This is a genomic window from Kluyvera genomosp. 1 (assembly GCF_001266615.1).
Taxonomy (GTDB): domain Bacteria; phylum Pseudomonadota; class Gammaproteobacteria; order Enterobacterales; family Enterobacteriaceae; genus Kluyvera; species Kluyvera cryocrescens_A.
This window is the reverse complement of record NZ_LGHZ01000031.1, coordinates 1-57,223: the sequence shown is the minus strand read 5'-3', so window position 1 is coordinate 57,223 and position 57,223 is coordinate 1. Positions and strand designations below refer to the sequence as shown.

Sequence of the window (57,223 nt, the reverse complement as noted above, 5' to 3'; positions counted from 1 at the left end):
TATTCATGCGCACCAATCAGTGGGTAAATGCAGTTGGCGCCGACGCCGACATCCAGAATACTGGCGCCCTTCACCACTTCGCCACGCTCATCGCTGAGCAGATCGGCAAGATGGTGGATATAGTCAGCGCGCCCCGGCACCGGTGGGCAGAGAAAACCTTCCGGGATATCCCACTCTTTCACCGCGTAAAAATGAGCCAGCAGGGCTTTATTCAGCGTTTTTACCGCCAGCGGATCGGCGAAATTAATGGTTTGCTCCCCAACCGGGTTGAGGGTAATAAAATCGCTCAGTGCCGGGCAGGCTTCGCACAGCGCAGCCAGATCGTAGCGATTATGATGACGGTTGCGCGGATGCAACCCCGGTTTTTGGGTAGTCATGACTTTCTCCTGTCGTAATGCCGCGTAAGATACCCGTTGACGGCGGTGCGGTAAATAAGGGAGTCTGGTTTCCTGCGATTAAATGACAGGTGCGCTATGTATTTCTATCAGCCTTCTCAGGGACACGGTCTGCCGCATGACCCGCTTAACGCCATTGTCGGGCCACGGCCTATCGGTTGGATTTCCTCTGTTGATACCAAGGGGCGTCCTAACCTGGCACCCTACAGTTTTTTTAACTGCTTCAACTATCGCCCACCGATCATCGGTTTTGCCAGCAGCGGCTGGAAAGACAGCGTACAAAATATCGTCGATACCAAAGAGTTTGTCTGGAACCTCACCACGCGTGATTTAGCGGTGGCAATGAATGAAAGCTCGGCCAGCCTACCGCACGGCGAAAATGAATTTATTCGTGCCGGGCTCACCGCCGCACCAGCTCAACTGGTGAAGGCGCCGCGCGTGGCGGAGAGCCCGGTGCACTTCGAGTGCCGGCTGTCGCAATGCATTCAGCTGACCGGTGCTGACGGCGTCGCCGTCGATACCTGGCTCGTTCTCGGCGAAGTCGTCGGTATTCATATTGCCGAATCACTGCTGGAAGAGGGTATTTATCAGACGGCACGCGCACAGCCGGTACTGCGAGCCGGTGGGCCTTCAGCCTACTACACCATCGAAGAAAGTCACCGCTTCGATTTGATTCGCCCGGACGCCCGCCAGAACTGATCCTTTCAGCCGCTACGGTGGCTGATATTTTCCCCTCCCTTCCTGCCAGCGACCTACACTTAATGTATTCCCTGTTGCTTTCAGGAGGGGATGCCATGAACACACGCCATCTGCTTTATCTCGCCACGATCCTCGCGACGTTCCCTTTCTCGGCCCACGCCAGCCCAATACCAACCGGTGCACCCACTGGGCAATTCCGCCCCGTCGGCACCGTCTCCGCCAGCGGGGCCGCAAATCTGGATGATTTACAACAACAGCTGGCTAAAAAAGCCCATCAGGCAGGTGCTAAGGCCTATGTGGTGGATGCAGCCAGCGGCAAGAACAAAATGTTTGGCTCAGCGACGCTCTATGAATAACCCTTCCTCTGGTCGGCATAAACACCCCGTCCAGCCGACCTCCTGGCGCATTTTAACCGTGATATAGAGGTCAAATACGCCAGGAAACCCCCTGAATTATGTAAGCTTTATGTATACAAAATGAAGAAACTGTAAATCAATGTATTTATTTTTAGCCCAATGAGTGATAAAAAGTTACGCGTTTTGATAATGCTTCTCACAATCATTATCAAATTCATTTAATAAAAATAAGCAACCTGCAGTGGCAAAGGGGACATGACGTTCCCGGTTGTCATTTTTTACATCGTAATTAAAAAATTATAAGACGCTCATTGATATGGAAAAAAATCGCACTACCCCGTTCAGTAGCTTTAGTTCTCTCACCATTTTCACCGGATTATGTCTTGGCTTAACGCCTGCCGCTCAGGCCGACGAAGCAAAAGAGAAGAGCCCTGGCGATACGTTGGTCGTTGAAGCCCAGGCCCCTTCCCTGTACGCACCGACAAAATCCGCCGATCCGAAATTCAGCCGTCCGATTGCGGATACCACCCGTACCGTAACCGTCATTTCCGAGCAGGTGATTAAAGATCAGGGTGCGACCAATCTGACCGATGCGTTGAAAAACGTGCCGGGCGTGGGCGCATTCTTCGCCGGGGAAAACGGTAGCTCATCCACTGGTGATACTATCTACATGCGTGGCGCGGATACCTCTAACAGTATCTATGTCGATGGTATTCGTGATATCGGCAGCGTGACCCGCGATACGTTTAATACTGAACAGGTAGAAGTGATTAAAGGGCCGTCCGGTTCGGACTATGGCCGCAGCGCGCCAACGGGCTCGATCAATATGATCAGCAAACAGCCGCGTCTGGACTCTGGTATAGATGCCTCAGCAAGTATCGGCAGCGCATGGTATCGCCGCGGTACGCTGGATCTTAATGAAGCAATTGGTGAAACCACCGCCGTACGTTTAAACCTGATGGGTGAGAAAACCCATGACGCCGGGCGTGATAATGTCAAAAATGAGCGCTACGGCATTGCGCCATCTATCGCTTTTGGCCTGGGTACGCAAAACCGCCTGTACCTCAACTACCTGCATGTGAAGCAGAACAATACGCCAGATGGCGGCGTACCAACCGTGGGCCTACCGGGCTACTCCGCGCCTAACGCCAAAACCTCGGCGCTGAACTCTTCCGGGAAAGTTGATACCCATAACTTCTATGGCACCAACTCGGATTACGACGACTCGACCACCGATACGGCGACGATGCGTTTCGAGCATGACTTCAACGACACCACCACCATTCGCAACACCACTCGCTGGTCGCAGATCAAGCAAGATTATATGATGACGGCGATGATGGGTGGCGCCAGCAACATCGGCATGCCCGATCCAAACAACGTTAACACCTGGACCTGGACGCGCAACATCAACACGAAAGATGTCAGCAACAAGATCCTGACTAACCAGACCAACCTGACGTCGAAGTTCTATACCGGTTCCGTCGGCCACGACATCAGTACCGGCGTGGAATTGACTCACGAACAACAAACCAACTACGGCGTTTATCCGTTCACCGCACCGCCGGTCAATCTCTACAACCCGAACAGCAATATTTCGCTGGGCGGCCTACAGCGTAGCGGTGCAAACTCCAACGGACAGACCGATACCTTTGGGATCTACGCGTTCGATACGCTGCAAATTACCCAGGATTTCGAGCTGAACGGCGGCATCCGTCTTGATAGCTATCACACCGAGTATGACAGCGCCTCGCTGTGCGGCGGTACCGGGCGCGGTGCTATCGCCTGCCCGGCTGGCGTCGCGAAAAACTCGCCGGTCAATACCGTCGATGCTACCAAGTCCGGCAATTTGGTTAACTGGAAAGCCGGTGCGCTCTATCACCTGACGCAAAACGGTAACGTGTACGTCAACTACGGCATCTCGCAGCAGCCTCCTGGCGGTAGCAACTTCGCCCTGGCCGCGGGCGGTACCGGCAACAGCGCTAACCGTACCGACTTCAAACCACAGAAAGCCAAAACCAGTGAAGTGGGCACCAAGTGGGAAGTGCTGGATAAACGCCTGCTGCTCTCTGCTGCTATCTTCCGTACCGATATTGAGAACGATGTAGAAGCGAACGACGATGGTACATACTCCCAGTACGGCACTAAACGCGTAGAAGGCTACGAGCTGTCCGTTGCTGGTAACATTACGCCCGCCTGGCAAGTGATTGGTGGCTTTACCCAGCAACGCGCTTCCGTGCGTGAAGGTGCGGAAATTGCGCAGGACGGCACCACTTCTCTGCCATACACCCCTGAGCACGCCTTTACTCTGTGGAGCCAGTACCAGGCCACCGATGCTATCTCCGTCGGCGCAGGCGCGCGTTACATTGGCAGCATGCACCGCGGTGCAGATGGCGCGGTCGGCACCCCATCTTCCACCGAAAGCTACTGGGTAGCCGACGCTAAGCTGGGCTACCGCGTCAACAGCACACTTGACCTCCAGCTGAACGTTTACAACCTGTTTGATACCAATTATGTTGCCTCTATCAACAAAAGTGGCTATCGCTACCACCCAGGCGAGCCAAGAACCTTCGTGTTAACGACTAACGTACACTTCTAAGCTATACCGTGGGGCGCAAGCCCCACTTTCTTTTTCAGGAGATACCCCATGATGTACCGTATTCCCGGCGTACTGAGTGAGCAGGAAGTTCATTATCTTGTTGATGAGCTGAATCAGGCGGAGTGGGTAGACGGCCGGGCAACCGTCGGCGCACAGGGAGCACAGGTGAAAAACAACCAGCAGGTCGATACCCGCAGCGAGCGCTATGCACGGCTACAGGCGAAAGTGCTGGATGCGGTCAATCGTCATTCGCTGTTCTTCGCTGCCGCGCTGCCCAAAACCATCTCCAGCCCACTGTTCAATCGCTATCAGCAGCAGGAAACCTATGGTTTTCACGTTGACGGCGCAGTACGTCAGCACCCGCACAGCGGCTGGATGCGCACCGACCTTTCCGCCACGCTCTTTCTCTGCGATCCCGAGAGCTACGACGGCGGCGAACTGACCATTAACGACACCTACGGTCAACATTCAGTGAAGCTACCCGCAGGCGATTTAGTCCTCTACCCGTCAAGCAGCTTGCACTGCGTTACGCCGGTAACCCGCGGTGTGCGCGTGGCATCGTTTATGTGGATCCAGTCGATGATTCGCGATGATAAGCGCCGCGCCATGCTGTTTGAGCTCGACGGTAATATCCAGTCGCTGAAAAGCCAGTACGGCGAATCCGCGGAAGCACTCTCCCTGCTCAATCTGTACCACAACCTGTTGCGGGAATGGTCTGAGATCTAAAACGTCTAATATCACTCAAAATAGATGAAGAAGATGGGCCACTAAATCGAAGCGCGGCGCGGGCTCATGCCCAGTCGCCGTGGATGAAAAAAACAACGGGACAAAAATTTACTAACAGAACACCACTAAGTATATAATGCGGAATCTACGCGGTAAAAACAGTTTCAATAACGAATCTATACCGTAATATACAGAGCAATCGATTATCTTTACGAGCACGCTTTTTGGCAAATAAAGTGGCAAATTGTGCCTTCGATAGCGCAAAAACCGTCCAGGCCTTCGCAAACACATTCACGTCGTGAATATTTTATTAATAATCAATAAATTAATAATCATTCAATTTTTTTGATTATCGACATCAATTCTCTTCGATTTATTCCGCCAAAGAAAAACGTGATACTTATCACATCGACAGAACATCGTCCCCTGAACGGAATAACCTGCGAGAGATTAATCATGAAAAACATTAAATATGCTGTTGCTGCTATCGCCCTGTCTGCCCTGTCATTTGGTGCTTTCGCTGCACAACCTGTGACACAAGCTCAGGCTCAGAAAATGAATGAAATGGGTACTGTGTCCGTAGATGGCGCAAGCACTCTGGACGGTATGGAAGCTCAGCTGGCACAGAAAGCTGCCGCAGCGGGTGCTTCCGGCTACGCCATCACTTCTGCTAACACCAACAACAAAGTTAGCGGTACCGCAGTTATCTACAAATAATTGCCAACTGTGTTATACCCCGTGAGTCGACCGCTCGCGGGTGCTCCAACCCTCATTGAACTTGTTGATACCCTTTTTTGCCCGGCTGCCACGCCGGGCTTTTTTTTGCCTGAAATCTACGAATGAGATGCGAGATCACTTCTGGAGCCACGGATAACTCCAGTAAGGCAAAGAGGATTAATAGGCCTGCGCGACGCGCGCTAAGCCCTCTTCAAGTGAGCTGACTTCACCCGCCGCCAGCAGGCAGCAGGCCAGTTGTATTTTCAATGAATGCGGCACAGGTTCCACGCCGGCCACGCAGCGTTCAATCCAGCGAGCAGTGGTTTCGGCGTCTTTGGCTGACGGCAGCATGACCGCCTCTTCCGGCTGCTCACTTTGTCGCTCATTGACCACCCGCGCCCCCTGCGGATCAATGAGGGTAATCTGCGGGCAACGTTGGGGATTGGCGTAAACCTCCCCTTCCGTACCGTGCATCAGCAGGCTTCGCCCGCCGATATCGCTAAAGAATTTGGCGACTTTCGTGACATATTCCGGATGCGAAACGCTCGACAGGCGCAGCGCCGCGTCTTCAGCAAACGGCGTTATCAGCTTCGCCAGCGAATGCGCGCTATTGCGCACGCCCAGCTGCCAGCGCATAGCTAGCTGTTTTTCTATCGGTGGACAGATGGCGCCGACAGGAATATAGACAGGTTGATGGCCATCAAGCTTCGCCTGCGCCTGCCCGGCATGGAGAGTGGGCTCGATACCCATCAGAGTAAAAATGGTCTCCGTCAGTACGCGCGTTGGGTCTTCGCTGACGCCGTGTACCACCACCGGGAATCCGAGTTTATGCAACAGCATCGCCAACAGCGGAGTCAGGTTCGCTTGTTTGCGCGCGCCGTTGTAGCTGGGAATCACAATCGGCATCGGTTTGCCCACCGGCGGCGTCAGACGGATGGTCTTCTGCTGCATGGCTTCGTAAAAGCCGAGCATCTCCGCTTCGCCTTCGCCCTTAATGCGCATCGAGAGCAAAATGGCGCCCATTTCCAGATCCGGTACGTCACCCTCAAGCATGCGGGTGTATAAGCTGCGTGCGGTCTCTTTATCCAGATCGCGCGCGTGATTCTTGCCTCGACCGATCTCTTTAATGATTTTGCGGTAATCCATTTGCGACTCCTGTTGAATGCTCATACGACGCTCGGCCAGGCTAGCGTTTTTTACGCCGCGGCGCTTTAGCCTTTTGCTTCACAACCGACACTTCCGGCACATCCGGCCGTTCAATGGGAAAGACCGGTAACGCATTCAGTAAACGCTGACCGTAGTTTTTGGTCAACAACCGCTTATCGTAGATGATCACTTCACCCCAGCAGCCGTGGCTACGAATTAAGCGCCCCACCTGCTGTATCAGGTTAAACGATGCGCTAGGCAAGCTTTGCACCTCGAATGGATAGCGGTTCAGGCTTTTCAGCCATTCCCCTTCGGTAATCACGACCGGGCTGTCGATAGGCGGGAACGCAATTTTATGAATATGCACCTGACTGAGCAGATCGCCTTTAAGATCGAGCCCTTCAGCAAATGATTGTAGCCCCACCAGCACGCTGTACTCGCCGTTCTCTACCCGTTTACGGTGCAGTTCCACCAGCCGATAACGCGGCTGATCCCCCTGAACCAGCAGCATCAGACGCAGATCGGTGACATGCTCAAGAAAACGATTCATCGCACGTCCGCTGGCAAACAGCACCAACATGCCATGGTGTTTCTTGCTCTCAACCTGCTGGCGGAAATAGGCAGCCATCTCGGCAATATGCTGCTCTTCATGGTCAATCAGCGGCTCATACTTCATCTGTGGGATGATAATTTTACCCTGTTCGACGTGATTAAATGGGGAATCCAGCGCCACAAAACGGTCACCCGCTTTTTCTTTTAAGCCGCTCATCTCCTGCAGACGCGAGAAACTATTGAGCGAACGCAGCGTCGCGGAAGTCACCACGATATGCGGTACGCTGCGCCACAGCAGGCGTTCAAGCTGGTCGCTGACGCGGATCCCCACGCAGTGGAACCACACATGCATCTGCCCGTCGCGCATATCACGGGTGGCCCATTTGGTCACCGGCGCGCCAGAAGCCTGCGACAGCGATGCCAGACGCCACAGCTTGCTTTGTGATTCGAACATCCCCAGCGCGCGGTTCATCTGCAAAATCACCCGATGCAAACGGACGATATCGTGGCTGCCGGTTTTCTCACTCAGATCGTTTAAAAACAGCTCCGCTAATCCGCGCAGCATTTCGGTCAGTTTTGCCAGCCGCTGGCAGATTTCCATCACCTCATCCGGCAGTTCCCCCATTGGGAAACGGTGCTCTGCCTCCTGAGTTGCCGGCAGATACAGGTTAAGAATGTTGTTCAGTGAGGCAATCAATTCGTACAGTTCTTCGCAGTGTGCGGTGAGGCGTTCCGGCAGCGCCAACGGCGGCGTGGTTTTCGGGCGGAACTGCTCCATGCAGGTCGCCACCAGTTTGCCGAACAGATCGAGCTGCAGGCGATACCACGGCGCGGTGATTTCAGCGCTCATCTCCAGCGCATCGCGCGCGACGTCCGGCAGATGGTGTCCCTCATCAAGCACCAGCAGCAGATTTTTCGGCTCCGGCAGCACCGCTTCGCTCTCCATCGCCGCCATGACCAAAGCATGGTTAGCCACTACCACTTCCGCTTCCTGGATCTCACGGCGGGCGACAAAGAACGGGCATTCACGGTAGTAGTGGCAGTTGCGATTAAGACAGCTGGCCTTATCGGTACTCAGGCGCCGCCACAGGTCATCATCAATCGCCACATCGGTGTGATCGCGCAGACCGTCCCATTTATAGCTATCCAGATCGCCCTTCAGCTTTGCGCAGCGCTTCTGCTCTTCCTGATTGTTCGGTGTCAGCTCATCTTCCAGAAAGGCGAGCAGATCCTGCTGTGTGGGATCGGTGCTGGCCAGCGCAGACAAATTGCGTGTGCAGACGTAGCGGCCGCGCCCAAAGGCGGCGGTAAAGCGTAAATCGGGGATAATTTTGCGCAGCAGGGGCAGGTCTTTACTGTAGATCTGATCCTGCAAGGCGACGTTGGCGGTACTCACCACCAGCGTTTTTTGCTCTTCCCGGGCAATGGCGATACCGGGAATCAGATAAGACAGCGTTTTCCCCACGCCGGTGGGTGCTTCGATCGCCAGGTGTCTCCCTTCTTCTCCGGCCAGCGTTTTCGCGACGTCAGCGATCATCTGCCGCTGCGGTGCACGGGGGATAAAGTCGGGGATCTGTTCCTGGAGCGCCTTGTACCAGGCGGCGATTTGCGCTTTCAGCGCAGCGGTCAAAGCCATGAGAAAACCTGAGATACTGTATAAACAGCCACTATTGTGACATCTTCTGGGCGATGCCGCAAAAAAGAAAGCCCGGCTTAAAGCCGGGCTCGCAATTTACTGTGCCGCCGCCGGTTTACGTGGGCGACGCGATGGACGAGGCTTATCGCCAGCCGGTTTCCCTTCCGCACTGCGCGGTTTCGCTTTCGGGGCTCCGCCGTCGGTACGACGCGGCTGTTGCTGGCCACGGCCGCCGCCCTGGTTTTGGCTCTGGCCCTGGCGACCACGACCACCGCCGTTACCACCGCCACGCTGCTGGCGACCGTTTTGAATCGGCTCAGCCTTGATAGACGGATCCGGCTCGTAGCCCGGCAGCGCAATACGCGGAATCTCTTTTTTCAGCAGACGCTCAATGTCGCGCAGCAGTTTGATTTCATCAACGCAAACCAGCGACAGCGCTTCGCCAGTTGCCGCCGCACGGCCGGTACGGCCAATGCGGTGAACGTAGTCTTCCGGCACGTTTGGCAGTTCGAAGTTCACCACGTGCGGCAGCTCTTCGATGTCCAGACCACGCGCAGCGATATCGGTCGCCACCAGCACGCGAATATCGCCAGATTTGAAGTCCGCCAGCGCGCGCGTACGTGCGCCCTGCGATTTGTTACCGTGAATGGCCGCGCTACGGATACCGTCTTTATTCAGCTGTTCTGCCAAATGGTTAGCACCGTGTTTGGTACGGGTGAAAACCAGCACCTGCTGCCAGTTGCCTTCGCCAATCATCTGCGACAGAAGTTCACGTTTGCGCTTTTTGTCTACCATATGGACGTGCTGCGTCACTTGCTCAGAAGCAGTATTGCGACGCGCAACTTCGATTTCCAGCGGGTTGGTCAGCAGCTTTTCAGCCAGCGCCTTAATGTCGTCAGAGAAGGTAGCGGAGAACAGCAAGTTCTGGCGCTTCGCCGGCAGCTTAGTCAGCACGCGACGGATATCGTGGATGAAGCCCATATCCAGCATGCGGTCCGCTTCATCAAGTACCAGAATCTCAACCTGATCGAGTTTCACCGCATTTTGATGTTCCAGATCCAGCAAACGGCCCGGCGTTGCCACCAACACATCGACGCCGCTGCGCAGTTTCATCATCTGTGGGTTAATACTGACACCACCGAAAACCACCAGCGAACGGATGTTCAGGTAGCGGCTGTATTCACGAACGTTTTCACCAATCTGTGCCGCCAGCTCGCGGGTTGGGGTCAGGATCAGTGCGCGTACCGGGCGACGGCCTTTAACATGCGGATCGCGGGAAACCAGCGTCTGCAGCAGCGGCAGGGTAAAGCCTGCGGTTTTACCGGTGCCGGTTTGGGCGCTCGCCATCAGATCACGGCCCTGCAGTACAGCAGGAATCGCCTGCTGCTGAATGGGGGTGGGTTCCTGGTAGCCTTGCTCAGCAACGGCACGCAGAATTTCGGGGTTTAATCCGAGAGAATCAAAAGACATACATACTCCACACCCACCCCGACCGCATGCGGTGTAGTTTTCGAGGGGATAAAAAACGAGGGAATGACAAAAACCACAATGTCATGAAGGGGCGGAGTGTAGCAGTTTTTGTGATACACCGCATAAATTATCCCCTTAACGCTGGAAAACAAGATTATTCACCAGACTGGACAAGATTAAAAACCCGGCATAAAGTTAATCAATCGATTGATTAACTTTAGATGGCAATGATGAACGTGACGCCAATCACCAGCAAAGGCGAGCAGGCAAGAAGCCAGCTTATCGCCGCCGCCCTCGCCCAGTTCGGCGAATACGGTCTACACGCCACGACCCGGGATATTGCCGCTCAGGCCGGGCAGAATATTGCCGCCATTACCTACTATTTTGGCTCAAAAGAAGATTTATACCAGGCCTGCGCGCAGTGGATTGCCGATTTCATCGGCGAAAACTTCCGCTCCCACGTTCAGGCTGCTGAACAACTTTTTGCCGAGCCGCAGCCCGATCGCGAAGCCATGCGAACCCTTATCCTACAGGCCTGCCGCAACATGATCTTGCTGCTAACTCAGGACGATACGCTGAGCCTCAGCAAGTTCATCTCCCGCGAACAGCTGTCGCCGACCGCTGCCTATCAGCGCATTCACGAGCGGGTCATCGCCCCGCTGCACACGCACCTTACCCGGCTGATTGCCGCCTATACCGGCTGCGACGCCAACAGCACGCAGATGATTCTGCACACCCACGCCCTGCTTGGCGAAGTGCTGGCGTTTCGGCTTGGGCGAGAAACCATCCTGATGCGTACCGGCTGGTCACAGTTTGATGCCGACAAGACCGAACAGATCGTCCAGGTCGTGACCTGTCATGTCGACCTTATCTTGCAAGGATTAACTCAAAGGAGCCTGAAGTGATGAAAAAACCGGTCGCCATAATTCTGGCCGTTGCTGTCCTCGTCGCCCTGATTGGCGGCGGGACGTGGTGGTATCAAAGCCTGCAAAACAATGGACTGACGCTGTACGGCAACGTAGATATTCGTACCGTCAATATGAGCTTCCGCGTCGGCGGTCGTCTGCAATCCCTGAGCGTTGACGAAGGGGATGCCATTAAGCAGGGTCAGACGCTCGGGGAACTGGACAAGGCGCCGTATGAAAACGCCCTCATGCAGGCCAAAGCCAACGTCGCGACCGCACAGGCGCAGTACGATCTGATGATGGCCGGCTACCGGGCAGAAGAGATCGCTCAGGCCGCCGCGGCAGTCAAACAAGCACAGGCAGCCTATGACTACGCACAAAGTTTCTTGCAGCGTCAGCAGGGTCTGTGGAACAGCCGGCTGCTGTCTGCCAACGACCTGGCCAACGCCCGCTCCTCTCGCGACCAGGCGCTGGCATCGTTGAAATCAGCGCAGGATAAATTAAGCCAGTACCGTGCGGGTAACCGTCCACAGGAAATCGCGCAGGCCAAAGCCAATCTTGAACAGGCACAGGCGCAGCTGGCGCAATCCACCCTTGACTTACAGGACACCGTATTGACCGCGCCTTCTGACGGGACGTTATTAACCCGTGCAGTAGAGCCTGGCAGCATGCTGACTGCCGGCAGCACCGTGCTGACGCTATCATTAACGCATCCCGTGTGGGTTCGCGCTTACGTCGATGAGAAGAACCTCAATCAGGCGCAACCGGGGCGTGAAATTCTGCTCTACACCGACGGCCGCCCGGATAAGCCTTACCACGGAAAAATTGGCTTTGTCTCTCCAACCGCTGAATTCACGCCGAAAACGGTCGAAACCCCGGATCTGCGTACCGATCTGGTTTATCGTCTGCGCATTATCGTCACCGACGCCGACGATAGCCTGCGCCAAGGGATGCCGGTGACGCTGAAATTTAGCGACGAGCCTCGCCATGAGTGAGCATCAGATCCAGCTCCAGGGGCTGGTCAAACAGTTCGCTGACATGAAAAAACCGGCGGTCGCCCGGCTGGACTGCACCATTCAATCGGGCTACGTCACCGGGCTCGTTGGACCGGATGGCGCGGGAAAAACCACGCTGATGCGGATGCTGGCTGGGTTACTGAAACCCGACAAGGGCAGCGCAACGGTGCTGGGGCTCGATCCCATTCGTGATGACAGCGCCCTGCACGCGGTGCTCGGCTATATGCCGCAAAAGTTCGGCCTGTATGAAGACCTGACGGTCATGGAGAACCTCAATCTCTACGCCGATCTGCGCAGCGTCACCGGTGAAATTCGCGAGAAAACCTTCGATCGCCTGTTGGAATTTACCTCGCTGGGGCCATTTACCTCGCGGCTGGCGGGCAAGCTTTCCGGCGGTATGAAACAAAAACTGGGCCTGGCCTGTACTCTAGTCGGCGAGCCGAAAGTACTGCTGTTGGATGAGCCCGGCGTCGGCGTGGACCCCATCTCCCGCCGCGAACTCTGGCAGATGGTGCACGAACTGGCGGGCGACGGCATGCTGATCCTCTGGAGCACCTCCTACCTCGATGAAGCCGAGCAGTGCCAGGACGTGCTGCTGATGAATGAAGGCGAGCTGCTGTATCAGGGCGAGCCGACCGCCCTCACCCGAACAATGGCCGGACGCAGCTTCCTGATGCACAGCCCGGCAGAAAACAACCGTAAGCTGCTGCAGCGAGCGCTGAAGCAGGAGATGGTCAGCGACGGCATGATTCAAGGCCGCTCGGTGCGCACCATCCTGAAAAAATCGGCCACCGCTGACGACCTAAGAAATGCGCCGGGAATGCCGGAACTGGAAATTGAAGAAACCACGCCGCGTTTTGAGGATGCGTTTATCGATCTCTTGGGCGGCGCGGGCACATCGGAATCGCCGCTGGGCGCTATTCTGCATACCGTCGAAGGCTCAGCGGATGAGACGGTGATTGAAGCGAAAGAGCTGACCAAAAAGTTCGGTGATTTCGCCGCTACCGACCACGTTAATTTTGCCGTGAAGCGCGGCGAAATTTTTGGCCTGTTGGGGCCAAACGGCGCGGGTAAATCGACCACCTTTAAAATGATGTGTGGTTTGTTAGTCCCCACTTCCGGCAACGCGCTGGTGCTGAATATGGATTTGAAAACCGGGTCCGGTAAAGCGCGCCAGCATTTAGGCTATATGGCGCAAAAATTCTCTCTCTACGGAAACCTGACCGTGGAGCAGAATCTGCGTTTTTTCTCCGGCGTTTACGGCCTACGCGGGAAGGCGCAAAACGACAAAATTCGCAGCATGAGCGAGGCCTTCGGCCTCGATGAAATCGCTCGACACACCACCGATGCGCTGCCGCTGGGCTTTAAGCAGCGTCTGGCGCTGGCCTGTTCGCTGATGCATGAGCCGGATATTCTGTTTCTCGATGAACCCACCTCCGGTGTTGACCCCATCACCCGCCGTGAATTTTGGCTGCACATCAACAGTATGGTGGAGAAAGGCGTGACCGTGATGGTGACCACTCACTTTATGGATGAAGCAGAGTACTGCGACCGCATCGGGCTGGTCTATCGCGGTAAGCTGATTGCCAGCGGTACACCGGACAATTTAAAGGCGCAGGCCGCCGATGAGCAGCAGCCAGACCCGACCATGGAACAGGCCTTTATCACTCTGATCAATGATTGGGATAAGGAGCATGCCAATGAGCGTTAAGAGTCTGTCATGGCGGCGCGTGCGTGCGCTGTGCGTGAAAGAGACGCGGCAGATCATCCGCGACCCCAGCAGTTGGCTGATTGCGGTGGTGATTCCGCTACTGCTGCTGTTTATCTTTGGCTACGGCATTAACCTCGACTCCAGCAAACTCAGAGTCGGCGTGCTGCTGGAACAGCAGAGCAAAGAGGCGTTAGATTTTACCCATACGCTCACCGGCTCGCCCTACATTGATGCCACCATCAGCGACAATCGCGGCCAACTGGTTGAGATGATGCAGGCCGGGCGCATTCGCGGCCTGATTGTCGTCCCGGTGGATTTCGATAAGAAAATGGCGCGCGTCGGTGATGATGCACCGATTCAGGTGATCACCGATGGCAGTGAACCAAACACCGCCAACTTCGTGCAGGGCTACGTCGAGGGTATCTGGCAAATCTGGCAACAACAGCGCGCAGAGGATAACGGCCAAAGCTTCGAGCCGCTTATCGACGTGCAGACCCGCTACTGGTTTAACCCGGCGGCCATCAGCCAGCACTTTATTATCCCCGGAGCGATAACCATCATCATGACGGTCATCGGCGCCATCCTGACCTCGCTGGTCATCGCCCGAGAATGGGAGCGCGGGACCATGGAGGCCCTGCTTTCCACCGAAGTCACCCGCGTAGAGCTGCTGCTGTGTAAGCTGATCCCTTACTATTTCCTCGGCATGCTGGCGATGCTGCTGTGTATGCTGGTGTCAGTTTTTATTCTCGGCGTGCCCTATCGCGGTTCGCTCATTATTCTGTTTTTCATCACCAGCCTGTTTTTACTCAGCACGCTGGGAATGGGGCTGCTGATTTCGACCATCACCCGCAATCAGTTTAACGCCGCGCAGGTGGCGCTGAACGCCGCATTCCTGCCATCAATTATGCTGTCCGGGTTTATTTTCCAGATAGACAGTATGCCCGCAGCGATTCGCATCGTGACCTACATTATTCCGGCGCGCTATTTCGTCAGCACCCTACAAAGCCTGTTCCTGGCGGGCAATATTCCGGTGGTACTGATTGTGAACACGCTCTTTTTAATCGCTTCGGCGGTGATGTTTATTGGCCTGACGTGGATAAAAACCAAACGTCGATTGGATTAACGCTGATGTTTGTTGGGTGAGTGAAACACCACCCGAATGAGGACGGTACCATGTTTTATCGTTTATGGACCCTGATCCGCAAAGAGCTGCAATCGCTGCTGCGCGAGCCGCAGACCCGCGCCATTTTGATTGCACCGGTGCTGATTCAGGTCTTATTGTTCCCGTTTGCCGCTACGCTTGAGGTGACCAACGCCACTATTGCCGTCTATAACGAAGACAACGGTAAGCATTCGGTTGAATTGACCCAGCGTTTTGCGCGCGCCAAAGCCTTTACCCACGTTCTGCTGCTGAAAAGCCCGCAGGAGATCCAGCCCACCATCGACACGCAGAAAGCGTTGCTGCTGGTACGCTTCCCGGCTGATTTCTCGCGTAATCTCGATATCTACCAGACCGCGCCGATGCAGCTTTTACTCGACGGACGTAACTCCAACAGCGCGCAGATTGCCGCCAACTACCTGCAGCAAATAGTCAAAAACTATCAGCAAGAATTGCTGGAGGGGAAAGCGAAACCGAATAACAGCGAGCTGGTGGTGCGTAACTGGTATAACCCGAATCTCGACTATAAATGGTTTGTGGTGCCGTCGCTTATCGCCATGATAACCACCATCGGCGTGATGATTGTTACCTCGCTGTCAGTGGCACGCGAACGCGAACAGGGCACGCTCGATCAACTGCTGGTTTCGCCGCTTGCCACCTGGCAAATCTTCGTCGGCAAAGCGGTTCCGGCGCTGATTGTCGCCACAGCGCAGGCCAGCATCGTGCTGGGCGTTGGCATCTGGGCGTATCAAATCCCCTTTGCCGGTTCGCTGGCGCTGTTTTACTTCACGATGGTGATTTACGGGCTGTCGCTGGTAGGATTTGGCCTGTTGATTTCATCGCTGTGTTCCACGCAGCAGCAGGCATTTATCGGCGTGTTTGTCTTTATGATGCCAGCCATTTTGTTGTCAGGGTATGTCTCTCCGGTGGAGAACATGCCTGTGTGGCTGCAGCATCTGACGTGGATAAACCCTATCCGCCATTTCACGGATATCACCAAGCAGATCTATTTGAAGGATGCGAGTCTGTCGATTATCTGGGGGAGTTTGTGGCCGCTACTGTTTATAGCGGCCACGACGGGATCAGTGGCGTACGCGATGTTTCGCCGCAAGATCGCCTGAGGATTTATCTTTCACCAGCAGCGAGAATACGGCTGGCCCCGCAAGGATCGCCAGCCCAGCCAGCGCCAGCAGAAAGTGATTTTGTAGGACGCGCGAAAGCAGCCAGACGGCAATCATCGCGGCGCCAAAATACCAGGTCGTCGTCAGTTCTTCGAAGACATCGGCGACATCGCGCCAACGTTTATCGGGGTGGCGCTGCAGCGCCAGCATCAGCAATACGCTCACGGCGTACAGCACGCAAAGGCCTAATCCAACGCGCACTAAGGTGCCGCTCATCCAGCCCATGACCAACACGGCGACGACCAGTAAATGCAACATAATCTGCCAACAACCTAGCCCGGTTGCGACACGAATTCGTTGTTGCCACTTCATGGCTTCTCTCCTGAAGAATTTTATTTGCTTATTCAGAGTACTCAAGTCTACGGAAAATTCCGTAAAGGTGCTTCTTTTTGTGACAGTGGTGTCACATTTTCATCCGTATTGTGTAAAACAGCGCCGAAACATTCACTAAACGGAGGGTTTAACGCAGGGAAATGCGGTGAGAATACCCGGCGCTATCAAACAGCACCGGGTTAGAGGAATGGCTTAACGGCGGTTGCCAAAGATACGCAGCAGCATCAGGAACAGGTTGATGAAGTCGAGATACAGGGTTAGCGCGCCGAGAATGGCGTATTTACGTAGGTTTGATGAATCACGTACATCAATCTGTTCGCCAATGTTTTTCAGCTTCTGGGTGTCATAGGCGGTGAGGCCAACAAACACGATCACCCCGATATAGGTCACCGCCCACATCAGCGCTTCGCTTTTCAGCCAGAAGTTCACCAGAGAGGCCAGTACGATACCGATAAGCGCCATAAACAGCATATTACCGAAGCCGCTGAGGTCACGTTTGGTGGTGTAACCATACAGGCTCATGATACCGAACATGCCGCCCGTCACCACGAAGGTGCTGGCAATCGACGAATAGGTGTAGACGATGAAAATACTGGAAAGCGTTAGCCCGGTGAGCGCCGAATAGAGCATAAACAGCGTCGTCGCCATACCGGCACTGAGGCGCTGCACCATACCTGAGAGCACGAATACCAGCGCCAACTGGGCGATAATCAGCCCAAAGAAGGTGATTTTGCTGGAGAAAACAAACTCCATCACGGCCGGTGTATTTGCCGCATACCACGCAATAAACGCGGTCAGCAGCAGACCACAGGTCATCCAGCCATACACCTGTGCCATATAGGTTTGCAGGCCGCTACGCGCCTGCACAATAGAATCTGAGCGCGGGAATCGTTCCATGACGTTCTCCTGAAGTTAGTATGAACCTAAAATATTCGCCGTTATTCAGGCTGTCTGCGCATTCGCGACAGCCTGAACTCCATGAATTTAAGTGTACTCTACCAGCGCTCGGCTGCCTGTTTATCGCTGTCGCGCGCTTCCACCCAACGCTCACCTTCCGGAGTCGCTTCACGCTTCCAGAACGGCGCGCGGGTCTTTAGATAGTCCATGATAAATTCGCCCGCGTCAAAGGCGCTGCTGCGATGTGCGCTGGTGACGCCGACAAAAACGATCTCTTCGCCAGGCCACAGTTCACCAATACGATGAATCACGGTGACGCGGCCCAGTGGCCAACGTTCGCGTGCGGCGTCGACGATTTCCGCCAGCGCTTTTTCTGTCATGCCCGGATAGTGCTCAAGGCTCAGTGCTTTGACGCTGTCACCCAGATTGTGGTTACGCACTTTCCCGGTGAAAGTGACAACCGCACCGTCTTCATCCCGCGCAGCCAGCCACGGATATTCTTCGCCAACGCTAAACGGCTCATGACCGACGCGAATACGGGTTTCACTCATCTCAACCTCCCGTAACCGGTGGGAAAAACGCCACTTCATCGCCGTCGACAACAGGGTGGTCGAAACTCACCAGCGTCTGATTGACCGCTGCCAGCAGCTTGCCCTCTTCCAGCGCCAGCGCCCAGCGCCCTTCATGCGCCACCAAATGCTGGCGCACGGCTTCTACCGTTGAAAACTCAGGTGCCAGCGTCAGCGAGTCAGCGCCAACCAGCTCGCGGACCTGGGCAAAAAACAGCACATTAATCATGAGCATCCACCTTAAAATCGCCCGATTTACCGCCGCTTTTCGCCAGCAGGCGCACCGGGCCAATGACCATGTCTTTTTGTACCGCTTTGCACATGTCATAAATAGTGAGTGCCGCAACCGACGCTGCAGTCAGCGCTTCCATCTCAACGCCGGTCTTTCCGGTCAAGCGGCACAGGGATTCAATGCGTACGCGGTTGTGCTCCGGCTGAGCCTGCAGATTCACTTCAACCTTGCTCAGCATGAGTGGATGACACAGCGGGATCAAATCCCAGGTGCGTTTTGCCGCCTGAATGCCGGCGATGCGGGCAGTGGCAAAGACGTCGCCCTTGTGATGACTCCCGTCGATAATCATCGACAGCGTTTCCGGCAGCATAGTGACGAACGCTTCAGCGCGCGCTTCACGGACGGTTTCTGCCTTGGCGGAGACATCCACCATATGGGCTTCGCCCGCCGCGTTGATATGGGTCAGTTGCGACATCGTATTATTTCTTCAGATGAGGGTGGAAGTTGCAGGGACGCGTACGGGCATCAAGCTGTGGGGCAATGATGTTATCCCACGCGGTGCGGCACGCTTTGGTTGAACCCGGCATCGCAAAAATCAGGGTCCGGTTTGCTATTCCGGCGACAGCGCGCGATTGCAGCGTCGCGGTGCCAATTTCTTCGAAAGAGAGCATGCGGAACACTTCACCAAAACCCTCAATTTCCCGGTCAAACAGCGGCAGCAGGGCTTCAGGCGCCTGATCGCCATCGGTCAATCCGGTACCACCGGTGATCAGCACGACCTGGACATCATCACGGGCAATCCACGCAGAGACCTGGGCGCGGATCTGGTAACGGTTCTCTTTGACAATGGCCTTATCGACGACCTGATGGCCCGCTTCCTGGGCGGAATCGCGCAGGAAGTGACCGGAGGTGTCATCCTCTTCGCCACGGCGACTGGAAATAGTAAGAATAGCAACGCGTGCTGGGATAAATTCAGCGCTCACCTGACTCATTTGATAGCTCCTTGATGAAGAATCATCCACCGATATAGGATAAATTCTGGGTAATTCCGGTATTGCCCTGATGCAGGAAATGGGTCTGTTTTTTATGCGTGAGCGCTTCAGCAATGCGGTCTTCCAGCGCCTGCTGCTGAGCGTCTTCCGCCAGCAGTTCACGCAGGTCAACGCCGCCGTCGCCAAACAGGCACAGATGCAGTTTCCCAATGGACGATACGCGCAGACGATTACAACTGGCGCAGAAGTCTTTCTCATACGGCATGATTAAGCCGATTTCCCCTTCGTAATCGGGGTGACAAAAGACCTGTGCCGGGCCATCGCTACGCTGACGGATTTGATGGATCCAGCCACGCTGGAGGAGTTGGTCGCGCAGCACCATACCTGAGATATGGTGTTTGCGGAACAGTTCACTGCCGTCGCCGGTTTCCATCAGTTCAATAAAGCGGAGTTGAATGCGGCGCGGTTTGATCCACGCCAGAAAGGTGTCGAGCTGGTGATGGTTAACATCGCGCATCAGCACGGTGTTGACCTTCACTTTGTCAAAGCCCGCGGTAAAAGCGGCGTCGATGCCATCCATCACCTGACGGAACTTATCCTGGCCGGTAATGGCGTGAAACTGGCGCGCGTCGAGGCTGTCGACGCTGACGTTTAGCGCCGTTAATCCGGCATCACGCCAGGCAGCAACGTCGCGTGCCATGCGGTAACCGTTGGTGGTCACCGCAATCTGACGAATTGAAGCGTTCTCTTTCACCGCAGCGATAACGTCGGTAAAATCGCGACGCAGCGACGGCTCCCCGCCGGTTAAACGGACTTTTTCCGTCCCCAACGCCGAAAAAGCGCGCGTCACACGGCGAATTTCGTCCAGAGACAAAAATCCTTTGTTCGTGACGCCATTGGGCTGGTAACCGTTAGGCAGGCAGTAGGTGCAGCGAAAGTTGCAGACGTCGGTAATCGACAGACGCAGATAAAAAAATCTGCGCGCAAACGCATCAGTGAGTTGTGAAGCCATAGACACCTTTCCAAATACGGGAGGCGAGATCATTTCTTCCTTCGCCCTGGCGACAGATTATCTGCCGCGGCCAAAGCACCGTATTTTTCAACTTAGGCGCAGAGGCTAGAGTGTTTAGTTCAGACTATTGTAGACAGAGTACTGAACCAGGTTATGCCGAATAGTAGCGCGAGAACAGCAGTTTCGCCATTTTCGCTTTCGCTATATAAAGTTATACATAACGACCTGTTCGTGCACTTTCCCTACAGAATACGTAAAAATCACGCTTTTGCATTGATATACGTCATTTTGACCGGCACAGAGCATCGTCTTTTAGGGGTAGTTAGGCTAATGTAAGCACGTTTTTCACTATAAGGAAGTTGTATGCGCAATCGTACTTTTGCCGATCTCGACCGCGTCGTCGCGCTTGGCGGCGGACATGGCCTTGGACGCGTGATGTCATCTCTCTCATCGCTGGGTTCTCGCCTGACCGGCATCGTCACCACCACCGATAATGGCGGTTCTACGGGACGTATTCGCCGTTCGGAAGGAGGGATTGCCTGGGGCGATATGCGCAACTGCCTTAACCAGTTAATTACTGAACCAAGCGTCGCATCAACGATGTTTGAGTACCGTTTCAGTGGTAACGGAGAGCTTTCCGGCCATAACCTCGGAAATCTCATGTTAAAGGCATTAGATAACTTAAGTATCAGACCGTTAGAAGCCATCAATTTAATTAAAAACCTGCTTAAAGTGGAAGCTTCATTGATTCCAATGTCGGAACAGCCCGTGGATTTAATGGCAATCGACGACGAGGGCCATGAAATCTATGGCGAGGTCAATATTGATCAGCTTAAGCTGCCACCGCGAGAGCTCATGCTAACCCCACAGGTTTCAGCCACCCGCGAAGCGGTTGAAGCCATTGCCGACGCGGATCTGATTTTGATTGGCCCCGGCAGCTTCTACACTAGTCTTCTGCCGATTCTGCTGCTGCCGGATGTTGCGCAGGCGCTGCGCCGCACCCCGGCGCCGATGGTCTATATCGACAACCTTGGCCGCGAGCATAGCCCAGCGGGCGATCTTAGCATTGAAGCGCGAATTGCGCTGTTAGAACACTATATTGGCAAAGCGGTTATCGATGCGGTCGTTGTTGGCCCGAAGGTCGACACCCGCCAGGTACAATGCAAAGTGGTCATACAGCAGCCGTTAGAAGCCGCTGATATCCCCTACCGCCACGACCGTGCGCTGCTGCGTGCGGCACTCGAAGAAGCATTACAGTCCTTCGGCTGAGTTTCCTTAACTTCTTAAGGTTGTCTTAAAATAGCTCGGGCAGCATAGCGAACATCATTATTTCTGAGTCCAACGCTATGCTTCGCCTGTTACGCTACCGCCCTACCGTCAGCCGGCTGACCTACATCATTCTCTTTGCGCTCTATATTGCGCTGCCGCTGAATATCGATTTTTATCGTCAGGCATTTACTCTGCTGCCCGTAGACGGCCTGCATAATTTGCTGGTCTTTGTGAGCATGCCGGTAGTAGCATTTTCGGTGATGGCAATATTACTGACGCTGGCCTCAATTATCCGTCTGGAAAAACTGGTCGCGTCATTGTTTATTCTGCTCAGCGCCAGTGCCCAATATTTTATGATGAGCTTCGGTGTCATTATTGACCGTTCAATGGTCACCAATATTTTTGATACCACCCCTGCTGAAAGCTACGCTCTGCTTTCCGGGCAAATGATTGCCGTCCTCGTTTTCTCCGCCCTGCTGTTTATAGCACTAGCATGGTGGATTAAAATTAAACCCGCAGTCAGTCTATGGCGAGGTACCCTAATGCGGATCGGGACGTTTGTCGTTTCAGCCGCATTAATTCTGCTGGTTGCTGCGCTATTTTATAAAGATTACGCCTCACTGTTTCGTAATAATAAAGAGCTGGTGAAATCGCTTAACCCATCAAACAGCATTGTGGCGGTCAACTCCTGGTATTTTCACCATGAGATGGATAACCTACCGCTGGTAAAAATTGGTGAAGACGCCAAACAAAAAACGGTGATGAAAAACGGCCCACGTAAAAATCTGACTATTTTAGTGCTCGGCGAGACCTCACGCGCCGCTGATTTTTCATTGGGCGGCTATGACCGCGAAACCAACCCGCTGTTAGCCAAAGACAACGTGGTTTACTTCCCAAAAACGGCTTCCTGCGGTACGGCCACTGCCGTTTCGGTTCCCTGCATGTTCTCGAATATGTCGCGCGATGCCTACAACGAATCGCTGGCCCATCATCAGGAAGGTTTACTGGATATTATTCAGCGCGCTGGAATTCAGGTTCTGTGGAATGATAATGATGGTGGTTGTAAAGGTGCCTGTGACCGTGTACCGCATCAGGATATGACGGCGTTAAATCTGCCGGGCCAGTGTATTAACGGCGAGTGCTATGATGACGTGCTGTTCCACGACCTTGAAAAAACCATCGATAATATGTCAGGCGATGGCGTCATTGTGCTGCACACCATTGGCAGCCACGGCCCAACCTATTACAACCGTTATCCACCGCAATTCCGCCGCTATACGCCAACCTGCGATACCAGCGAAATTCAATCCTGTACTCAGGAGCAGCTTAAAAATAGTTACGACAACACCATTTTGTACGTTGACTATATCGTCGATAAAGCGATTAAGCTGCTGCAATCCAAACAGGATAAATTTACCACCAGCCTGGTTTATCTTTCCGACCACGGCGAGTCACTGGGTGAAAATGGCGTCTACCTGCACGGTTTACCCTATTCCATTGCGCCTGAAACACAAAAACATGTGCCGATGCTGTTATGGTTATCGGAGGATTATCAAAAACGCTATGGCGTCAATTACGATTGTCTGCATAAGCAGGCGAAAGAAAATAACTACTCGCAGGATAATCTGTTCTCTACAATGCTAGGTCTGACCGGCGTTGAGACGAAGGAATATCGCGCCGCAGATGATATTGTCGCTAGCTGTAAATAGAGGCCAATAGATGAAAATTTTAGTCGTTGAAGATGACACCTTGCTATTACAGGGTTTAATTCTGGCCATGCAGAGCGAAGGATACGCCTGTGACGGTGTCGCTACCGCACAGCAGGCCGCACTGAGTCTGGCAAACGGGCATTACAGCCTGGTGGTGTTGGATTTAGGGTTACCGGACGAAGACGGTCTGCACTTCCTCAATCGAATGCGCCAGGAAAAACTCAGCGTCCCAGTGCTGATTCTGACCGCGCGCGATACGCTTGAAGATCGCGTGAGCGGCCTCGATACCGGTGCCGATGACTATCTGGTTAAACCTTTCGCACTGGAAGAACTCAACGCCCGCATCCGTGCCCTACTGCGCCGCAACCTCAATCAGGGTGATAACGAAGTTACCGTAGAGAATCTGCGCCTCAACGTGACCCGCCGCCAGGTGTGGCTCGACGGCGAACTGCTGGAACTCACGCCGAAAGAGTATGCCCTGCTCTCGCGTCTGATGCTTAAAGCCGGCAGCCCGGTGCACCGCGAAATCCTCTACAACGATATCTATAACTGGGATAACGAACCCGCCACCAATACGCTGGAAGTGCATATTCATAATCTGCGCGACAAAGTTGGTAAAGCACGTATCCGCACCGTCCGCGGTTTCGGCTATCAGTTGGTGACGACGGCAAAGGCAGAATAAAGTATGGCGCTCCTATCCATTCGCAAATGGCCAATGCGCCATCAGTTGCTGCTCGCTATCGGTACCATTCTGGTGGTCTTCCAGCTTATTAGCGTGTTCTGGCTCTGGCATGAAAGCAAAGAGCAGATTGAGCTGGAAGTGGCGATGTTGATTAACAATCACAACAATGCCAAACACATTCGCCACGAGGTGCGAGAGGCGATTGCCAGCCTGCTGGTGCCAAGCCTGGTGATTATCGGACTGGCGCTCTATTTATGTCTGCAGGCAGTCAAGCGCATTACGCGCCCGCTGGCCGATCTGCAAAAAGAGCTCGATACCCGGACGCCGGGAAATTTGCAGCCTATTTATCTACAGCAGACCACGGTGGAAGTTGAAGCGGTAACCAAGGCGATTAATCAGCTGGTCGAGAATTTGACCCAAACGCTCGATCGCGAACGCCTGTTTACCGCCGACGTCGCTCACGAACTGCGCACACCGCTGGCTGGGCTGAAGTTACATCTCGAGCTGCTGGAAAAAACGCAGCACCTCAATCTCTCGGCCCTTGTGCAGCGTCTGGATCAAATGACCGAAAGCGTTGCGCAGCTATTACTGTTAGCGCGTGTAGGTCAATCGTTCTCTGCGGGAAGCTACCAGCAGGTTGACCTGCTTGCCGATGTGGTAGAACCCATGACCGGTGAGCTGGAGACGATGCTGAGTACTCGGGGGCAAAAACTCGCCATTCAGCCTTACGCTTCCGCACTGACCGTCTCGGGTGATGCGACCTTATTAAGACTGCAGCTGCGTAATCTGGTCGAAAACGCGCACCGATATAGCCCGGAAGAGTCGACCATTACGGTTACGCTGGACGCCGCAGCACACCCGATGCTCATTGTCGAAGATGAAGGTCAGGGGATTGATGAGTCAAAAGTGGGTGAACTGAGCCAGGCGTTTGTACGCATGGACAGTCGCTACGGTGGAATTGGCCTGGGCTTAAGTATCGTGACGCGTATCGCTCAGTTGCATGAGGCCGCTTTCTTCTTACAAAACCGCGATACCGGAACCGGCACGCGGGCGTGGGTAGAATTTCAAGCACCGAAACGCTAAGACGGTTTAGTAGGTTAACATCCAGTGGCAGGCAAAGCCGGCAACGATGGCTACAGAAACAAGCATGGTAAACAGCTGCTGGAAACTTAAATTAGACATGATGCTACCCTCTGAGATTTTAAGGATAGTATCAGTCGAATTTATTAAGTGAACATTAAGGATTCATCCCGCTGCGTGACCCCTGCCACATTTCGCGCCAATACTGCCACGACATGCGACAGACTCGATACAAAATGCCTTCAGCATAGCCCGGCCGGCAGAGGTCGCCGGGCAAAATACCGTATCAGGACGTTGCAATAAACAGCTCACGCAGCTTGTGCAACTGGTCGCGCGCCTGCGCCGCTTCTTCGAACTCGAGGTTTTGCGCATGCTTGAGCATCTGCGCCTCCAGGGTCTGAATCTGCTGCTGTAGCGCTTTCGGCGTCAGCGCCTGAACATCCGGCTCAACGATGGAGGAGGCACCGCGCGATTTACCACGACCTTTGGCCTTGGTCTTCGCCAGCCCTTCGCCCATCGACAGAATATCGACCACGTCCTTCACCAGCCCCTGCGGCACAATACCGTGCTCTTCGTTATACAGCTGCTGTTTCTCACGACGACGTTCGGTCTCGCCGATTGCTTTTGCCATTGACGCGGTAATTTTATCGCCGTACAGAATGGCCTTACCGTTGATATTACGCGCGGCGCGGCCGATGGTCTGAATCAGCGATCGCTCAGAACGCAGGAAACCCTCTTTATCGGCGTCCAGAATCGCCACCAGCGACACTTCCGGCATATCCAGCCCTTCACGTAGCAAGTTAATCCCCACCAGTACATCGAACTCGCCTAAACGCAGGTCGCGGATAATTTCCATACGCTCAACGGTATCAATATCTGAGTGCAGATAACGTACCCGCTCGCCGTGTTCTTCAAGATAATCGGTCAGGTCTTCCGCCATACGTTTGGTCAGGGTGGTGACCAGCACGCGTTCGTTAATCACCGACCGTTTACGAATTTCGGAGAGCAGGTCATCAACCTGCGTACCGACCGGACGCACTTCGATTATCGGGTCGAGCAGCCCGGTTGGGCGAACGACCTGATCGATAACTTCACCACCGGATTTCTCCAGCTCGTAGTTCCCCGGCGTCGCCGACACATAAATGGTTTGTGGTGCCAATGCTTCAAATTCTTCAAACTTCAATGGGCGGTTATCGAGCGCTGACGGTAGTCGGAAGCCGTACTCCACCAGCGTCTCTTTACGCGCCCGGTCACCGCGGTACATCCCGCCGATTTGCGGGATAGTAACGTGGGATTCGTCGATAACCAACAGCCCATCGGCTGGCAGGTAGTCAAACAGCGTCGGTGGCGGCTCGCCCGGGCCACGACCGGAGAGAAAGCGCGAGTAGTTTTCAATGCCCGAGCAATAGCCCAGCTCGTTCATCATCTCGAGATCGAACTGGGTACGCTGGCTGAGGCGCTGCTCTTCCAGCAGCTTGTTGTTGTCCAGCAGCACTTTACGTCGTTCTGCCAGCTCAACTTTGATCTCTTCCATCGCCTGCACGATGCGTTCACGCGGCGTGACGTAGTGGCTTTTCGGGTAAACCGTATAGCGCTGCAGCGTCGATTCGATATGTCCGGTCAGTGGGTCAAACAGCGACAGTCTTTCGACTTCCTCGTCAAACAACTCCACGCGCAGCGCGATATCGTCTGATTCCGCCGGGAAGATATCGATAACCTCGCCGCGTACGCGGAAGGTCCCACGCTGGAAGGCCTGATCGTTACGGGTGTACTGCAAATCCGCCAGACGGCGCAAAATGGCGCGCTGATCGATAATGGTGCCCACCGTCAGGTGCAGCATCATTTTCAGATACAGATCCGGGTCGCCCAAACCGTAGATCGCTGACACCGACGCCACTACGATAACGTCCCGACGCTCAAGTAGCGCTTTGGTCGCCGACAGGCGCATCTGGTCAATATGTTCGTTAACCGCAGAGTCTTTTTCGATAAATGTATCGGAACTCGGGACGTACGCTTCAGGCTGATAATAATCATAGTAGGAAACGAAATACTCGACCGCGTTCTCCGGGAAGAAGGCTTTCATTTCGCCGTACAGCTGCGCCGCCAGCGTTTTGTTTGGCGCCAGCACCATGGTTGGCCGCTGGAGATCGGCAATCACATTGGCCACGGTAAAGGTTTTACCCGACCCGGTTACCCCCAACAGCGTCTGATGCGCCAGGCCGTCTTCCAGCCCCTCTTTTAGACGTGAGATGGCAACAGGCTGGTCGCCTGAAGGACTAAACGCGGAATGCAACTTAAAGGGTTTACTCATGGGCAACGCTACCTGATAACGGATGGCCGGGCTGGAGATTAATTCTACTCGCCGCCTGCGGATTTGCCAATAAAAAAGACTGGATATAAAAACAGTAGTGCATTATCGTATTTCGTATACTCGCGGCGATAACAAGCAAGAGCGGCGGAAATTTATCCTCAGACCATATAAAACACTAGCCGGACAGGGTTATCCCCAGAACATTTTCTCTTTTAACATTTGTCAATATAGGTCATGAAAGTTTTATGGCAATTGACAGCACTTTTTGTGACGCCATTGCTTTTATTTATCTTATTGATAATAAAAAGAAACATACAAAAGACGCGTTTAGCGCCAATTCAGGCGAAAGCCGCATGTTCTCTCGTTTACCGCTAGTTTTCTAACCCTAATACACAGGGTTATCCACAGGAATAGTGGATAACTATCTCTAGCCCCTATGCCCCGCCACCCGGCGATTTGCGCAACGCAGCCCAAAAACGACAGCAAAAATTTTTTTTCCCGCTGATTTTGATATTTATCAGCGAAAAGGCGTAGTCGTTTTAAGGAGATTTTGTTCGATTCTTTTACGTTTTCTGCGGGTTAGCGCTTACGAATGAAGATAACCCGCAAAAGAGATCAGAGGGCGTCTAGCGACAGATAGTGCCCCAGCGGTTGACGCTCCACGTCGTCACCCAGCCACGGGATTTCCCCCAGCATTGGTGCAGGCAGCATCCGCTGAAGGGTGCTGAGATATTCCGCATGCCGACGACCAGGCGGTGTGACATCATTAGCAATCCACCCGGCTAACCGTAGCCCTGATTGCAGTACCGCCTGCGCGGTCAACACGGCATGGTTAATGCAGCCCAGCTTCACGCCAACCACCAGAATCACCGGCAGTTGCTCCGTCTTCACCCAATCCGCTAATGTCAGCGTCGGTGACAGCGGCGTAAACCAACCTCCCGCTCCTTCCACCAGCACCCATTCCGCCTGCGCTTCCAGCGTGCGTAACCCGGCTGAAAGCACGTGGGCCTCAATGGGGCGCTGTTCATCGGCGCTGACAATATGCGGAGAGGTTGGCTCTGCGAAGGTGTAAGGATTAACCGCTGCGTATTCGAGCGGGACTACGCTGTTGCGCTGCAGCGCCAGTGCATCGCTGTTGCGCAACCCTTCAGCCGTCATTTCGCTGCCGGAGGCCACCGGTTTATATCCGGCGGTACGTCGTCCCAGCAGCCTCGCCGCTTGCAAAAGCGCGGTGCTGGCAACGGTTTTCCCCACCTCAGTATCGGTGCCGGTTACATAATAGCGTTCAATCACGCGTGATCACTCCTGTAAAAAGATGGTAAGTCAGCGGACACTCGCCCGCCTGCGACGGCCATGCCAATTGAAGCTGCTGCAACCTACCGCGCGTTAATGGCTGACTGCTGCGCCCCTGATGGAGGTGCGTCGCGCCGATCCCCTTCAGCGAGCGCATGGCGCTTAACGCATCGGGGAACGGCAGTGTGATAGAGGTTAACGTCGCCTGATGGCGATAACCTGCCAGCGCGTCACGCAGCGTCGCTTCGGACAGAAAACGATTCGCATGCAGATGGCTGTCAATGGCGCGCCATGCTTGATTAAGCTCGGGTAAGGAGCCCGCGGTTAGCGTGGTAAACGCCAGCGTGCCACCGGGGCTCAGTTGGCGATAAAGCCCAGCCAGCGCCACATGAATATCGCTGCACCACTGCACGGCCAGATTGCTCCACACCAGATCAAAACCGCCTTCAGGTAGCGGAATATCTTCAATATCGGCCTGGATGTAGCGATCTGCCGCCTGCTGACGCTGCGCCTGGCGCAGCATATCTTCGGACAGATCCAGGGCCGTGACGTGGCTTCCTTTGTCCCGCCAGTAACGGCTGTAGCTACCCGGTCCACAACCGGCATCCAATACCTGCGAGAATGCCGATACCGGCAGTTGAGTCAGCAAATGTGCGGCACTTAGACGCTGCAGTTCATCATGCTGATGGTAATGCGCTGCGGCACGGCCAAAGGCCGCTGCCACCGCCTGCTTATCCACGCTCGCCATGCAGCACCTCCAGCAGATGCGCAATATCCTGCGGTTCATGCGCGGCGGTGAGCGTTAGGCGCAGGCGCGCCGTTCCTTGTGGAACGGTCGGTGGGCGGATCGCCGTCACCCAACAACCCTGCTCACGCAGTCGTTCGGCAAGCTGTAGCGTTCGCTGATTATCACCGACGATGAGCGGCTGTATCGCGCTGAGCGAGTCAGTTAACGGATACGTCAGGCCACTGGCGCCGAGGCGAAAATCCGCCACGTGCTGCACCAGCGTTTCTCGCCGATCTCGGCCTTCATCGCTTTGAATAACCGCCAGCGCCGCCTGTAAGGCCACCGCCTGTGCGGGCGGCATGGCGGTGCTGTAAATCAAATGTCGGGCAAACTGCAGGAAGTAGTCCGCCACCGCGTGGCTGCACAACACCGCAGCACCGCTGAGACCAAAGGCCTTGCCGAAGGTGACAATCAGCAGCTCCGGATGAACGCCCTGCTGCTGGCAGCTGCCGCGGCCATTGGCACCGTCGACGCCAATGCCGTGCGCGTCATCCACCATCAGCCAACCATTGGCCGCCCGCGTGGCGCTGGCAATGTCACCCAGCGGCGCACGATCGCCATCCATGCTGAAGACCCCTTCCGTCACCACCAACTGCTGCCCCTCTGTTGGAGCAGCAAGCAGGCGAGCGAGGTGCTGGCTATCGTTATGCTGAAAACGGCGAAGCTGCGCTGGGCTGAGAGCTGCCGCCTCCAGCAGCGAAGCGTGGCTGAGCCTGTCGGCGACAATTCGGTCTTCGCGTCCGGCCAGTGCGGCTATCACCGCCTGATTGGCGGCGAATCCAGAGATAAACAGCAGCGCGCGGTCGTAGCCCAGCCAGTCGGCGAGTTGCTCCTCCAGGCGCTGGTGCGCCTGGTGATAGCCGGTGACGTGACCCGAACCGCCAGAGCCCACGCCGTAGCGTTCAGCGCCCTGCTGCCAGGCCCGAATGACCTGAGGATGCTGGCTCAGCCCCAGATAATCGTTACTGGAAAAGTTCAGATAGCGGCGATCGCCACGGACCAGCCAGCGTCCCGCGCCCTGCGTTAGCGGCTGGCGCTGGCGAAATGCCTGGGCTTCCCGGCGCTCTGCTACTGCCTGGTCAATTCGCTGCTGCCAGCTCATACCGCCGCCGCGTTGTAGTATTCCTCGGTATCCGGCGTCATCAACGCCTGTTCCAGACGCTGCTGCTGTTCGTTATCGCCAGCGGTGACCATCGTCTGTTGCGGGTTGAGCCCTAACTTACGGAACAGCTGCAGATCTTTATCCTCTTCCGGGTTCGGCGTGGTCAGCAGTTTACAGCCATAGAACACCGAGTTGGCTCCAGCCATAAAGCACATCGCCTGGGTCTGCTCGTTCATCTGCTCGCGTCCGGCAGAAAGACGGACGTGCGAGGTAGGCATCATGATGCGCGCCACGGCAATAGTGCGAATAAAGTCAAAAGCATCAACGTCTTCGTTATCCGCTAGCGGAGTTCCTTTCACCTTCACCAGCATGTTGATCGGCACGCTTTCCGGCGGCGTTGGCAGATTAGCCAACTGCAGCAGCAGCCCAGCACGATCGGTGACCGTTTCGCCCAACCCGACGATCCCGCCGGAACACACTTTGATCCCCGCTTCACGCACCTTGTCCAGCGTGTCCAGGCGTTCCTGGTAGCTGCGAGTGGTGATGATATTGCCGTAAAATTCCGGCGAGGTGTCGAGGTTATGGTTGTAGTAGTCGAGACCTGCAGAAGCGAGGCGTCCCGCCTGACTGTCGGACAGCGTGCCCAGCGTCATACAGGCTTCCAGCCCCATCTCTTTCACGCCCTGCACCATCTGCTCAAGGTACGGCATATCGCGTTCGTGCGGGTTTTTCCACGCCGCGCCCATGCAAAAACGGGTCGAGCCAGCCAGCTTCGCTTTGCGAGCCGATTCCAGCACCTGCTCCACTTCCATCAGGCGCTCGCTCTCCAGCCCGGTTTTATAGCGTGAGCTTTGTGGGCAGTATTTACAGTCTTCCGGGCAGGCGCCGGTTTTGATCGACAACAGCGTACTCACCTGCACCTGTTGAGGATCAAAATGCTGGCGGTGAACCTGCTGGGCTTCAAACAGTAAGTCCAACAGGGGTTTATCAAAAAGAGCGGTGACCTGCGACATTGTCCAGCGTAAAGGGTGAGCCATTGGCTTCTCCGGGGGTTTTGTTAATTTTCGGATCGGTTTATACTCGTAAACCTAAAACTTTTCAAAATGGTTTACAAGTCGATTATGACAACGGACGATCTCGCCTTCGATCAGCGCCACATCTGGCATCCCTATACCTCCATGACCGCACCGCTGCCGGTTTACCCTATTGTCTCCGCCGAAGGCTGTGAGCTGCAGTTGGCCAGCGGCGAGCGTTTGGTTGACGGGATGTCGTCCTGGTGGGCGACCATTCACGGCTATAACCACCCGCGCCTGAATGCGGCGATGAAGGCGCAGATTGACCAGATGTCTCACGTGATGTTTGGCGGGATAACCCACCCTTCAGCCGTTGCCCTGTGCCGTAAACTGGTCGCGATGACCCCAGAACCGCTGGAGTGTGTGTTCCTTGCGGACTCTGGTTCGGTGGCGGTAGAAGTGGCGATGAAGATGGCCCTGCAGTACTGGCAGGCCAAAGGCGAGCCGCGCCAGCGTTTTCTCACCTTCCGTAACGGCTATCATGGCGATACCTTTGGCGCGATGTCGGTATGCGATCCCGATAACTCAATGCACAGTCTGTGGAAAGGCTATCTGCCGGATAACCTGTTCGCTCCGGCACCACAGAGCCGCTTTGGGGGTGAGTTTGATGAGTACGATATGGTGGCGTTTGCACGCCTGATGGCGGCGCACCGCACGGAGATTGCAGCGGTTATTCTCGAGCCCGTCGTACAGGGCGCAGGCGGGATGCGCATGTATCATCCTGAATGGCTTAAGCGCATCCGCAAAATGTGCGACCGCGAGGGCATTTTGTTGATTGCCGATGAGATTGCGACCGGTTTTGGCCGCACCGGCAAACTGTTTGCCTGTGAGCACGCCGGGATCAGCGCCGATATTTTGTGTCTGGGTAAAGCGTTGACCGGCGGTACCATGACCCTGTCGGCCGCCATCACCACACGTGACGTTGCCGATACTATCAGTAACGGCGAAGCGGGCTGCTTTATGCACGGCCCGACGTTCATGGGCAATCCGCTTGCCTGCGCCGTGGCGGCAGAAAGTCTGGCGATTCTCGAGAGCGGCGAATGGCAAACTCAGGTGGCTGCCATTGAACAGCAGCTCCTGCGCGAACTGGCTCCGGCGGCAGATTCGCCGCTGGTGGCCGACGTACGCGTGCTAGGGGCAATTGGCGTTATCGAAACGCGTTATCCGGTAAACATGGCGCTTCTGCAGCGCTTTTTCGTCGAGCAAGGCGTGTGGGTCCGCCCATTTGGCCGTCTGATTTACTTGATGCCGCCGTATGTCATGAGCCCAGAACAGCTGTCACGCCTGACCCGCGCGGTCTGTTTGGCCGTCGAGCAGGAAGCTTTTTTTATCCAGTAAGCAGCAACACCGCGTAATAACCGTTACACTCCTTTGTTAATCAGTAGATTAACAAAGGAGGCAGTCAATGAAATTAGTCAGCCACGAACTGCGCGACGGCGAGAAACTTCCCCAGCGTCAGGTCTTCAACGGGATGGGCTATGATGGCGAGAATATCTCCCCGCATCTGGCCTGGGACGATGTACCGGCCGGCACCAAAAGCTTTGTCGTGACCTGCTATGACCCGGACGCACCCACCGGCTCTGGCTGGTGGCACTGGATTGTCGCCAATATTCCGGCAGACACGCGTGAACTGCCTGCGGGTGCAGGATCTCATTTAGTCGCTTTACCGACAGGTGCACTGCAAACCCGAACCGATTTCGGCAAAGCGGGCTACGGCGGCGCAGCACCCCCAAAAGGTGAAACCCACCGCTATATCTTCACCGTCCATGCGCTCGACGTCGACAAAATCGACGTCGATGAAGGTGCTAGCGGTGCCATGGTGGGCTTTAACGTCCACTTCCACAGTCTGGCAAGCGCCTCGCTGACAGCGCTGTTTAGCTAATTTAACGCCCTACTTTCCCAGCCCCGCATGGAAAACCCTGCGGGGCTTTTTTATATACCTGATCTGGGGTTTGTAATTTTATGACGTAAATTGACCGGGCGAAGGCGAAAAACGGGAGAAGCGAAGGGATGAGAAAAACATCTTGTGAATGTTGTCACAATTTAAAAACAAAGACGCTAAAAACAAAAGTGATTTACATCACAAAAAACCGCTATGGAAACGGATTTTTTTAACTTTGTAGCGAAATTACAGCACTTAACGTGATCACCATCACTAAAAACCTGCTTTAACAGGGGGGTTGATAGTGATCAGCGTCACAAATCCCCCTCAGGTACGCGAGATGAAAACGGCGTGATAGAGTCGATTTTGCATACAGAACGACTGGATGGTTTTTGGCGAAACCACCACAACTATTACGACGCGTAACATCTTTACGCGCACCACGAGGGGTGTTTTATGTTATCACCAGATATCAAGGTCAAGGTACAGAATTTTGGCCGCTTTCTCAGCAATATGGTGATGCCCAATATTGGCGCATTCATTGCCTGGGGCTTGATTACTGCTTTATTCATTCCAACGGGCTGGCTGCCTAACGAAACGTTAGCCAAACTGGTTGGCCCGATGATCACCTATCTGCTGCCACTGCTTATCGGCTATACCGGTGGTCGTCTTATTGGCGGTGAACGCGGTGGCGTGGTCGGTGCTATCACCACCATGGGCGTTATCGTCGGCGCCGATATGCCCATGTTTATGGGGGCGATGATTGCAGGCCCACTCGGCGGCTGGGCGATTAAGCGTTTTGACCGCTGGGTTGACGGTAAAATCAAAAGCGGTTTTGAGATGCTGGTGAACAACTTCTCGGCCGGTATTATCGGTATGCTGTTGGCTATGCTCGCCTTTATGGCGATTGGCCCAATGGTTGAAGTGCTGTCAAAAGTGTTGGCATCCGGCGTCAATGTCATGGTGCAGAACAACTTGCTGCCGCTGACCTCCGTGTTTGTTGAACCGGCAAAAATCCTGTTCCTCAATAACGCTATTAACCACGGCATCTTCTCTCCACTGGGCATTCAGCAGGCCACCGAAACCGGTAAATCGATCTTCTTCCTGATTGAAGCTAACCCAGGCCCGGGCCTCGGCATCCTGTTAGCGTATATGTTTGTGGGCAAAGGAAGCGCCAAGCAGTCCGCTGGCGGCGCGGCAATTATTCACTTCTTCGGTGGCATCCACGAGATCTATTTCCCGTATGTACTGATGAACCCACGTCTGATTCTGGCGGTGATCCTCGGCGGCATGACCGGCGTGTTCACGCTGACGCTGTTCAATGCGGGTCTGGTTTCCCCGGCTTCTCCTGGCTCTATCTTTGCGGTCCTGCTGATGACGCCGAAAGCGTCGCTGATTGGCGTTGCGCTGTCGATTATCGCCTCTACACTGGTGTCGTTCCTTACTGCCTCCATGTTGCTCAAGCGCGTTCGCGTTGGCGATGAAGAGAGCAACGGCCTGTCTGAAGCGACCCGCCGCATGCAGACGCTGAAGCAGCAGTCAAAATCCGGTGGCAAAACTTCCGGTGAACAACCACAGCCCGCGCCAGCGCTTGATTTGTCGAAAGACCTGCAGCACGTACGCAAGATTATCGTTGCCTGCGATGCCGGGATGGGTTCAAGTGCCCTGGGGGCTGGCGTGCTGCGTAAGAAGGTGAAAGATGCGGGTCTGAGCCACATTTCAGTCAGCAACTGCGCCATCAACAGCCTGCCTGACGATGTCGATCTGGTGATTACTCACCAGGACTTAACCGAGCGCGCCATGCGTCATGCGCCACAGGCAATGCATATTTCGTTGAGCAACTTCCTCGACAGCGGACTGTACACCGATCTCACGACCCGTCTGCTTGCCGCCAAAATGCCGCCAGCAGCCAACGACGGCCGCCTGATTAACCAAAGCATTATTGCGGCCAACGACGAAACCTTCGCTGGTACCGAGCGTGATGACAATCTGTTCAAACTCAGCGCAGACAATATTTTCCTGAACCTGACCGCCGACAATAAAGCACAGGCCATCCGTTTTGCCGGTGAAATGCTGGTCTCCGGCGGCTACGTTGAGCCTGACTACATCGACGCCATGCTGGCGCGTGAAGCGTTAACCACCACCTATTTGGGAGAGTCCATTGCCGTGCCGCACGGCACCGTAGAAGCCAAAGACCGCGTGCTGCGCACCGGGATCGTCATTTGCCAGTATCCAGAAGGCGTGCGATTCGGCGATGAGCCGGACGATGTCGCCCGCCTGGTTATCGGTATTGCCGCCCGTAATAACGAGCACGTCCAGGTTATCGCCCGCTTAGCCAACGCGCTGGATGATAAAGACGTTATCGAACGTCTGACGCAAACCAACAGCGTACAGGAAATCTTGCAGATCCTTTCCGGTGAGCAAGCGGCGTAAGGTTCCGGGGAGCATAAGCTCCCTGATACGGATAGACTTTTTTGGAGTCAGATTATGAAAGCAATTCATTTTGGCGCAGGGAACATTGGCCGCGGTTTTATTGGTAAACTGCTGGCAGATGCGCAGGCGGAATTAACCTTTGCCGACGTCAATCAGCCATTAATCGATCAGCTGGCCCACCAGCAGCATTATCAGGTCAACGTCGTCGGCGAACAGGCGCGCGTCGAGCAGGTCAGCCACATCCGTGCCATTAACAGTAATAGCCCGGATGCCATTCAACAGATTGCGCAGGCGGATATGATCACCACCGCCGTAGGCCCGCAGGTATTGAGCAAAATCGCCAGTATCCTTGCTCAGGGTTTGATGGCCCGCCACGCTAGCGGTAACCCGCAGCCGATGAACATCATTGCCTGTGAAAATATGGTGCGCGGCACCAGCCAGCTTAAAAACCATGTACTTGACGCTCTTCCCACCGAGCTTCACGCCTGGGTTGAAGAACACGTTGGGTTTGTCGATTCCGCCGTCGACCGTATCGTTCCTCCCGCCGCCGCAGCGAACGATGATCCGCTGGATGTAACAGTGGAAACCTTTAGCGAGTGGATTGTTGACAGCACTCAGTTCAAAGGCCAACTGCCGAATATCGCCGGGATGGAACCAACAAGCAACCTGATGGCCTACATCGAGCGTAAACTGTTTACCCTCAACACCGGCCACGCGATTACCGCCTACCTCGGCCAGTTGGCGGGACACCAAACGATCCGCGACGCCATTCTCGACCCGTCAATTCGCCAGGTCGTGCAAAGCGCCATGGCAGAAAGCGGTGAAGTGTTGATTAAACGCTATGGTTTTGACCCGGCCCAGCATGCGGCTTACATCGACAAGATTTTAACCCGCTTTGAAAACCCTTACCTGCATGATGACGTCGAGCGTGTAGGCCGTCAGCCGCTACGCAAGCTCAGCGAGAACGATCGTCTGATTAAGCCGCTGCGCGGAACGCTGGAATACGGTCTTGCGCACGCGAATCTGGTGATCGGCATTGCTGCGGCATTAAGCTATCACAGCGACAATGACCCGCAGGCGCAAGAAATGGCGACCTTATTGCGCGAGAATGGCGTTGTTAACACCGTCATTCAGGTTTGTGGTCTTAACGATCAGCCAAAACTTGTCGCCCAGATAGCGAATGTGTATAACGCCATGCAACGCAAGGCATGATGCCACCCGATGGTTGGCGCTGCCGTAAACCGGCAGCGCCTGATAAGAAGGAAAAGATGAAACACAATCGCCTGCGCCTCGCTGCGCAACCCGAAGAAAATACACATCGTCCGGCGACACCGATGGCAGAGAAGCCGCGCGCTGCGGAATATGACACCACGATGATGACCACAATGGATGACTCCGATCTTTATAAAAATCAGGCGGTCGAAAACCGTGTTCTGGAAAGACTGAACGCACGCCAAACGCTCACCGGGTTTATTCAGACCGCCGTGGGGCTGCTGGCCGAAGCGGTCGACCTGCTGATTCTTCAGGCCTTTCGCAAAGATGACTACGCCGTCAAATATGCGGTAGAACCATTGCTGGAAGGTAGCGGCCCGCTGGCAAACCTCTCGGTACGCCTCAAGCTCATCTATGCGATGGGCGTCATTAGCCGCAATGAGTACGAAGACATTGAACTGCTGGTTGCGCTAAACAATGAACTGCTGACCGAGAATACAATTTACAGCTTTACCGACGATGAAATCCTTGGGCCCATCAGCATGTTGCACTGCCTGACGGCGCTGCCGCCGCAACCCACGCTGCACATGCCGGAAGATGTGGTTGATGAATCACTTATCACCATGCAGGAACAGCGCTATCAGCAGATGGTGCGCTCAACGCTGGTGCTCAGCATCACCGATTTGATCACCAGCTTAACGCATAAAAAAGCGTTCTAGGTGGCGATGAGAAGACGCGAGACCACCTCTCAACGGAGACAAAACCCCGTTGATTTCCCGCTATTCTTTGCCAGAAAAAATCCGTATAACCTATACATTTCCGCGTTACCCAAAAAACCGCTGATATTTTTACCGGTATATCTTCCCGTTTCGCTCAACTTAGTATAAAAAGGCTTTTTTTACAGGATTCACCTTCACTTAACTAGCCTGGAGCAACATGAACACTTTATCGGTTTCTCGTCTGGCGCTGGCATTGGCTTTTGGCGTGACACTGACGGCTTGCAGCTCAACGCCTGCGGATCAGCGTCCGTCTGACCAGGCCGCACCTGGAACGTCTTCCCGTCCGGTACTGTCAGCAGATGAAGCGCAGAATTTCACCGCCGCGCGCTACTTCTCATCGCTCGATCCTAACGCTGCCGCCTGGTCACCGTCTTCGGTCGCCATTCCGGCAAAAGCAGATTTTGTGGTTGGCCCAGCCGGTACGCAAGGCGTGACGCATACCACCATCCAGGCTGCGGTTGACGCCGCAATTACCCGTCACAGCAGCGCACGTCAGTATATTGCCGTTCTGCCGGGCGAGTATCAGGGCACTGTCTATATCCCTGCGGCACCGGGCAGCGTAACGATTTACGGTACCGGCGATAAATCTATCGACGTCAAAATCGGCTTGGCCATCGACTCAGAAATGAGCCCAGCGGACTGGCGTCGTCAGGTGAATCCAGGCGGAAAATACATGCCAGGCAAACCGGCGTGGTACATGTTTGATAACTGCCAGAGCAAACGTAACGCAACCATCGGCGTGATGTGTTCAGCGGTTGTCTGGTCACAAAACAGCGGGCTGCAGCTGCAAAACCTGACCATTGAAAACAACCTTGGCGACAGCGTTGACGCGGGAACACACCAGGCGGTTGCTTTGCGTACCGATGGTGATAAAACCCAGCTGAATAACGTCAATCTGCTGGGTCGTCAGAATACCTTCTTCGTCACCAACAGTGGCGTGGACAACCGTCTGCAGAATAATCGTCAAACCCGTACGCTGGTGAGCAACAGCTACCTCGAAGGTGATGTGGATATCGTCTCCGGTCGCGGTGCAGTGGTCTTTGACAACACCGACTTCCGCGTAGTGAATTCTCGCACTCAGCAGGAAGGCTACGTGTTTGCTCCTGCAACACAGTCCAATATTTTCTACGGTTTCCTGGCCACCAATAGCCGCTTTACCGCAGCCGGTGACGGCGTGGCACAACTGGGCCGTTCTTTGGACGTAGATAGCAATACCAATGGCCAGGTCGTTATTCGCGATAGCGTGATTAACGAAGGCTTCAACGTGGCGAAGCCGTGGGCAGATGCCGCTGTATCAAAACGTCCGTTCAGCGGCAATACCGGCGCGCAGGACGAGAAAGGTCAGTTGAAACGCGATCTGAACGACCGCAACTTCAACCGCATGTGGGAATACAATAACCGCGGCGTGGGCAGCCATATTGTGGCTGAGCCGAAGAAGTAATTTCGGTATAAAAAGCAAAAAGCCCATGAAATCATGGGCTTTTTTATTGGCGATGCGCAAAATAGGGAGCTGAATAAAGCCATTAGGCCTCGTCAGCTCCGCATCCATCTGCAAATCAATAGGCGTTAACCACCACCCACATCGGTCCCTGTCCTACTGCATAGCGACCTTTCTCCTGCAATAACCCCTGCTCACCGGTAATTTCATACACCGCGATATGATGGGATTTCTGCCCTGCCGCCACCAGATACTTACCGCTGTGATCGATATTGAAGCCGCGCGGCTGGGTTTCGGTCGGCTGGAAACCTTCCAGCGACAGCACGCTGCCATCTTCAGAAACGGTAAAGATAGTAATCAGGCTGGAGGTACGGTCGCAGGCGTAGAGATGGCGCCCATCTGGAGTAATGTGAATATCAGCCGCCCAGCGGGTGTCAGAGAAGTCGGATGGCATCATATCCAGCGTCTGCACGCATTCAATTTCACCGCGAGGATCTTTGAGTTCCCAAACGTTAACGGTGCCGTTTAGCTCGTTCACGCAGTAGGCATACTGTTCGTTCGGATGGAACACCAGATGACGCGGGCCAGCTCCTTCCACGGTAGCCACTTCAGCCGGGCACTGTTCCGCCAGGAATCCATCGTCGCTCAGGGTGAATAAACAGATGCGATCCTGCTTCAACGCAGGTACCCACAGGGTACGGTTATCCGGGGTGATATTCGCCGAGTGGCAGCCATCAAGTCCTTCAACGACGTTGACGGTATCGCGCGGCAGACCATCTTCCAGACGGATAACCGCGACGTTAGCCTGGTTGTAGGAGGCGCTGAAGACGAAGTTGCCTTTACGATCGGTGGAGATATGGGTCGGGCTACCCGGCAGCGGTGCTTCGGCAGCGAAAGTTAGTGCACCATCGTCCGGTGCAATACGATAGGCCAGCACGCGGAATTCCGGGCGCACACCGACATACAGAAAGCGTTTATCGGGGCTGACGACCATTGGCTGTACCTGGCCTGGCACATCCACCACCTGCACCAGCGTCAGGCTACCGTCGTGATTCAGCGTCCAGACGTGGATCTGCTGGCTTTCCGGGCTGGCGGTATAAACGGTCTGTTTCATGAACACTCCTTTTACGAAATCGTAGAATTTGCGGCGGCTTATCGTCGCCTGCTTCACACCATTTTGCCGCACAGGTATCTCGGTGTACCATCCTGCACAGCGAATTTTCTCTTTCACCTCGAGACATGACTATGACTGCACGTGTAATTGCCCTGGATCTGGACGGAACGCTCCTGACGCCAAAGAAAACCCTGCTCCCTTCTTCTCTGGATGCGCTGAATCGAGCCCGAGCCGCGGGGTATCAATTAATGATCGTGACCGGTCGTCACCACGTTGCCATCCATCCTTTTTATCAGGCACTGGCGTTAGATACACCTGCAATTTGTTGTAATGGCACCTACTTGTATGATTATCAAGCAAAAAAAGTACTGGACGCTGACCCGATGCCGGTCGAAAAAGCCCAACAGCTGATTAACCTGCTCGATGAACACCAGATTCACGGCCTGATGTATGTCGACGATACCATGATGTATCAGCATCCAACCGGTCACGTTACCCGCACCAGCAACTGGGCACTGACGCTGCCGGAAGACCAGCGCCCGTCCTTCACCCAGGTTGACTCCCTGGCTCAGGCCGCCCGCGACGTCAAAAACGTGTGGAAATTTGCCCTGACCGATGAAAACGGCCAGAAGCTACAGGATTTTGCCAAACACGTTGAGCAGACGCTGCAGCTGGAGTGCGAATGGTCCTGGCACGATCAGGTGGATATCGCCCGTCAGGGTAACAGCAAAGGCAAGCGCCTGACTCAGTTTGTCACCGCTCAGGGCTGGTCGATGCAGGACGTGATTGCCTTTGGCGACAATTTTAACGACATCAGTATGCTGGAAGCCGCCGGAACCGGCGTGGCGATGGGTAATGCCGATGACGCAGTGAAAGCCCGCGCCAACGTGGTGATCGGCGAAAACACCACGGATGCCATCGCCGACTATATCAACCAACACCTGCTGTAATCAGGCTGTGATAGAGACGCTCTTTATCTGCGCATAGAGCCACTGGCCTGGCTTCACCGCCAGGTCATCTCTCGCCCATGGGCTGATTCGCGCCCACAGCGTGCGCCCGCTGACGTCGAGCTGAACTTCCACCTGGCCGTTATCATCGTAGCACTGCAGTACTTTGGCATGCAGCACGTTACGAATACTGGTGTGTTGCGAAGGCTGAAGCACCAGAGACACATCGGTGGCCTGAATGCGTACCCGCACCGCACTTTGCAGCGGTTTATCCAGCTTGTTCACCCAAATATGCTGATCGCCCAGCGCCAGCGCGGTCATCGCATAATGAGGATGATGTTCCAGCACCGTTACGCGCAGAATGCTGCTTTGCTGATCCTGCGGCAACCACGGATGCATCACGCTGCTGCCCCACACCTCTTCCAGATTGCCAAAGGCTTTGACCTGCCCGCCTTCTAACACCAGCACTTTGTCCGCCAGATGCAAAATTTCATCCAGCGAATGGCTGACGTAAAGCATCGGAATGTTAATCTCGCGCGCCAGACGCTGAAGATACGGCAGCAGTTCACGCTTGCGCGGAATATCAAGTGAAGCCAGCGGCTCATCAAGTAATAGCAGTTCCGGTGCGGTAAGCAGCGCACGGCCAATGGCTACACGCTGTTTTTCACCGCCGGACAGGCTGCCGGGCAGTCTTTCTAAAAGTGATTCAATGCCGAGTAACGTCACCAGCTTATCAAACTGATCCGCCATGCTTTTCGCCATGCCGTAGCGCAGGTTGCCGCGCACTTTATAGTGCGGGAAAAGACGGGCATCCTGAAATACATAGCCAATGCGTCGCTTCTCCGGTGCCAAATTCACACCTTGCTCCGCATCATTGAGCACCCGCCCATTGAGAACGATGCGCCCCTTCTGCGGCTGCGTTAGGCCGCTAATCGCGTTGATAAGCGAGGTTTTTCCCGCTCCGGAGACGCCAAACACGGCGGTAATACCGGAGGCCGGCAGGGATTCATTAATTTGCAGACAGTGCGAACCTAATGTCTGGCTAAAATTCAGCTCGAGCATCGATTACGCTCCTATCCGCTGGCGGCTCATTCGCGCCAGCCATTCAGAAATCATCAGCGAAATCAGCGCGAGGATGATAGAAATCAGACACAGGCGTGCTGCAGCACTTTCACCGCCAGGCGTCTGAATCAGGGTATACATGGCGGATGGGATGGTGCGAGTTTCGCCGGGAATATTAGAAACAAACGTAATAGTCGCGCCAAATTCCCCCAGAGAGCGGGCGAATGCCAGAACCGTACCGACGATTATACCCGGCAACATCAGCGGGAGCGTAATAGTGCAAAACACCCGCCAGCGCCCCGCGCCCAGCGTCCGCGCCGCTTGTTCAAGCTTGATGTCGACGCCTTCCAGCGCCAGACGAATCGCCCTGACCATCAGTGGGAAAGACATCACTGCCGCCGCCAGAACCGCGCCGCGCCAGCTAAAAGCAAATGTCAGACCAAACCAGTCATACAGCCAGCTACCAATAAAACCACGCCGCCCCATTGACACCAACAGCAGGTAGCCAACCACCACCGGTGGCAGCACCAGCGGTAAATGGATAAGGCCGTCGAGCAGCGCCTTACCGGGGAAGTTGCGGCGCACCAGCAGCCAGGCAAAAAAGATCCCAAACGGCAGGCTAAATACCACGGCCAGGGATGACACTTTCAGGCTCAGCAGAACCGCTTGCCATTCGGGATCGGACAATATCATTAGCGAGTCGTGAATCCGTAACGTTTAAAGATTTCAGACGCCTGCGGCCCTTTCAGGTAGTCATAAAACGCCGAGACGGTTGCATTTTTGTGGCCATCGGTGATGGCAATCGGGTATTCCACTTTCTTGTGCGAGTCTTCCGGGAAAGTCCCGACAACTTTAACACCTTTGCTGGCAACGGCATCAGAACCGTAAACAATACCCAGCGGTGCTTCGTTACGTTCAACCAGTGCCAGGGCACCACGCACGTCTTCCGCTGGCGCCAGTTTTGGCGACAGGGTTTCCCACGCGCCCAGTTTCTGCAGCGCCTCTTTAGCATAGATACCCGCTGGAACGTGTTCCGGGTCGCCCACTGCCAGACGGCCGCCTTTCAGCAGGCTGGTCCAGTTCGTTTTCGCATCAATGGTGATATCACCCTGAGCGCTAGCCTTCGGTGCGACGACCACCAGGCTATTGCCCAGCAGTGTGGCGCGGGTCGCCGTATCGATAGCTTTTTTCTCTACCGCGTAGTCCATCCACTTTTGATCCGCGGAGATAAACAGATCGGCCGGTGCGCCCGCTTCAATCTGGCGTGCCAGAGTAGAAGAAGAAGCAAAAGAGGAAACCACGTCGACGTTTTTCTCTTTTTTGTACTCTTTCGCAATATCCTGCATCGCGTTAGTCAGTGACGCGGCAGCAAATACGGTAATTTTTGCTTCATCCGCCAGCGCGTGACCCGCAACGGAAAGCGTTAATGTTGCCCCTGCAAATAAACGTAACCATGAACCTGTCATTTGAAACTCCTGTGAGTGCCGTTGTATACGGAAAAATACAGCGCAGAGTATAGGGGTTTTCTGGCATTAATGCATTACAGATACATGAATGATTGTGGGTATTACAGGGAGTTATCGGCAGAAATGTGAAATGCTTAATAGCAAAACGCCCGGCTGATGCGGGCGTTTTTGGGAAATCAGTGGTTTTGCTGGCTACGATCTTTATGACCGACGCCGGAGAAGATGTTGAACACTTCACCCAGACCGTAAATCAACCCCAGGATGATAGCCATCACTACGGGTACCATGATTACGGCAAATACCAGACTTTTCAACAGCTCTAACATGGTTTACTCCAGACATTGTGATGCGGCTATTGTAACCGGATAGCGCAGAAAAACACTCCCTTTTGTGCGGTGCGCTTTGCGGAATCCGCCATTTGGGTCAAAATACCCTTTTTATTGCCAGGATACTCTTATGCAGGCCGAAATCCTTCTTACCCTCAAGCTGCAGCAGCGCCTGTTTGCCGATCCGCGCCGCATTTCGCTCCTCAAACAAATAGCACAGACCGGCTCTATCAGCCAGGGAGCGAAAAACGCGGGCATCAGCTATAAGAGCGCATGGGATGCCATTAATGAGATGAATCAGCTCAGCGAGCAGTCGCTGGTTGACCGTGCCACCGGCGGGAAAGGCGGCGGCGGCGCGGTATTAACCCGTTATGGTCAGCGCCTGATCCAACTCTACGATCTGCTGGCGCAGATTCAGCAAAAAGCCTTCGATGTGCTGAGCGATGACGATGCGCTGCCGCTGGATAGCCTGCTGGCTGCCATCTCTCGCTTCTCACTACAAACCAGTGCCCGCAACCAGTGGTTTGGTACGGTGACCCAGCGTGACCACCAGCAGGTGCAGCAGCATGTCAGCATTTTGCTGGCTGACGGCACCACCCGTCTGAAAGTGGCGATTACCGCGCAGAGCGGCGAACGCCTTGGGCTGGACGAAGGGAAAGAAGTGCTGGTGCTGTTAAAAGCGCCGTGGGTCAACGTCACGAGCGATCCGTCCGTTGCCGCTGAAGCCGATAATCAGCTCGCATGTCGTATCAGCCACATTCAACGCGGGGCTGAGCAGTGCGAAGTGCTAATGACGCTGCCGGATGGCCAGACCCTATGCGCCACCCTGCCGCTGAGCGATGCCGACACGTTGAAAGAAGGCGCTGACGTCATCGCCTTCTTTAACGCCGATCGCATGATTGTCGCCACGTTGTGCTGATAGCATTGACATTGTGCGCCTGAAGACGTATCCCTGATGCATACTGCTGCAAAAAATGGGATACATGATGTCATCATTGCATATTTCGCAAGGCACGTTTCGTCTTAGCGACACAAAAACACTTAAAATTGAGCAACTGACCCTGCGTGCAGGGGAGAGCTGGGCGTTTGTCGGCAGCAACGGCAGCGGCAAATCGGCGCTGGCCCGCGCGCTTTCAGGCGAACTCACACTGCTTTCCGGCAGCCGGGAGTGCCAATTCAACCGCATCACTCGTCTCTCCTTCGAACAACTACAAAAACTGGTGAGCGATGAGTGGCAGCGTAACAATACCGATATGCTCAGCGCCGATGAAGAGGATACTGGGCGTACTACCGCGCAGATTATCCAGGACGAGGTGAAAGACCCGGCGCTGTGTGCCACGCTGGCCGCGCAGTTTTGTATTCGTCATCTGCTTGAACGCCGCTTCAAATATCTCTCCACCGGCGAGACCCGAAAAACTTTGCTTTGCCAGGCACTCATGGCGCAGCCCGATCTGTTGATTCTTGATGAGCCTTTTGATGGCCTCGACGTCGCCTCGCGCCGCCAGCTAGCGGATCATTTGGCGAGCCTCCATGACGCGGGCCACACCTTAGTATTGGTACTTAACCGCTTTGACGACATTCCCGATTTCGTGCCTTTTGCCGGCGTACTGGCCGACTGTACACTGACGGAAACCGGTGAAACCAAAGCGCTTCTGGCACAAACGCTGATCGCCCAGCTGGCGCACAGCGAGAAACTCGACGGTATGGCGCTGCCCGAACCAGACGCACCGTCAGCGCGGCATTCTTTGCCCGATGACCAGCCGCGCATTGTGCTCAACGATGGCGTGGTGTCCTATAACGACCGGCCGATTATCAACCACCTCAGTTGGACGGTCGCCCCCAATGAGCACTGGCAGATTGTTGGGCCTAACGGCGCGGGGAAATCGACGCTGCTAAGCCTTGTCACCGGCGACCATCCGCAAGGCTACAGCAACGATCTAACGCTGTTTGGCCGCCGCCGCGGGAGTGGCGAAACCATTTGGGATATCAAAAAGCATATCGGCTACGTCAGCAGCAGCCTGCATTTGGACTACCGAGTGAGCACCAACCTGCGTAACGTGATCCTATCAGGCTATTTCGACTCCATCGGGATATATCAGGCGGTTTCCGATAAACAGCGCAAGCTGGTCGATGAGTGGCTACATATTCTGGGTATGGACGCACGGACCGCTGATGCGCCGTTCCACAGTTTATCGTGGGGACAACAGCGTTTGGCGCTGATCGTCCGCGCGCTGGTGAAACACCCGACCCTACTCATTCTCGATGAACCGCTGCAAGGGCTGGATCCACTGAATCGGCAGGTAGTAAGGCGATTTATTGATGTGCTGATTAGCGAAGGCAAGACACAGTTGCTGTTTGTTTCTCACCATGCCGAAGATGCACCGGAGTGCATAACTCACCGGCTGGAGTTTGTTGCCGACGGCGAGGGATATCGCTATGAGGTCGGGCCGCGTTAAGTCGATTCCCCCGGGGCGAGTCGTTCGCCCCGGCGCTGACTCATTGCCCCGCCGCGCCTGAAAGCAGCACATCACCGTTTCTTCAATCCTTCCACTCCATTTTCGGATTAAGTACACAATACAGTGACAGCGCCTTTGATTTACAATGTAAATTCTGTGGCCAATGACACTTGTCACGTTAGTGTAAGCGATTCCACTAATTTAGCCCATGTCACACTTTTGGCTTCTCTGTTATGCTATGTTTATTCCATGCCATAAGCTTAACGGAGCTAAAAATGAAAGTATTGGTTACAGGTGGTAGCGGTTACATAGGAAGCCACACATGTGTACAACTGCTGCAACAGGGCCACGACGTCGTCATCCTCGACAACCTGTGCAACAGCAAGCGCAGCGTCCTGCCGGTTATTGCTCGCTTGAGCGGTAAGCAGGCAACCTTTATCGAAGGCGATATCCGTAACGAAGCGCTGCTCACCGACATCCTGCGCGAAAACGCCATTGACGCGGTCATCCACTTTGCTGGCTTGAAAGCCGTTGGCGAGTCGGTGCAAAAACCGCTGGAGTACTATGACAACAACGTCAACGGTACTCTGCGTCTGATTGCCGCAATGCGCGCAGCCAACGTTAAAAACTTCATTTTCAGCTCCTCAGCAACCGTCTACGGCGATCAGCCGAAAATCCCTTACGTCGAAAGCTTCCCAACCGGTACACCGCAGAGCCCTTACGGTAAAAGCAAATTGATGGTTGAACAAATTCTGACTGACCTGCAAAAAGCGCAGCCAGACTGGAGCATCGCGCTGCTACGCTACTTCAACCCGGTTGGCGCACACCAGTCCGGCGATATGGGCGAAGACCCGCAGGGCATCCCGAATAACCTGATGCCGTATATCGCCCAGGTCGCCGTAGGCCGCCGCGAATCGCTGGCGATTTTCGGTAACGATTACCCAACCCCTGATGGCACCGGCGTGCGCGACTATATCCACGTGATGGATCTGGCCGATGGCCACGTCGCCGCCATGGAAAAGCTGGCGCATAAAGCTGGCGTGCATATTTATAACCTCGGTGCCGGCGTTGGCAGCAGCGTGCTTGACGTGGTGAACGCGTTCAGCAAAGCCTGTGGCAAACCGATTAACTACCACTTCGCACCACGTCGCGATGGCGATCTCCCAGCCTACTGGGCCGACGCCAGCAAAGCCGATAAAGAGCTGAACTGGCACGTAACCCGTAATCTTGATGAGATGGCGCAGGACACCTGGAACTGGCAGTCCCGTCACCCTCAGGGCTATCCAGACTAAGGATTTTGTGATGACACAATTTAACCCCGTCGACCATCCACATCGCCGCTTTAATCCGCTAACCGGCCAGTGGATCCTCGTTTCACCGCATCGTGCAAAGCGCCCATGGCAAGGGGCGCAAGAGACACCAGCAAAACAAACGCTGCCCGCGCACGATCCGGATTGTTTTTTATGCCCGGGTAATACTCGGGTGACGGGCGATAAGAATCCCGACTACACCAGCACATACGTCTTTACCAACGATTTCGCCGCGCTGATGACCGATACGCCAGATGCGCCAGAGAGCAACGACCCGCTGATGCGCTGCCAGAGCGCACGCGGCACCAGCCGGGTTATCTGTTTCTCACCGGATCACAGCAAAACGCTGCCGGAACTCAGCGTTAGCGCGCTGCAATCGGTCGTGAAAACATGGCAAGAGCAGACCGCCGAACTGGGCCAGCAATATCCGTGGGTCCAGGTCTTTGAAAACAAAGGTGCGGCCATGGGCTGCTCTAACCCGCACCCGCACGGTCAGGTGTGGGCCAACAGCTTCCTGCCGAATGAGATTGAGCGTGAAGACCGCCTGATGCGCGAGTACTTCGCCGAACACCAGACGCCGATGCTGATGGACTACGTCACCCGCGAGCTTGCCGATGGCAGCCGTACCGTTGTGGAGACCGAGCATTGGTTAGCCGTGGTGCCTTACTGGGCGGCATGGCCGTTTGAAACACTGCTGCTACCAAAAGCTCACGTACTGCGTATCACTGACTTAAGCCACGCCCAGCGCGACGATTTAGCGCTGGCGTTGAAGAAATTGACTAGCCGTTACGACAACCTGTTCCAGTGCTCATTCCCCTATTCCATGGGCTGGCACGGCGCGCCGTTCAACGGTGATGAAAACGCACACTGGCAGCTGCACGCGCACTTCTATCCTCCGCTGCTGCGCTCCGCCACCGTGCGTAAATTTATGGTCGGGTACGAAATGCTGGCAGAGACCCAGCGTGACCTGACAGCAGAACAAGCGGCCGAGCGTCTGCGCGCGGTCAGCGACATTCATTTTCGCGAATCCGGAGAATAACAATGAGTCTGAAAGATAAAACACAAACCCTGTTTGCTGAAAAATTTGGCTACCCTGCCACTCACGTGATTCAGGCTCCGGGCCGCGTAAATCTTATTGGCGAGCATACTGACTATAACGATGGCTTTGTGCTGCCATGTGCTATCGATTACCAGACCGTGATCAGCTGTTCTCCGCGTAGCGACCGCCAGGTCCGCGTCATCGCCGCTGACTACGACAACCAGATTGACGAATTCTCGCTCGACGCCCCTATCGTTGCTCATGACACCCAGCAATGGTCCAACTACGTGCGCGGTGTGGTGAAGCATCTGCAAAAACGCAACAAGGCGTTTGGCGGTGCAGACATGGTCATCAGCGGCAACGTTCCACAAGGCGCAGGCTTAAGCTCCTCGGCATCGCTGGAAGTGGCCGTGGGTACTGTATTCCAGCAGCTGTACCAGCTACCACTCGACGGTGCGCAGATTGCGCTAAACGGCCAGGAAGCAGAGAACCAGTTTGTCGGCTGTAACTGCGGCATCATGGATCAGCTGATTTCTGCACTGGGTAAAAAAGACCACGCCCTGCTGATCGACTGTCGTTCGTTAGCCACCAAAGCCGTCTCAATGCCTGAAGGCGTCGCGGTAGTGATCATCAACAGTAACTTTAAACGCACCCTGGTGGGCAGCGAGTACAACACGCGTCGCGAACAATGTGAAACCGGTGCGCGTTTCTTCCAGCAGCCAGCGCTGCGCGACGTAACTATCGAGCAATTTAACGCGGTCGCGAATGAGCTGGATCCCATCGTCGCCAAACGCGTGCGCCACGTGCTGACGGAAAACTCCCGCACCGTGGAAGCGGCTTCCGCTCTCGAGAAAGGCGATCTGCTGCGCATGGGACAGTTGATGGCTGAATCGCACGCCTCGATGCGTGATGACTTCGAAATTACCGTTCCACAAATCGACACATTGGTGGAAATCGTGAAAGCGACCATCGGCGATAAAGGCGGTGTACGTATGACCGGCGGCGGCTTCGGCGGCTGTATCGTCGCGCTGATGCCAGAAGCACTGGTTCCTGCGGTGCAGCAGGCAGTGGCCGAGCAGTACGAAGCGAAAACCGGTATTAAAGAGACGTTCTACGTATGCAAAGCGTCACAAGGAGCCGGCCAGTGCTAACTCAATCTTCCGTGCTGGCCGCTGACGGCCAGCCGTATCAGCTGATCGCGTTACGCAACGTCAATAACGTTGTCGTGACCTTGATGGACTGGGGCGCTACGCTGCTGTCGGCACGTATTCCAATGCAGGACGGTAGCGTACGTGAAACACTGCTGGGCTGCGCATCGCCTGAGCAATACACCGAGCAGGCGGCATTCCTTGGTGCCTCCATCGGTCGCTACGCTAACCGTATCGCCAATAGCCGTTTTACGCTGGATGGCAAAACGGTCAACGTGGTGCCAAACCAGGGCGAGCACCAGCTGCACGGCGGCCCGGACGGGTTTGACAAACGCCGCTGGGCTATCGCCTCGCAAAATTCCACCGAAGTGGTATTTACGCTCACTTCAGTGGAGGGTGACCAGGGTTTCCCTGGCACGCTTCAGGCCACGGCAACTTACCGTCTGACCGACGATAACCGTATTTCAATTGAGTACCGTGCGACAGTCGATAAAGCGTGCCCGGTGAATCTCACCAACCACGTTTACTTTAACCTCGACGGTGCCCAAACCGATGTGCGTCATCATACGCTGCAGCTATTGGCAGATGCCTATCTGCCGGTGGACTCTAGCGGTATTCCGCATGAAGGCTTGAAAGATGTCGCCGGAACCAGCTTCGATTTCCGCGAGCCTAAAATCGTAGCGCAGGATTTCTTAAGCGACGCCGATCAGCAGAAAGTGAAAGGTTACGATCATGGATTCCTGCTACGGGCAAAAGGCGATGCTTCTCAAGTGGTGGCCAACGTCTGGTCACAGGATAAGAAGCTGCAGATGGCTGTCTACACTTCAGCCCCTGCGATTCAGTTTTACTCCGGGAACTATCTCGACGGAACCCTTTCCCGTACCGCGCAGCCCTACGCTTCATGGCAGGGCTTGGCGCTGGAAAGCGAGTTCCTGCCGGATAGTCCAAATCATCCAGAGTGGCCACAGCCTGACTGCGTGTTACGTCCGGGTAAAGAGTACGTTAGCCTAACGGAATACCAGTTTATCCCGCAATAAAGCACAGCCTATCCCGGCCCAATAGTAAGAGGGCCGGGAAACAGACTTCCCCACCCATCGTCAGTCTTAAAATCATTCCCACAAGATAGCGGCTTCCCTTTCTCCAGGTCGCCGATCTTTTCGCCATTTCGCTGAAATTAGCGCCACCCGCAGACAAAATAATAACGCCGGGTTCACATGCGCCTTACACTGGAGCACTATTTTCGCTATGGTTATGCATAAGCGTTGCTGCTGAGGCAATCACAGCAATATAATGAGAATTGTTATCATTCAATAAAGCTTGAGGAGTGAGAGTATGGCTGTAACTAAGCTGGTACTGGTTCGTCACGGTGAAAGTCAGTGGAACAACGAAAACCGTTTCACCGGTTGGTACGACGTTGATCTGTCCGAGAAAGGCGTTAGCGAAGCAAAAGCGGCAGGTAAACTGCTGAAGGCTGAAGGCTTCAGCTTTGACTTTGCTTATACCTCTGTGCTGAAACGTGCCATCCACACTCTGTGGAACGTTCTGGACGAACTGGATCAGGCCTGGCTGCCGGTTGAAAAATCCTGGAAACTGAACGAGCGTCACTACGGTGCGCTGCAGGGTCTGAACAAAGCAGAAACCGCTGAAAAATACGGTGACGAGCAGGTTAAACAATGGCGTCGCGGCTTCGCGGTAACCCCACCAGAGCTGACCAAAGACGACGAGCGTTTCCCTGGCCACGACCCACGCTATGCGAAACTGACCGATAAAGAGCTGCCAACGACTGAAAGCCTGGCGCTGACCATCGAACGCGTAGTGCCTTATTGGAATGAAACCATTCTGCCACGCCTGAAAAGCGGTGAGCGCGTCATCATCGCCGCTCACGGTAACTCCCTGCGTGCACTGGTGAAATACCTGGACAACATGGGCGAAGACGAAATCCTCGAGCTGAACATCCCTACCGGCGTACCGCTGGTGTATGAGTTCGATGAGAACTTCAAACCTATCAAACACTACTACCTGGGCAACGCTGACGAAATTGCAGCGAAAGCCGCAGCAGTAGCCAACCAGGGTAAAGCGAAGTAATTTCGCGCCTCGGTTAAAAAGAAAAAGCGTGGAATCTTCCACGCTTTTTTATTTCTGATGCAGCGGTAACTCCAGCATTAGAGAAACCCTGCGGCTAGACGCCGTACCGGGCCAGGCTAGGTATTAGCCGCGACGCGCTTTAACCGCACTCGCCAACTGACGCAGGATCGTATCGGTATCATCCCAGTTAATGCAGGCATCGGTGATGCTCTTGCCATAAACCAGCGGCTCGCCGCTGTCTGGGTTCTGGTTACCTTCCACCAGATGACTTTCGATCATTACACCCATAATCGCTTTCTCGCCGCTTGCCACCTGCTGGCAAACATCGGCACCCACTTCCATTTGCTTTTTATACTGCTTGCTGGAGTTGGCATGGCTGAAATCAATCATGATTTGTGCAGGCAGACCGGCTTTCGCCAAGCCTTCTTTCACCGCTGCAACATGCGCTGCGCTGTAGTTTGGCTCTTTGCCGCCACGCAGAATGATATGGCAATCACCGTTACCGCTAGTGTTCACAATTGCGGAATGACCCCATTTGGTCACCGACAGGAAACAGTGGGCCGCGCCAGCGGCGTTAATCGCATCAATCGCTACCTTGATCGTACCATCGGTGCCATTTTTAAAACCGACCGGGCAAGAAAGACCGGAAGCCAGCTCGCGGTGAACCTGGGATTCAGTTGTACGCGCACCAATGGCGCCCCAGCTCATTAAGTCAGCCAGATACTGGGGAGTAATCATATCCAGGAACTCACCTGCCGCTGGCAGGCCAGTATCGTTGATATCCAGCAGCAGCTTACGGGCAATTCGCAGGCCATCGTTAATCTGGAAACTGTTATCCATGTGCGGATCGTTAATCAGCCCTTTCCAGCCAACGGTCGTGCGCGGCTTTTCAAAGTAGACGCGCATAACGATTTCCAGCTCGCCGTTCAGCTCTTCACGAATTTTCAGCAGGCGCTGTGCGTATTCTTTCGCCGCAACCGGGTCGTGGATAGAGCATGGGCCGATGACTACCAGCAGGCGATCGTCATCCCCTCTCAGGATCTGGTGGATCGCTTTACGTGCATGAGAAACGGTGTTGGCCGCGTTTTCAGTGGCAGGAAATTTTTCAAGGAGTGCTACAGGAGGTAATAACTCGTTGATCTCTTTAATGCGCAAATCGTCGTTCTGATAATTCATGACTGTTCCAGTGTTGCCATACTTATACAATTGAGTGCAATCCCTTCAATCTATATCGTCAGCCAAAAAGTGTAAACTGGCTTTTACACTTTTGCCGAATTATGACTAAAAAAACCCTACAAATCAGAATTAAATATCAATTAAAGCCGTTAAAAACCCATTAATATAAAATATATGACCACAAACCAAGCCAAAAACAATATATATCAGCTATGCAATTAGAAACTGGCGCTATTTTGCCCTGCAACGCTGCGCATCTATTCTGTGCGCAAAAAGCAAAGATCTGTAATGATGTCAGATAGTCACAATCAATTAACGAAGGACGACGCTCATGGTGCACAAGCATGATTCACATTCGCATGCCGCCCCTGATAACAGTAACGGCCGCCGCTTGCTGCTGGCTTTTGGCGTAACAGCGGGTTTCATGGTTATTGAGGCTATCGGTGGGGTGGTCTCCGGTTCGCTAGCACTGCTGGCCGACGCCGGACATATGCTGACTGATTCCGCTGCCCTGCTGTTCGCTCTGCTGGCGGTACACTTTGCCAAACGGCCACCTAGCGTGCGACACACGTTTGGCTGGCTGCGCCTGACGACCCTTGCCGCCTTCGTTAACGCAATTGCCCTGCTGTTTATTATTATTTTGATCGTCTGGGAAGCGGTAAAGCGTTTCTACACTCCACAGCCGGTAGCCGGGACCACCATGATGGTCATCGCCGTCGCTGGGCTGCTGGCCAATATTCTGGCGTTCTGGATACTGCACCGTGGCAGCGAAGAAAAAAACCTAAATGTACGCGCAGCGGCGCTGCACGTAATGGGCGATCTGTTGGGATCTGTTGGTGCAATTATTGCCGCCATTGTGATCATGACGACTGGCTGGACGCCAATTGACCCGATTTTATCGGTGCTGGTTTCCTGCCTGGTGCTGCGCAGTGCATGGTCATTACTGAAGGAAAGTCTCAATGAGCTACTTGAAGGCGCACCGCAGGCGGTCGACGTCGCGGCGCTAAAACGCAATATGCGCCGTTCCCTACCGGAAGTTCGCGATGTACATCATGTCCACGTCTGGCTCGTGGGGGAGAAGCCATTGATGACGCTACACGTGCAGGTTGTACCCCCGCACGATCATGACGCCCTGCTGGACAGGATTCATCATTTCCTTGAAGAACAGTATCAGATTGATCATGCGACCGTGCAGATGGAGTATCAGCCCTGTAGCGGCCCGGAGTGCCACCTTAACGAGGTGCACTCCGAGCATGGGCATCATCACCACCATTAATGGGATAGCGCGCGAGAGCCGCGCTCACGCGCGCTATTCATCCACATCCGGCTGCCGTTCAGGGCAATAAAGGTCAGTATCAAATATTCCAGCGCCATGGCATAAACGCCCTGGAGGGTGAAAATCGCCACGCTAATCACGTTAATCACCACCCACAGCAGCCAGTTCTCAACGTATTTACGCGTCATCAAGACCATCGCCGCAATCGACAACACCATCATGCAGGAGTCCCAGAACGGGAAGGCATCCGGCTGTAGCACCGGCATGGTGACATTCATCCCCAGCGTTTGCATCACGCTGACGGCCACATGAGTCAGCACAGCAAAGACCGGGTCGATATAAACGGTCATCAAGCCGATGGCTACAACGCAGGCCGCCAACCACGCAAGCGCCTTAGGCAGCGGTAGCCAGCGAATTTGCAGCTCTGCTTCATGATGACTGGTTTGCCGCGACCACGCGTACCAACCGTAAATGTTGGCAGCAAAGAAAAAGAGCTGCAGCAATAGACTGGCATAGAGTTGAATCTGGAAAAAGATAATGGCAAACAGCGTGACGTTAATCAGTCCAAACAGGTAGTTAACGATCTTCTCAAGACTCGCCAGCCAGATACACAGCAGGCCAGCTATCGTGCCAATTGCTTCAATCCACGACAGGTCATAGCCCCCCGCACCGATGGGGATATGCACCAGAATATTTTGTGTACTTAAAAAATCCATTTTAACTCCAGCATGTTAGACGGTTACCCTCGAAGTGTAGCCGCAAAATCCAGCATGCGGTTAAGCGGAATTAACGCCCCTTTTCGCAGTGCTTCATCCACGTGGATTTCATGCGCTGCCCCGCCGTTTTCCAGACTTTCAGCTATCGCCTTCAGGCCGTTCATCGCCATCCACGGACAGTGCGCACAGGTACGGCACGTTGCCCCCTCACCGGCCGTCGGCGCTTCAAACAGTTCTTTGTTCGGTACCGCCTGCTGCATTTTGTAGAAAATACCGCGATCGGTCGCCACAATCAGCTGCTGATGTGGCAGCGTTTTCGCCGCGTTAATCAGCTGACTGGTTGAACCCACCGCATCGGCCATATCCACAATCGCCTGCGGAGATTCTGGATGCACCAGCACGGCGGCCTGCGGGTAAAGTGATTTCATACGGCTCAACGCCTGGGTTTTAAATTCGTCATGAACGATACAGGCCCCCTGCCAGCAAAGAACTTCAGCGCCGGTTTGCTTTTGCACGTAGCGCCCCAGATGGCGATCCGGCGCCCAGATGATTTTCTCACCCAGGCTATCGAGATGTTCAATCAGTTCAACGGCGATACTCGATGTCACCACCCAATCTGCCCGCGCTTTGACCGCCGCCGATGTATTGGCGTAGACCACCACGGTACGGTCGGGGTGCGCATCGCAAAAATCATTAAACGCGTCAATAGGACAGCCCAGATCTAGCGAGCACTCTGCGTTTAGCGTAGGCATCAGGATAGTTTTTTCCGGACTAAGGATCTTCGCAGTTTCACCCATAAAACGCACACCCGCCACAAGCAACGTTGAAGCTTCATGCTTTGCACCAAAGCGCGCCATCTCCAGCGAGTCGGAGATACAGCCTCCGGTTTCTTCAGCCAGTTGCTGAATCTCCGGGTCGGTATAATAGTGCGCCACCATCACGGCGTTACGCGCTTTCAGTAACCGTTTTATTTTTTCACGATAGAATTGCTTCTCATCGCAACTTAACGGCGTTGGCTTCGACGGAAATGGATAAATTGCTGCTTCGGGATCAAACATTACGCTCATCATGCTTCTCGTTTTACTGGCTTAACGAAATAAGCGGCTACCAGGCTAAGTTTTGCCTTTACCGCGGCAATATGTTTTATATGCTAAACAAGATAGCGGATTGCAGACAAAAAGTCGTGGTGAATTTTGGGCATGTAAGGGCGTCGCCCTAAATCGCCTAATAGGATGAGAAATGCGTTTGGGCCTGGACCGGCATGGGAAAAGAAATCACTGAATTGTAGATAGCAAAAAGGCGCCTTTAGGGCGCCTTTTTACACTGGTGGGGCGTGCAGGATTCGAACCTGCGACCAATTGATTAAAAGTCAACTGCTCTACCAACTGAGCTAACGCCCCCATATGGGGTTTACTGCTTTATTCTTTTCAGGATGGTGGGTCGTGCAGGATTCGAACCTGCGACCAATTGATTAAAAGTCAACTGCTCTACCAACTGAGCTAACGACCCGCTAAGGTATCGCCTGAAAGATTTTACTCGGAACCATCAATAATAATGGTGGGTCGTGCAGGATGACTCGACTTCGTCTCGCCCTACGGGCCATTGCTGATGCAATGTTATCCTTCACGGTTAACATCTGAGCGTGATGTTAAAATTGGTGGGTCGTGCAGGATTCGAACCTGCGACCAATTGATTAAAAGTCAACTGCTCTACCAACTGAGCTAACGACCCGAGTGGTGGGTGATGACG

The 57,223-nt window shown here is 54.5% G+C and carries 54 protein-coding genes, 3 tRNA genes and 1 riboswitch (1 of these 58 cut by a window edge); of the genes, 30 read left to right on the top strand and 27 right to left on the bottom strand.

The features are described 5' to 3' along the window. A protein-coding gene (gene rlmF / locus KP80_RS16575; RefSeq protein ID WP_052284747.1) for a 23S rRNA (adenine(1618)-N(6))-methyltransferase RlmF crosses the window boundary here: on the bottom strand, positions 1-377 show its 5' end (the start). Its footprint begins 550 nt before the window's first position; 377 of the gene's 927 nt are visible here — the first part of the coding sequence; it begins with the start codon at positions 375-377; the stop codon falls past the left edge of the window. Between the two features lie 96 nt (positions 378-473). Here rlmF and KP80_RS16570 point away from each other — a divergent pair, with 96 nt between their 5' ends. The 5 genes from KP80_RS16570 to ybiJ all read left to right on the top strand — a co-directional run bounded on the left by KP80_RS16570 (position 474) and on the right by ybiJ (position 5,492). After that, positions 474-1,094: a flavin reductase family protein gene (locus KP80_RS16570; RefSeq protein WP_052284746.1), complete on the top strand. Its 621-nt coding sequence runs from the start codon at positions 474-476 to the stop codon at positions 1,092-1,094. A 95-nt stretch (positions 1,095-1,189) separates the two neighbouring features. Next, on the top strand, positions 1,190-1,450 hold the full coding sequence (locus KP80_RS16565; RefSeq protein WP_052284745.1) for a DUF1471 domain-containing protein: 261 nt from the start codon (positions 1,190-1,192) through the stop codon (positions 1,448-1,450). 316 nt (positions 1,451-1,766) lie between these two features. After that, positions 1,767-4,049: a catecholate siderophore receptor Fiu gene (locus tag KP80_RS16560; protein ID WP_052284744.1), complete on the top strand. Its 2,283-nt coding sequence runs from the start codon at positions 1,767-1,769 to the stop codon at positions 4,047-4,049. A gap of 48 nt (positions 4,050-4,097) precedes the next feature. Next, positions 4,098-4,775, top strand: a complete 678-nt coding sequence (gene ybiX, locus KP80_RS16555; RefSeq protein WP_052284743.1) for a PKHD-type hydroxylase YbiX — start codon at positions 4,098-4,100, stop codon at positions 4,773-4,775. 456 nt (positions 4,776-5,231) lie between these two features. Next, a complete protein-coding gene (ybiJ, locus tag KP80_RS16550; RefSeq protein WP_052284742.1) occupies positions 5,232-5,492 on the top strand; it encodes a DUF1471 family protein YbiJ in 261 nt (86 codons plus the stop codon). Positions 5,493-5,669: 177 nt separating this feature from the next. On the opposite strand, the gene ybiB is transcribed toward ybiJ, so the two are convergent. The 3 genes from ybiB to rhlE form a co-directional block, all read right to left on the bottom strand. Then, positions 5,670-6,638, bottom strand: a complete 969-nt coding sequence (gene ybiB, locus KP80_RS16545) for a DNA-binding protein YbiB (protein ID WP_052284741.1) — start codon at positions 6,636-6,638, stop codon at positions 5,670-5,672. A 40-nt stretch (positions 6,639-6,678) separates the two neighbouring features. Next, positions 6,679-8,826 carry an ATP-dependent DNA helicase DinG gene (dinG, locus tag KP80_RS16540; RefSeq protein WP_052284740.1) on the bottom strand — a complete coding sequence of 716 codons (2,148 nt, stop codon included), beginning with the start codon at positions 8,824-8,826 and terminating at the stop codon, positions 6,679-6,681. Positions 8,827-8,922: 96 nt separating this feature from the next. Continuing rightward, on the bottom strand, positions 8,923-10,296 hold the full coding sequence (gene rhlE, locus KP80_RS16535) for an ATP-dependent RNA helicase RhlE (RefSeq protein ID WP_052284739.1): 1,374 nt from the start codon (positions 10,294-10,296) through the stop codon (positions 8,923-8,925). A gap of 230 nt (positions 10,297-10,526) precedes the next feature. Here rhlE and cecR point away from each other — a divergent pair, with 230 nt between their 5' ends. From cecR to KP80_RS16510, 5 genes are read left to right on the top strand one after another with little or no spacing between them, the layout of a single operon-like run. Next, positions 10,527-11,201, top strand: coding sequence for a transcriptional regulator CecR (gene cecR / locus KP80_RS16530; RefSeq protein WP_052284761.1), 675 nt, complete (start codon positions 10,527-10,529; stop codon positions 11,199-11,201). Continuing rightward, positions 11,201-12,196, top strand: coding sequence for a secretion protein HlyD (gene hlyD, locus KP80_RS16525; RefSeq protein WP_052284738.1), 996 nt, complete (start codon positions 11,201-11,203; stop codon positions 12,194-12,196). Before cecR ends, hlyD begins: the two co-directional genes overlap by 1 nt. After that, positions 12,189-13,928 (top strand): ATP-binding cassette domain-containing protein, encoded by a 1,740-nt coding sequence (locus KP80_RS16520; RefSeq protein ID WP_052284737.1) that lies wholly within the window; start codon positions 12,189-12,191, stop codon positions 13,926-13,928. Before hlyD ends, KP80_RS16520 begins: the two co-directional genes overlap by 8 nt. Next, complete coding sequence (locus KP80_RS16515) at positions 13,918-15,051, top strand: ABC transporter permease (protein WP_052284736.1); 1,134 nt, start codon at positions 13,918-13,920, stop codon at positions 15,049-15,051. Before KP80_RS16520 ends, KP80_RS16515 begins: the two co-directional genes overlap by 11 nt. A gap of 50 nt (positions 15,052-15,101) precedes the next feature. Beyond that, positions 15,102-16,208, top strand: coding sequence for an ABC transporter permease (locus KP80_RS16510; RefSeq protein ID WP_052284735.1), 1,107 nt, complete (start codon positions 15,102-15,104; stop codon positions 16,206-16,208). Here the strand turns inward: KP80_RS16510 and KP80_RS16505 are convergent. The 7 genes from KP80_RS16505 to moaA all read right to left on the bottom strand — a co-directional run bounded on the left by KP80_RS16505 (position 16,170) and on the right by moaA (position 20,303). Then, positions 16,170-16,580 (bottom strand): YbhQ family protein, encoded by a 411-nt coding sequence (locus KP80_RS16505; RefSeq protein WP_052284734.1) that lies wholly within the window; start codon positions 16,578-16,580, stop codon positions 16,170-16,172. The two genes, KP80_RS16510 and KP80_RS16505, sit on opposite strands and share 39 nt — an antisense overlap. A gap of 213 nt (positions 16,581-16,793) precedes the next feature. Next, entirely contained in the window at positions 16,794-17,498 is a 705-nt protein-coding gene (locus KP80_RS16500) for a Bax inhibitor-1 family protein (protein ID WP_052284733.1), read from the bottom strand. 98 nt (positions 17,499-17,596) lie between these two features. After that, positions 17,597-18,049, bottom strand: coding sequence for a molybdopterin synthase catalytic subunit MoaE (gene moaE / locus KP80_RS16495; RefSeq protein WP_052284732.1), 453 nt, complete (start codon positions 18,047-18,049; stop codon positions 17,597-17,599). Position 18,050: 1 nt separating this feature from the next. Further along, positions 18,051-18,296 carry a molybdopterin synthase sulfur carrier subunit gene (gene moaD / locus KP80_RS16490; protein WP_052284731.1) on the bottom strand — a complete coding sequence of 82 codons (246 nt, stop codon included), beginning with the start codon at positions 18,294-18,296 and terminating at the stop codon, positions 18,051-18,053. Further along, the gene (gene moaC / locus KP80_RS16485; RefSeq protein WP_052284730.1) at positions 18,289-18,774 is read right to left on the bottom strand and encodes a cyclic pyranopterin monophosphate synthase MoaC; all 486 of its coding nucleotides are present in this window, start codon (positions 18,772-18,774) and stop codon (positions 18,289-18,291) included. Before moaC ends, moaD begins: the two co-directional genes overlap by 8 nt. Positions 18,775-18,778: 4 nt before the next feature. Then, entirely contained in the window at positions 18,779-19,291 is a 513-nt protein-coding gene (gene moaB, locus KP80_RS16480; protein ID WP_052284729.1) for a molybdenum cofactor biosynthesis protein B, read from the bottom strand. Positions 19,292-19,313: 22 nt separating this feature from the next. Beyond that, entirely contained in the window at positions 19,314-20,303 is a 990-nt protein-coding gene (gene moaA, locus KP80_RS16475; protein WP_072129151.1) for a GTP 3',8-cyclase MoaA, read from the bottom strand. Further along, positions 20,291-20,428, bottom strand: a riboswitch (molybdenum cofactor riboswitch). (Overlaps the previous gene by 13 nt.) Before the next feature lie 238 nt (positions 20,429-20,666). Between moaA and yvcK the strand changes: the two genes are divergently transcribed. From yvcK to pmrB, 4 genes are all read left to right on the top strand, one after another. Beyond that, positions 20,667-21,572, top strand: a complete 906-nt coding sequence (gene yvcK, locus KP80_RS16470; RefSeq protein ID WP_052284727.1) for a uridine diphosphate-N-acetylglucosamine-binding protein YvcK — start codon at positions 20,667-20,669, stop codon at positions 21,570-21,572. Between the two features lie 77 nt (positions 21,573-21,649). After that, the gene (eptA, locus tag KP80_RS16465) at positions 21,650-23,281 is read left to right on the top strand and encodes a phosphoethanolamine transferase EptA (RefSeq protein WP_052284726.1); all 1,632 of its coding nucleotides are present in this window, start codon (positions 21,650-21,652) and stop codon (positions 23,279-23,281) included. 10 nt (positions 23,282-23,291) lie between these two features. Next, positions 23,292-23,963, top strand: a complete 672-nt coding sequence (pmrA, locus tag KP80_RS16460) for a two-component system response regulator PmrA (protein ID WP_052284725.1) — start codon at positions 23,292-23,294, stop codon at positions 23,961-23,963. Positions 23,964-23,966: 3 nt separating this feature from the next. After that, positions 23,967-25,046 carry a two-component system sensor histidine kinase PmrB gene (pmrB, locus tag KP80_RS16455; RefSeq protein ID WP_052284724.1) on the top strand — a complete coding sequence of 360 codons (1,080 nt, stop codon included), beginning with the start codon at positions 23,967-23,969 and terminating at the stop codon, positions 25,044-25,046. 283 nt (positions 25,047-25,329) lie between these two features. Here pmrB and uvrB read toward each other — a convergent pair whose 3' ends face one another. Continuing rightward, positions 25,330-27,354: an excinuclease ABC subunit UvrB gene (gene uvrB, locus KP80_RS16450; RefSeq protein WP_052284723.1), complete on the bottom strand. Its 2,025-nt coding sequence runs from the start codon at positions 27,352-27,354 to the stop codon at positions 25,330-25,332. 245 nt (positions 27,355-27,599) lie between these two features. Between uvrB and KP80_RS23130 the strand changes: the two genes are divergently transcribed. Then, entirely contained in the window at positions 27,600-27,737 is a 138-nt protein-coding gene (locus KP80_RS23130) for a hypothetical protein (RefSeq protein ID WP_156315679.1), read from the top strand. 232 nt (positions 27,738-27,969) lie between these two features. Here the strand turns inward: KP80_RS23130 and bioD are convergent, their stop codons facing one another. From bioD to bioB, 4 genes are read right to left on the bottom strand one after another with little or no spacing between them, the layout of a single operon-like run. Then, positions 27,970-28,647 (bottom strand): dethiobiotin synthase, encoded by a 678-nt coding sequence (gene bioD / locus KP80_RS16445; RefSeq protein WP_052284722.1) that lies wholly within the window; start codon positions 28,645-28,647, stop codon positions 27,970-27,972. Next, a complete protein-coding gene (gene bioC, locus KP80_RS16440; RefSeq protein WP_052284721.1) occupies positions 28,640-29,395 on the bottom strand; it encodes a malonyl-ACP O-methyltransferase BioC in 756 nt (251 codons plus the stop codon). The genes bioD and bioC overlap by 8 nt, the downstream gene beginning before the upstream one ends. Then, positions 29,379-30,536 (bottom strand): 8-amino-7-oxononanoate synthase, encoded by a 1,158-nt coding sequence (gene bioF, locus KP80_RS16435; RefSeq protein ID WP_052284720.1) that lies wholly within the window; start codon positions 30,534-30,536, stop codon positions 29,379-29,381. Before bioF ends, bioC begins: the two co-directional genes overlap by 17 nt. Then, positions 30,533-31,573: a biotin synthase BioB gene (bioB, locus tag KP80_RS16430; RefSeq protein WP_052284719.1), complete on the bottom strand. Its 1,041-nt coding sequence runs from the start codon at positions 31,571-31,573 to the stop codon at positions 30,533-30,535. Before bioB ends, bioF begins: the two co-directional genes overlap by 4 nt. Positions 31,574-31,657: 84 nt before the next feature. Here bioB and bioA point away from each other — a divergent pair, with 84 nt between their 5' ends. The 6 genes from bioA (at position 31,658) to KP80_RS16400 (ending at position 39,356) form a co-directional block, all read left to right on the top strand. Further along, positions 31,658-32,947 (top strand): adenosylmethionine--8-amino-7-oxononanoate transaminase, encoded by a 1,290-nt coding sequence (bioA, locus tag KP80_RS16425; protein WP_052284718.1) that lies wholly within the window; start codon positions 31,658-31,660, stop codon positions 32,945-32,947. Between the two features lie 67 nt (positions 32,948-33,014). Next, the gene (locus KP80_RS16420; RefSeq protein ID WP_052284717.1) at positions 33,015-33,491 is read left to right on the top strand and encodes a kinase inhibitor; all 477 of its coding nucleotides are present in this window, start codon (positions 33,015-33,017) and stop codon (positions 33,489-33,491) included. A gap of 456 nt (positions 33,492-33,947) precedes the next feature. Further along, the gene (locus KP80_RS16415) at positions 33,948-35,924 is read left to right on the top strand and encodes a PTS mannitol transporter subunit IICBA (protein ID WP_052284716.1); all 1,977 of its coding nucleotides are present in this window, start codon (positions 33,948-33,950) and stop codon (positions 35,922-35,924) included. Positions 35,925-35,978: 54 nt separating this feature from the next. Further along, positions 35,979-37,136 (top strand): mannitol-1-phosphate 5-dehydrogenase, encoded by a 1,158-nt coding sequence (locus KP80_RS16410; protein WP_052284715.1) that lies wholly within the window; start codon positions 35,979-35,981, stop codon positions 37,134-37,136. 161 nt (positions 37,137-37,297) lie between these two features. After that, positions 37,298-37,855, top strand: coding sequence for an MltR family transcriptional regulator (locus KP80_RS16405; protein ID WP_231625936.1), 558 nt, complete (start codon positions 37,298-37,300; stop codon positions 37,853-37,855). Positions 37,856-38,072: 217 nt separating this feature from the next. Then, positions 38,073-39,356, top strand: a complete 1,284-nt coding sequence (locus KP80_RS16400; protein WP_052284714.1) for a putative acyl-CoA thioester hydrolase — start codon at positions 38,073-38,075, stop codon at positions 39,354-39,356. Positions 39,357-39,471: 115 nt separating this feature from the next. Here KP80_RS16400 and pgl read toward each other — a convergent pair whose 3' ends face one another. Next, positions 39,472-40,467 carry a 6-phosphogluconolactonase gene (gene pgl, locus KP80_RS16395; protein WP_052284713.1) on the bottom strand — a complete coding sequence of 332 codons (996 nt, stop codon included), beginning with the start codon at positions 40,465-40,467 and terminating at the stop codon, positions 39,472-39,474. Positions 40,468-40,598: 131 nt separating this feature from the next. On the opposite strand from pgl, the gene KP80_RS16390 reads away from it, so the two are divergent. Beyond that, the gene (locus KP80_RS16390; RefSeq protein ID WP_052284712.1) at positions 40,599-41,417 is read left to right on the top strand and encodes a pyridoxal phosphatase; all 819 of its coding nucleotides are present in this window, start codon (positions 40,599-40,601) and stop codon (positions 41,415-41,417) included. On the opposite strand, the gene modC is transcribed toward KP80_RS16390, so the two are convergent. The 4 genes from modC to KP80_RS22630 form a co-directional block, all read right to left on the bottom strand. Continuing rightward, the gene (modC, locus tag KP80_RS16385) at positions 41,418-42,476 is read right to left on the bottom strand and encodes a molybdenum ABC transporter ATP-binding protein ModC (RefSeq protein WP_052284711.1); all 1,059 of its coding nucleotides are present in this window, start codon (positions 42,474-42,476) and stop codon (positions 41,418-41,420) included. A 3-nt stretch (positions 42,477-42,479) separates the two neighbouring features. Continuing rightward, positions 42,480-43,169 carry a molybdate ABC transporter permease subunit gene (gene modB / locus KP80_RS16380; RefSeq protein WP_052284710.1) on the bottom strand — a complete coding sequence of 230 codons (690 nt, stop codon included), beginning with the start codon at positions 43,167-43,169 and terminating at the stop codon, positions 42,480-42,482. Further along, positions 43,169-43,942 carry a molybdate ABC transporter substrate-binding protein gene (gene modA, locus KP80_RS16375; RefSeq protein ID WP_052284709.1) on the bottom strand — a complete coding sequence of 258 codons (774 nt, stop codon included), beginning with the start codon at positions 43,940-43,942 and terminating at the stop codon, positions 43,169-43,171. The genes modB and modA overlap by 1 nt, the downstream gene beginning before the upstream one ends. Before the next feature lie 176 nt (positions 43,943-44,118). Then, the gene (locus KP80_RS22630) at positions 44,119-44,268 is read right to left on the bottom strand and encodes an AcrZ family multidrug efflux pump-associated protein (RefSeq protein ID WP_072129149.1); all 150 of its coding nucleotides are present in this window, start codon (positions 44,266-44,268) and stop codon (positions 44,119-44,121) included. Between the two features lie 130 nt (positions 44,269-44,398). Between KP80_RS22630 and modE the strand changes: the two genes are divergently transcribed. From modE to gpmA, 7 genes are all read left to right on the top strand, one after another. Then, the gene (modE, locus tag KP80_RS16370) at positions 44,399-45,187 is read left to right on the top strand and encodes a molybdenum-dependent transcriptional regulator (protein WP_052284708.1); all 789 of its coding nucleotides are present in this window, start codon (positions 44,399-44,401) and stop codon (positions 45,185-45,187) included. 67 nt (positions 45,188-45,254) lie between these two features. Next, a complete protein-coding gene (gene modF, locus KP80_RS16365; protein WP_052284707.1) occupies positions 45,255-46,724 on the top strand; it encodes a molybdate ABC transporter ATP-binding protein ModF in 1,470 nt (489 codons plus the stop codon). A 275-nt stretch (positions 46,725-46,999) separates the two neighbouring features. After that, a complete protein-coding gene (gene galE, locus KP80_RS16360) occupies positions 47,000-48,016 on the top strand; it encodes a UDP-glucose 4-epimerase GalE (RefSeq protein ID WP_052284706.1) in 1,017 nt (338 codons plus the stop codon). 10 nt (positions 48,017-48,026) lie between these two features. After that, a complete protein-coding gene (galT, locus tag KP80_RS16355; protein ID WP_052284705.1) occupies positions 48,027-49,073 on the top strand; it encodes a galactose-1-phosphate uridylyltransferase in 1,047 nt (348 codons plus the stop codon). Positions 49,074-49,075: 2 nt separating this feature from the next. Continuing rightward, positions 49,076-50,224 (top strand): galactokinase, encoded by a 1,149-nt coding sequence (gene galK / locus KP80_RS16350; RefSeq protein WP_052284704.1) that lies wholly within the window; start codon positions 49,076-49,078, stop codon positions 50,222-50,224. Next, positions 50,218-51,258 (top strand): galactose-1-epimerase, encoded by a 1,041-nt coding sequence (galM, locus tag KP80_RS16345; RefSeq protein ID WP_052284703.1) that lies wholly within the window; start codon positions 50,218-50,220, stop codon positions 51,256-51,258. Before galK ends, galM begins: the two co-directional genes overlap by 7 nt. 295 nt (positions 51,259-51,553) lie before the next feature. Next, on the top strand, positions 51,554-52,306 hold the full coding sequence (gpmA, locus tag KP80_RS16340; protein ID WP_052284702.1) for a 2,3-diphosphoglycerate-dependent phosphoglycerate mutase: 753 nt from the start codon (positions 51,554-51,556) through the stop codon (positions 52,304-52,306). Between the two features lie 123 nt (positions 52,307-52,429). On the opposite strand, the gene aroG is transcribed toward gpmA, so the two are convergent. Next, positions 52,430-53,482 carry a 3-deoxy-7-phosphoheptulonate synthase AroG gene (gene aroG, locus KP80_RS16335; RefSeq protein WP_052284701.1) on the bottom strand — a complete coding sequence of 351 codons (1,053 nt, stop codon included), beginning with the start codon at positions 53,480-53,482 and terminating at the stop codon, positions 52,430-52,432. A 331-nt stretch (positions 53,483-53,813) separates the two neighbouring features. On the opposite strand from aroG, the gene zitB reads away from it, so the two are divergent. Beyond that, positions 53,814-54,758, top strand: a complete 945-nt coding sequence (zitB, locus tag KP80_RS16330; RefSeq protein ID WP_052284700.1) for a CDF family zinc transporter ZitB — start codon at positions 53,814-53,816, stop codon at positions 54,756-54,758. On the opposite strand, the gene pnuC is transcribed toward zitB, so the two are convergent. From pnuC to KP80_RS16305, 5 genes are all read right to left on the bottom strand, one after another. Next, on the bottom strand, positions 54,755-55,474 hold the full coding sequence (gene pnuC / locus KP80_RS16325; protein WP_052284699.1) for a nicotinamide riboside transporter PnuC: 720 nt from the start codon (positions 55,472-55,474) through the stop codon (positions 54,755-54,757). The two genes, zitB and pnuC, sit on opposite strands and share 4 nt — an antisense overlap. Positions 55,475-55,497: 23 nt before the next feature. Beyond that, positions 55,498-56,541, bottom strand: a complete 1,044-nt coding sequence (gene nadA / locus KP80_RS16320) for a quinolinate synthase NadA (protein ID WP_052284698.1) — start codon at positions 56,539-56,541, stop codon at positions 55,498-55,500. A gap of 257 nt (positions 56,542-56,798) precedes the next feature. Continuing rightward, a tRNA-Lys gene (locus tag KP80_RS16315) sits at positions 56,799-56,874 on the bottom strand. A gap of 33 nt (positions 56,875-56,907) precedes the next feature. Beyond that, positions 56,908-56,983: transfer RNA gene (locus KP80_RS16310), tRNA-Lys, on the bottom strand. Between the two features lie 146 nt (positions 56,984-57,129). Next, a tRNA-Lys gene (locus KP80_RS16305) sits at positions 57,130-57,205 on the bottom strand. Positions 57,206-57,223: the final 18 nt, after the last annotated feature.

What these genes read in the sequence shown, in the direction of transcription:
- KP80_RS16570 (WP_052284746.1), top strand. Translation starts at nt 474, where the DNA reads ATGTATTTCTATCAGCCTTCTCAGGGACACGGTCTGCCGCATGACCCG.
- KP80_RS16565 (WP_052284745.1), top strand. Translation starts at nt 1,190, where the DNA reads ATGAACACACGCCATCTGCTTTATCTCGCCACGATCCTCGCGACGTTC.
- KP80_RS16560 (WP_052284744.1), top strand. Translation starts at nt 1,767, where the DNA reads ATGGAAAAAAATCGCACTACCCCGTTCAGTAGCTTTAGTTCTCTCACC.
- ybiX (WP_052284743.1), top strand. Translation starts at nt 4,098, where the DNA reads ATGATGTACCGTATTCCCGGCGTACTGAGTGAGCAGGAAGTTCATTAT.
- ybiJ (WP_052284742.1), top strand. Translation starts at nt 5,232, where the DNA reads ATGAAAAACATTAAATATGCTGTTGCTGCTATCGCCCTGTCTGCCCTG.
- ybiB (WP_052284741.1), bottom strand. Translation starts at nt 6,638, where the DNA reads ATGGATTACCGCAAAATCATTAAAGAGATCGGTCGAGGCAAGAATCAC.
- dinG (WP_052284740.1), bottom strand. Translation starts at nt 8,826, where the DNA reads ATGGCTTTGACCGCTGCGCTGAAAGCGCAAATCGCCGCCTGGTACAAG.
- rhlE (WP_052284739.1), bottom strand. Translation starts at nt 10,296, where the DNA reads ATGTCTTTTGATTCTCTCGGATTAAACCCCGAAATTCTGCGTGCCGTT.
- cecR (WP_052284761.1), top strand. Translation starts at nt 10,527, where the DNA reads ATGAACGTGACGCCAATCACCAGCAAAGGCGAGCAGGCAAGAAGCCAG.
- hlyD (WP_052284738.1), top strand. Translation starts at nt 11,201, where the DNA reads ATGAAAAAACCGGTCGCCATAATTCTGGCCGTTGCTGTCCTCGTCGCC.
- KP80_RS16520 (WP_052284737.1), top strand. Translation starts at nt 12,189, where the DNA reads ATGAGTGAGCATCAGATCCAGCTCCAGGGGCTGGTCAAACAGTTCGCT.
- KP80_RS16515 (WP_052284736.1), top strand. Translation starts at nt 13,918, where the DNA reads ATGAGCGTTAAGAGTCTGTCATGGCGGCGCGTGCGTGCGCTGTGCGTG.
- KP80_RS16510 (WP_052284735.1), top strand. Translation starts at nt 15,102, where the DNA reads ATGTTTTATCGTTTATGGACCCTGATCCGCAAAGAGCTGCAATCGCTG.
- KP80_RS16505 (WP_052284734.1), bottom strand. Translation starts at nt 16,580, where the DNA reads ATGAAGTGGCAACAACGAATTCGTGTCGCAACCGGGCTAGGTTGTTGG.
- KP80_RS16500 (WP_052284733.1), bottom strand. Translation starts at nt 17,498, where the DNA reads ATGGAACGATTCCCGCGCTCAGATTCTATTGTGCAGGCGCGTAGCGGC.
- moaE (WP_052284732.1), bottom strand. Translation starts at nt 18,049, where the DNA reads ATGAGTGAAACCCGTATTCGCGTCGGTCATGAGCCGTTTAGCGTTGGC.
- moaD (WP_052284731.1), bottom strand. Translation starts at nt 18,296, where the DNA reads ATGATTAATGTGCTGTTTTTTGCCCAGGTCCGCGAGCTGGTTGGCGCT.
- moaC (WP_052284730.1), bottom strand. Translation starts at nt 18,774, where the DNA reads ATGTCGCAACTGACCCATATCAACGCGGCGGGCGAAGCCCATATGGTG.
- moaB (WP_052284729.1), bottom strand. Translation starts at nt 19,291, where the DNA reads ATGAGTCAGGTGAGCGCTGAATTTATCCCAGCACGCGTTGCTATTCTT.
- moaA (WP_072129151.1), bottom strand. Translation starts at nt 20,303, where the DNA reads ATGGCTTCACAACTCACTGATGCGTTTGCGCGCAGATTTTTTTATCTG.
- yvcK (WP_052284727.1), top strand. Translation starts at nt 20,667, where the DNA reads ATGCGCAATCGTACTTTTGCCGATCTCGACCGCGTCGTCGCGCTTGGC.
- eptA (WP_052284726.1), top strand. Translation starts at nt 21,650, where the DNA reads ATGCTTCGCCTGTTACGCTACCGCCCTACCGTCAGCCGGCTGACCTAC.
- pmrA (WP_052284725.1), top strand. Translation starts at nt 23,292, where the DNA reads ATGAAAATTTTAGTCGTTGAAGATGACACCTTGCTATTACAGGGTTTA.
- pmrB (WP_052284724.1), top strand. Translation starts at nt 23,967, where the DNA reads ATGGCGCTCCTATCCATTCGCAAATGGCCAATGCGCCATCAGTTGCTG.
- uvrB (WP_052284723.1), bottom strand. Translation starts at nt 27,354, where the DNA reads ATGAGTAAACCCTTTAAGTTGCATTCCGCGTTTAGTCCTTCAGGCGAC.
- KP80_RS23130 (WP_156315679.1), top strand. Translation starts at nt 27,600, where the DNA reads ATGGCAATTGACAGCACTTTTTGTGACGCCATTGCTTTTATTTATCTT.
- bioC (WP_052284721.1), bottom strand. Translation starts at nt 29,395, where the DNA reads ATGGCGAGCGTGGATAAGCAGGCGGTGGCAGCGGCCTTTGGCCGTGCC.
- bioF (WP_052284720.1), bottom strand. Translation starts at nt 30,536, where the DNA reads ATGAGCTGGCAGCAGCGAATTGACCAGGCAGTAGCAGAGCGCCGGGAA.
- bioB (WP_052284719.1), bottom strand. Translation starts at nt 31,573, where the DNA reads ATGGCTCACCCTTTACGCTGGACAATGTCGCAGGTCACCGCTCTTTTT.
- bioA (WP_052284718.1), top strand. Translation starts at nt 31,658, where the DNA reads ATGACAACGGACGATCTCGCCTTCGATCAGCGCCACATCTGGCATCCC.
- KP80_RS16420 (WP_052284717.1), top strand. Translation starts at nt 33,015, where the DNA reads ATGAAATTAGTCAGCCACGAACTGCGCGACGGCGAGAAACTTCCCCAG.
- KP80_RS16415 (WP_052284716.1), top strand. Translation starts at nt 33,948, where the DNA reads ATGTTATCACCAGATATCAAGGTCAAGGTACAGAATTTTGGCCGCTTT.
- KP80_RS16410 (WP_052284715.1), top strand. Translation starts at nt 35,979, where the DNA reads ATGAAAGCAATTCATTTTGGCGCAGGGAACATTGGCCGCGGTTTTATT.
- KP80_RS16405 (WP_231625936.1), top strand. Translation starts at nt 37,298, where the DNA reads ATGATGACCACAATGGATGACTCCGATCTTTATAAAAATCAGGCGGTC.
- KP80_RS16400 (WP_052284714.1), top strand. Translation starts at nt 38,073, where the DNA reads ATGAACACTTTATCGGTTTCTCGTCTGGCGCTGGCATTGGCTTTTGGC.
- pgl (WP_052284713.1), bottom strand. Translation starts at nt 40,467, where the DNA reads ATGAAACAGACCGTTTATACCGCCAGCCCGGAAAGCCAGCAGATCCAC.
- KP80_RS16390 (WP_052284712.1), top strand. Translation starts at nt 40,599, where the DNA reads ATGACTGCACGTGTAATTGCCCTGGATCTGGACGGAACGCTCCTGACG.
- modC (WP_052284711.1), bottom strand. Translation starts at nt 42,476, where the DNA reads ATGCTCGAGCTGAATTTTAGCCAGACATTAGGTTCGCACTGTCTGCAA.
- modB (WP_052284710.1), bottom strand. Translation starts at nt 43,169, where the DNA reads ATGATATTGTCCGATCCCGAATGGCAAGCGGTTCTGCTGAGCCTGAAA.
- modA (WP_052284709.1), bottom strand. Translation starts at nt 43,942, where the DNA reads ATGACAGGTTCATGGTTACGTTTATTTGCAGGGGCAACATTAACGCTT.
- KP80_RS22630 (WP_072129149.1), bottom strand. Translation starts at nt 44,268, where the DNA reads ATGTTAGAGCTGTTGAAAAGTCTGGTATTTGCCGTAATCATGGTACCC.
- modE (WP_052284708.1), top strand. Translation starts at nt 44,399, where the DNA reads ATGCAGGCCGAAATCCTTCTTACCCTCAAGCTGCAGCAGCGCCTGTTT.
- modF (WP_052284707.1), top strand. Translation starts at nt 45,255, where the DNA reads ATGTCATCATTGCATATTTCGCAAGGCACGTTTCGTCTTAGCGACACA.
- galE (WP_052284706.1), top strand. Translation starts at nt 47,000, where the DNA reads ATGAAAGTATTGGTTACAGGTGGTAGCGGTTACATAGGAAGCCACACA.
- galT (WP_052284705.1), top strand. Translation starts at nt 48,027, where the DNA reads ATGACACAATTTAACCCCGTCGACCATCCACATCGCCGCTTTAATCCG.
- galK (WP_052284704.1), top strand. Translation starts at nt 49,076, where the DNA reads ATGAGTCTGAAAGATAAAACACAAACCCTGTTTGCTGAAAAATTTGGC.
- gpmA (WP_052284702.1), top strand. Translation starts at nt 51,554, where the DNA reads ATGGCTGTAACTAAGCTGGTACTGGTTCGTCACGGTGAAAGTCAGTGG.
- aroG (WP_052284701.1), bottom strand. Translation starts at nt 53,482, where the DNA reads ATGAATTATCAGAACGACGATTTGCGCATTAAAGAGATCAACGAGTTA.
- zitB (WP_052284700.1), top strand. Translation starts at nt 53,814, where the DNA reads ATGGTGCACAAGCATGATTCACATTCGCATGCCGCCCCTGATAACAGT.
- pnuC (WP_052284699.1), bottom strand. Translation starts at nt 55,474, where the DNA reads ATGGATTTTTTAAGTACACAAAATATTCTGGTGCATATCCCCATCGGT.
- nadA (WP_052284698.1), bottom strand. Translation starts at nt 56,541, where the DNA reads ATGAGCGTAATGTTTGATCCCGAAGCAGCAATTTATCCATTTCCGTCG.